This is a genomic window from Enterobacter sp. 940_PEND, from assembly GCF_001059415.1.
Taxonomy (GTDB): Bacteria; Pseudomonadota; Gammaproteobacteria; order Enterobacterales; family Enterobacteriaceae; genus Enterobacter; species Enterobacter cloacae_M.
On record NZ_JUMS01000043.1, the window covers coordinates 113501 to 170503 of the forward strand.

Here is a 57003-nt window from a genome sequence, read left to right on the forward strand (position 1 = left end):
GGCAGTCGGTGATCAGCTGTCTGCTGGCGGGTCTGATGATGTGGATCCCGGGGCTGTTTGGCGTGATGACGGTCTGGACGCTGCTCATCCCGGCAGCGCTGTTCTTCTTCGGCGCGGGGATGCTGTTCCCGCTGGCGACCAGCGGCGCGATGGAGCCGTTCCCGTTCCTCGCAGGCACGGCTGGCGCGCTGGTGGGCGGTTTGCAGAATATCGGCTCCGGCGCGCTGGCCTGGCTCTCGGCGATGATGCCGCAGACCGGGCAGGCTAGTTTGGGCCTGCTGATGACGCTGATGGGGCTGCTGATTTTACTGTGCTGGCTGCCGCTGGCGTCGCGTGTTCCGCATCACGAGCAGCCGGTTTAACCGCATGATGGCCCGGCTTCTCGCCGGGCTTTTCACAGACGGGCGCAATCATCGCCTGCAACAACGGCTCCGGCGCGGGCCGCCAGGCCCCCTCTTCCCCGTCGTAAAACTGGAAATCCGCGTTCAGCGCATACGGGATTTTCGCCTTTTGCAGCTCGCAGGCCATAAAGGTGGAGAACGCCATTTGCGAAGCGGTTGGCGTGAGGTGGTTTGACTCTCCCACGCCCCAGCCCCCGACCCAGCTAACGTGCCCGGTTTTTTGCTGCCAGCGCAGCGCGGTATTGATGCGATTATGGATAGCCGCTTTCTCCGCCGCCGTGCCGGACGTCCACGGGTATTTACCGCTATTTTTCAGCGGCCCCCACGGGAAAATATGCCACTCCGCCAGCAGGTAGTTTTGACTGTGCGCGGGCAGCTTCAGGCTGGATAAATCCTCCGGGGCGGCGCGCAGGCGTGGCGCAACAAAGATCATGCGCTGCGGGTCCATGTCGTGGATCGCTTTAATGGTTTTTTCATACACGCGGTTTAGCGACGCGAGGTTGTGGTTAAGCTTGTCGGCCGGCTCATAGATGAGATCAAAACCCAACAGCGGGTAGCTCTGACCGAAATAGTGCGCCACGGCAATCCACCAGTTGATCGTCTCTTTCTCGTTATCGGCTTTCGGGTCGTTTTTATATTCATCAGCCTGATAAGCGATAATCGGGATCACGCCATACTGCTCGCAGGCTTCTACCAGCTTGCGCAGGTGAATTAGCCGCGCTTCTGTCGGCTCATCGGCGACGCGAATGCGCACGTGGGTAATGCCTTTTGCACGAAAATCGCGTACCACCAGCGGGTCGAATTCGCGTATGCCGCGCTCGGTGCGCGCCCAGTCCACATCCATCCCGACGCCCAGCTGCTGCGCATAACGGGCAGCCGTCAGCGGCGGCTCAGCGGCAATCGCCCAGCCGGAAGAGATCAGTAATGCACAGGCAATAAAAGGCTTTAACACGGTTTACCCTGGATAAATCGAAAGCATTACCTGTATTTAGCACGCTTTTTCACATTTGGTGTAGAGCGAAAGCGTAATAATTCTTCAACCTGCCAGTTCTTTCAGCCAGCCGATAAAGGCGTCTATTTTCGGCCACTGACGACCGGAAAGCGTCGAGACATAGTAGTGCTGATGGCATTTCAGGGTCTTGTCACCAAACGGGGCGATCAGCTCGCCCCGTTCGAGCCTCTTCTGCACCAGCCGCTTTCTGCCCATCGCAACGCCAACGTGGTTGATGGCCGCAATAATCGCTAAATCGGAACGATCGAAACCAATGCCCGACGATGGCGGCATATTCACCGCAAAGTGTTGCGCCCAGCTCAGCCACTCATCCGTCCCGGAATCGTTGCTCCAGGCCTGACGGTCGTGCAGCAGCGTGCAGTGGCTGAGGTTATCGGGGTTTTTCAGCAGTTCATGCTCGCGGGCATACTGCGGTGAGCAGACGGGCAAAATCTCCTCGTCCATCAGGAAGTGATGAGAGAGATGGTTTGGCGGCGTATCGTCGAAATAGAGCGCCAGATCGACGCCCGTTCGCTGCATATTGACGTAATCATTGCCGGTCAGGATGGTGAGTGAAATCGACGGATAGCGGCGGGTAAAGTCCCCCAGCATGGGCACCAGCCAGCACTGGGCGATCGACGGGCGGGAGTAAACCGTCAGCGTGCCGGACAGCGCCTGGTTTTTGATATCCAGGATCTCCTGATTCAGAGTGTCGAGGGATGATTTCAGCGTCCAGTAAACGCGCTTTCCCTCCTGCGTCAGCTCAACTTTACGGTGCGAGCGGACGAACAGCTGAATGCCCAGCTCCTCTTCCAGCAGGTTGATGCGGTGGCTCACCGCGCTGGGGCTGAGCGACAGCTCCTCCGCCGCCAGGGCGAAGGACTCATGCCGGGCGGCCACTTCAAAGGTATACATTTTCGACAGCTGCCAGCCGTTTAACAGGCGGTTTCTGGCTTCATTCGCATCGGTCATCACAATTCTCACGTGGGTTTTCTGCGCTCAGCATACCGCTCAAGGGTGAATTTATGTGAACCTAATACGAATTAAGTGCGCTTTTTAGAGCGCAGTCACTCAGTTGATCCAATCTGGCTCACCTGAACGCCAATTTATATCGTTTGTCAGCCCACGCCGTTTTTTCGTCCAATACCCACAGATGACATAAGGGTGAGGTGAGATATGGGATCTCAGGTCTGGGTTGTGGCAACGCTGCTGGTCAGCATTGTGTTGATTGTTTTAACCATCGTAAAACTGAAGTTTCACCCGTTCCTCGCGCTGCTGCTGGCGAGCTTTTTCGTCGGCGCGATGATGGGGATGAGCCCGCTGGATATGGTGAACGCCATCGAGAGCGGAATTGGCGGTACGCTGGGCTTCCTGGCGGCGGTGATTGGTCTGGGCACCATTCTCGGCAAGATGATGGAAGTCTCCGGCGCGGCAGAGCGCATCGGGATCGCACTGCAGCGCTGCCGCTGGCTGTCGGCGGACGTGATTATGGTGCTGGTAGGCCTTATCTGCGGCATTACGCTGTTTGTGGAAGTGGGCGTGGTACTGCTGATCCCGCTGGCGTTTTCCATCGCCAAAAAGACCAACACGTCGCTGCTCAAGCTGGCCATTCCGCTCTGTACCGCGCTGATGGCGGTGCATTGCGTAGTGCCGCCGCATCCGGCCGCGCTGTTTGTGACCAATAAATTAGGCGCGGACGTCGGAACGGTCATTGTCTACGGTTTGATGGTGGGCCTGATGGCCTCGCTGGTCGGCGGCCCGCTGTTCCTGAAACTGCTCGGCAATCGTCTGCCGTTTAAACCGGTTCCGGCGGAATTTTCAGACCTGAAGGTGCGGGAAGAGCACACCCTGCCGTCGCTGGGCGCCACGCTGTTCACGGTGCTGCTGCCGATTGCCCTGATGCTGGTGAAAACCATCGCCGAGCTGAATATGGCGAAAGAAGGCACGCTGTATACGCTGCTGGAGTTTATCGGCAACCCGATCACCGCGATGTTTATCGCCGTGTTTGTCGCCTACTACCTGCTGGGGATACGCCAGCATATGGGCATGGGCACGATGCTGACGCATACCGAGCACGGCTTCGGCTCTATCGCCAACATTTTGCTGATTATCGGCGCGGGCGGCGCGTTTAACGCCATCCTGAAAACCAGCGGACTGGCGGACTCGCTGGCGCATATTCTCTCGAACCTGCACATGCACCCTATCCTGCTCGCCTGGCTGGTGGCGCTGGTGCTGCATGCCGCCGTCGGCTCCGCGACGGTGGCGATGATGGGTGCCACGGCGATAGTCGCGCCGATGCTGCCGCTCTACCCGAACGTGAGCCCGGAGATCATCACCATTGCCATCGGTTCCGGTGCCATTGGCTGCACGATCGTGACCGATTCTCTCTTCTGGCTGGTGAAGCAATACTGCGGCGCTACCCTGAACGAGACCTTCAAATACTATACGACGGCGACGTTTATCGCCTCGGTGCTTGCACTTGGCGGCACATTCCTGCTTTCCTTCATTATCTGAGCGCGAAGAGACGTATTATGGAAAACGCAACTATCACTACTTTAACCGCACAGTTTCCTCTGGTTGAGGATCTGATTGCTCTGAAAGAAACCACCTGGCTTAACCCGCGCACCACGACGCTTGCAGAAGGGTTGCCGTACGTCGGGCTGACCAAAGCCGACGTGGACGACGCGCACGCGCGCCTCAACCGCTTCGCGCCGTACCTGGCGAAAGCCTTCCCGGAAACGGCGGCAACGGGCGGGATTATCGAATCCGAACTGGTTCCCATCCCGGCGATGCAAAAGCGGCTGGAGAAAGAATTTGCTCAATCTATTCCCGGCACGCTGCTGCTGAAAAAAGACAGCCATCTGCCGATTTCCGGCTCGATTAAAGCGCGCGGCGGCATCTATGAGGTGCTGACCCATGCGGAAAAACTGGCGCTGGAAGCCGGGTTGCTGAGCGTTGAAGACGACTACAGCGTTCTGCTGGAACCGCGCTTTAAGGACTTTTTCAGCCAGTACAGCATTGCGGTAGGCTCAACCGGCAACCTTGGGATGTCCATCGGCATTATGAGCGCCCGCATCGGCTTTAAGGTGACGGTGCATATGTCTGCCGACGCCCGCGAGTGGAAGAAAGCCAAACTGCGCAGCCACGGCGTCATCGTCGTGGAATATGAGCAGGATTACGGCGTGGCGGTGGAGCAGGGACGAAAAGCGGCGGAAAGCGATCCGAACTGTTTCTTCATTGACGATGAAAACTCCCGCACCCTTTTCCTGGGCTACGCCGTTGCAGGCGAGCGGCTGAAGGCGCAGTTTGCCGAACAGGGCCGCGTGGTGGATGCCGATCATCCCCTGTACGTCTACCTGCCGTGCGGCGTCGGCGGCGGCCCCGGCGGCGTGGCGTTTGGCCTGAAGCTGGCCTTTGGCGATAACGTCCACTGCTTCTTCGCGGAGCCAACGCACTCCCCGTGCATGCTGCTCGGCGTCTACACCGGCCTGCACGATGAGATCGCGGTGCAGGATCTGGGCATTGATAACGTGACGGCGGCGGACGGTCTGGCGGTAGGGCGCGCCTCTGGCTTCGTGGGCCGCGCGATGGAGCGCCTGCTCGACGGGTTCTATACGCTCTCCGATCAGAGCATGTACGATATGCTCGGCTGGCTGGCGCAGGAGGAGGGCATTCGCCTGGAGCCATCGGCGCTGGCGGGCATGGCCGGTCCGGTGCGCGTTCATTCGCATACCAACGTTACCCACCTGGTGTGGGCGACCGGCGGCGGAATGGTGCCGGAAGACGAGATGGCGAAGTATCTGGCGAAAGGGAAGTAATTATGCCGGGTGGCGGCTGCGCCTTACCCGGCCTACGGTTCGCGGCAGTTGCAGGCCCGGTAAAGCGTAGCCGCCACCGGGCTTACAGGCTCAAAATTTGCTGAATATGGGTTACCGCAAACAGCAGCGACAGCGAGAGAACAGCGAGCGCGATCAGGAACTTATCCCGCACCGCTTTCGGCTGTACAAAATCGTTCTGCGCCACGTCCATCAGGTTACGGCTGCGGGTATAGCGCCATAAAATGATGGCCACCAGCGCCAGCACAATAATGGAAATCCAGAATGGCACCCCTGTGCGGTGCCAGTTGTGCTTGATCGCCAGGGCAATCAGCGCGCCATACCCCAGCAGCGTGCGCAGCCAGGCGAGCGACGTCCGCTCCGGCTGCAGGCCGGGGTCCGCTTCGCGCCGCGCTTTGCGGCTATCCGCCATAGAACACCAGCACCATCACCACGCCCGCCACCGTCAGCAGAATCGTGCTGATAATCAGCAGCCCGCGCGTATAGGGCAGATCCTGCTTCAGACGCATCGCCTTCTCATTGCGCAGCCAGCGCAGGTAGCCGTAAATCGCCAGCACGCCCGCAAACAGGCACAGCAGTAGCGCCAGCACTTCGCGAATCAGCGGCGTGGCGAAATCGGGCGCGAGCTGATCGAGACCCACCCCTGCGGCAAGAAAGCCCAGCGCGGTGCGGATCCACGCTAAAAAAGTGCGTTCATTAGCCAGAGAGAAGCGGTAGTCCGGCGCTTCGCCGAGGCGGGAAATTTTCATGAGGGTTCCTTGTCGTGCTCCAGGCAGGCTTCAGCATAGCGTAAATCGACAAGGACAAGGAGACCGGCATCGGGCGATGCCGGTCAGGACGATTAGTGCAGCTCTGGCCAGTAGTCCTTATTGGCCGCGATCAGGTCATCCAGAATCGCTTTCGCGACGGACGCGCTCGGCACGGTTTTCGACAGGGTGATCGCCTGCCAGAGTTTCTGGTACGAGCGCTGCTCCCAGGCATCCACCACCAGTTTTTCCACCGCCACCTGCTGGCTCATCAGCCCTTTCTGGAAGTGCGGAATATCGCCCACCGTGAGCGGCTCCGGCCCGTTATGGCCTACCAGGCACGGGATCTCCACCATCGCGTCGGCATCAAAGTTATGGATGGCCCCGTTGTTAGGCACAATCAGCAGCATCCGCTCCTGGGTGTTGAAGGCAATCGCCGTCGCCAGATCGACGATGTACGACGCATGTTCGTCGATTTCCAGCTCACCGGCGGCGGAGTGACCGGCTTCGATAATCGCCCGGCAGGCGCTGAACACGTGCTTCTCACGGTGATCCATCACTTCATTGGCGCGGGTACGTTCCGGGTTTGAGTGCGCGACCACGTAGTCCGGGAACAGGTAATACTTCAGGTAGGTGTTCGGCATGGTATCCGGATCAAGCGCCTGTACGTCTCTGGCTTTGGCAAAAGTATCGTTCCAGCTCGCTTCGGTATGCGCATCTTCCGAAGGCGGCACATAGCCGTTTTTCGCCACGTATTCGCGCAGTTTCGGCATCAGATCGTTGCCGTTAAGATCTTCAATCGACGTCCACCAGCCGAAGTGGTTCAGACCGTAGTAGCGCACGCGCATCTCTTTGCGGTTTTTCAGGCCGACAATCTGCGCCATGCGCCCTTCAATGCCGATCGGCATATCGCAGATGTTGAGGATTTTGGCGTTCGGACGCAGGCGACGCGTGGCTTCCGCGACAATCGCCGCCGGGTTGGAGTAGTTCAGCATCCACGCGTTCGGGGAGTACTGCTGCATATAATCCACCAGCTCCAGCACGCCGCCGATCGAGCGCATGCCGTAGGAGATGCCGCCCGGTCCGCAGGTTTCCTGGCCCAGCACGCCGTGGCGCAGCGGGATTTTTTCATCTTTTTCGCGCATCGGGTATTTGCCCACGCGGATATGCGCCATCACAAAATCCACATCGGTAAACGCCGCTTTAGGGTCGGTGGTGTAGCTGAATTCGATCTCCGGCGCCTGCTCCCTGAGGATGATTTTGCACGCTTCGGCGATGGTTTCCTGACGTGCGCCGTCGTTGTCATAGAACTTCAGCGCGCGCAGCGGGAAACGGTCACGGTTGGCTAACAGCATCAGGACGATACCAGGCGTAAAGGTGCTGCCGCCGCCTGCAATGACAACTGAGAATTTTTTCATGATATAGCCTCTGTCAGGGTGGTTTGTTCATTTGTTAAAGGAGTTTTCATCAACGATTCCAGCTGGTCGCGCACCTGAGGAACGTGCAGGCCGACAATCACCTGAATGCCGTTGCCGCGTCGCACCACGCCGTGGGCGCCGAGGGCTTTGAAGACGTCATCGCTTTGGGTTTTCGCCATATCCACCAGCGCAATGCGCAAGCGGGTGGCGCAGTTGTTGATGCTTTCGATGTTGGCCGCGCCGCCGAGCGCCTGCAGGAATCCGGCGGCCTGCCCTACCTGCTGGCTGGCCGCGGCGGTGGTTTGCCCGCGCGCCGCCTTATAGTCGGCCTTGCTGTAGAGTTTGATTTCGCTCTCTTCCCGGCCCGGCGTTTTCAGGTTCAGACGTTCGATCAGCGTTTTGAAGACCGCGAAGTAGATGCCGGTGAAGCAGACGCCGATGCCGATCTGGGTGAATACCGTCGAGGCGTGGTTATGAAACATTGGGATCCAGTTTTGCGGCAGGAACTGGTCCAGCAGGCCGCCGCCCATGTTCCCGACCACGCCAAAGGCGTACATCACCGTTGCCATAGTCGCCGCCAGCACCGCATGGACGGCAAACAGCAGCGGCGAGATAAACAGGAAGGTGAACTCAAGAGGTTCCGTGATGCCCACCAGCACGGCGGTGAGCGTGGCCGGCACCAGCAGCCCCGCCACCTTGACGCGGTTTTCCGGCGACGCGGTGTACCAGATAGCGAACGCAATCCCGACCGAGCCAAACACTTTAGAGTTGCCGTGCAGCGCGAACCCGCCTTCCGGGAAGAGGGTTTTCAGCGGCAGGGTGCTCTGGCTGAACTCCTGCAGGTGCTGTGCCCAGTAGACCTGAATCCCGCCTTCCACAGCCGCCGGACCGAAGATGAACGGACCGTAGACGAAGTGGTGCAATCCGGTTGGGATCAGAATGCGTTCCAGGAAGGTATACACCCACACGCCCAGCGCACCGGCGGAGCGCAGGAACGCCTGCAGGGACTCAATGCCCATCTGTACTTTTGGCCAGCCCAGCAGCGTCAGCCAGGCGCAGGGGATCATGACGAAGAACGCGAGGATAACGACAAACGAGCTGCCCTGGAAAATCCCCAGAAAGACCGGCAGCGGCTTTTCGAAGTAGCGGTTGTGGATGGCGGTGACGATGCCTGAAATCACAATGGCGCCGATGATGCTGGTATCGAGCGTTTTGATGCCGGCAATCATCGCCAGCCCGCTTCCCGCCGTCGGCTCGGCGGAGAAGTCGACGCCGAAGAAGTGGCCCCAGGTCATCCCCATCGCGTTGATGAAGTAGTTCCAGGTCAGAAAGCTTATCAGCACCGCCAGACAGGCGCGGCCCTGCGCCTGCTTCGCCAGGCCAATCGGTAAGCCAACGGCAAAAATCAGCGGCATATTGCGAAACACCGCCCATCCGCCCTCTTCAATGATGTGAACAATCTGCGCGAAAAGATGATCGGGGGCCGTTAAGGCTTCCCCGACAAACAGCGGGTTGCGAAGCATGATGGCGATTCCCACCACGATCCCGGCGAACGGAAACAGCAACACCGGGGTAAACATGGCACCGCCAAAACGTTGTATTTGACTGAGCATTTTTAAATCCTCATGAAACAACCTGTAGGGGTAGAGGCCTTTATGGTTTTTTGCTGGCCTGAGGTGAGCATAAGAACTTACTGATGCGCGAACATGGCGTGCCGCTGCGATTCGTGATCGCATTCATGGTTTTATTTTGACCAATCAGGTCTACTTTTTGGCGTAAATATGGACATGTCAGGACACAATCCACGACCTGATAAGGGCAGAGAGGTCTACTGGTGATCTACAAATCTATCGCCGACAGATTGCGGCTGCGGCTGAATTCGTCGGACTACAACATCGGCAGCCCGCTGCCCGGCGAAAAGGCGCTGGCGCAGGAGTTCGGCGTGGCGCGAATGACCATCCGCAAGGCGCTCGATCTGCTGGTGAGCTGGGGGCTGGTTGAGCGGCGGCACGGCAGCGGAACCTTTGTCTCGCGCAAAGACGTTCACCACGAAACCACCAACCTGACCGGGCTGGTGGAGGTGCTGCGGCAGCAGGGAAAAGAGGTGCAGAGTAAGGTCTTACAGTTTGAAGTGATGCCCGCCCCGCCCGCTATCGCCAGCCAGCTGCGGATTCAGGTGGATGAGCGGATCTACTTTTCCCGGCGGGTGCGCTACGTGGACGGGAAGCCGCTGATGCTGGAGGACAGCTTTATGCCGGTGAAGCTGTTCCGCAATCTGTCGCTGGCGCATCTTGAGGGGTCAAAGTTTGATTACATCGAGAAGGAGTGCGGGATCACCATCAGCGGCAACTACGAGAGCCTGACGCCGGTGCTGGCAGATAAAACGCTGGCCGGTTATATGAACCTGCCGGAACAGACGCCGCTGCTGCGAATTACTTCTCTCTCCTACAGCGACAGCGGCGAGTTCCTCAATTATTCCGTGATGTTCCGAAATACCAGTGATTACCAGGTGGACTACCATCTGCGGCGCATCCACCCGGACGACCTGCTAGCCCATTCCCCAGAACAGCACCGCCAGTAGCTGCGGGGTGATGATGCGCAGGAACATCACCAGCGGATAGACGGTGGCATAGGAGAGCGCAGCCGCACCGCTGGTGGCGTGCAGGTTGTTGGCAAAAGCCAGCGCGGGTGGATCGGTCATGGAGCCCGCCAGCATCCCGCACAGCGTCAGGTAGTTCATTTTGGCGAACATCCGCGCCAGTATTCCCACCGTCAGCAGCGGGATCGCCGTGATAAAGATGCCGTAGCCAACCCAGCTCATCCCTTCGCCCTTGACCAGGGTATCGACAAAATCCCCGCCGGATTTCAGGCCGACCACCGCCAGGAACAGCACGATACCCAGCTCGCGCAGCGCCAGGTTGGCGCTCGGTGGCATAAACCAGTAAAGCTTCCCGATACAGCCGATACGCCCGAGGATCAGCGCCATAATCAGCGGTCCACCCGCCAGGCCCAGCTTGAGCGCCACCGGGAAGCCCGGCACGTACACAGGAATAGAACCGAGCAGCACGCCGAGCCCGATACCGATAAACACCGGCAGCATCTGCACCTGCTGCAGCTTTTGCTGGGCGTTACCCACCATATCCGCCACGGCGTCGATGGACGACGGGCGCCCGACCAGGTTGAGGATATCCCCGAACTGCAGGCTGGCCTCCGGGCTGGCGACCAGTTCAACACCCGCACGGTTAAGGCGAGAGATCACCACGTCATAGCGCTCTTTTACCTGCAGATCGCGTATTTTCTTGCCAAGAACGTGTTCGTTAGTCACCACAACGCGTTCCACGCGCATATCGGTGCCGCGGGTTGAGAGCGAGGTATCCACTTCCTGGCCAATCACCAGCCGCGCGTTGTTTAAATCTCCGGGCTGGCCGACCAGGTGCAGCAGATCGCCCTGCTGAATGACGGTGCCGGGCGCGGGCACCATCAGCATATCGTCACGCTTGAGGCGGGAGCAGATGATATTGGCGCTGTTGAGGATCGGCACGTCCTGAATCGCCATATTGTTCAGGTTGGGGTTATCGACCCGAATGTTGATGGTTTTGATCGGCATATGGCCGTTGGTGAGCGTGGTTTCGTGGTCCTTCGCCTCTTTGTCGACGTTAATCCGAAACAGGACGCGCACCAGCCACATGGAAAGCAGAATGCCGCAAATCCCAAACGGATAGGCCATGGCGTAGCTCATCCCCATCTGGTCGACAATGCCGGGTTCGATACCCAAATCGCGCAGGATTTGCTGCCCGGCACCGAGCGCAGGCGTGTTGGTAACCGCCCCGGAGAAAATGCCCAGCACCACGGGGAGCGGGATATCGAAGATTTTATGCAGAATTGCGGTGACCAGCCCGCCCATCACCACAATGCCGAGGGCAAACAGGTTGAGCCGTAAACCGGAAACCCGAAGTGAGGCGAAAAAGCCCGGTCCCACCTGAATACCGATGGTATAAACGAAGAGGATCAGGCCGAACTCCTGGGTAAAGTGGAGCATTTCGGCGCTGAGGACCAGCCCGAGCTTGTCGGCGAAGTGCCCGACAAAAATGCCGCCAAACAGTACCCCGCCTATCCCAAACCCGACGCCGCGGATTTTGATATTACCTATCCACAGGCCAACAACAGCGACCAGGGCCAACACGCTGACGGTTAACGCGATATCACTCATGACCCACTCCCTTAGCATAACCTTAGTTATGCTAAGGATTCTCTCAGAGCCGGGGGCGGTTGTATGGGTGATGGCGCACAAAAAAGCCCTGCCGGGGCAGGGCTTTATCTTTTCACCCTCTCCCACTGGGAGAGGGCCAGGGTGAGGGCATCAGCCCGCACAGTGCTAACTGTTCAACGCCGGCCGCTCGCTAATGGCGATACGCTGCGGCGCGATGGCTTCCGGCACGTTGCGGATCAGGTCGATATGCAGCAGACCGTTGGTAAACGTTGCGCCGGACACTTCCATATGGTCTGCCAGGGTAAAGCTCAGGCTAAACGGCTGATTAACCAACCCCTGATGCAGCCATTTGGTCTCGGTCTCTTGTTTTTCCGGCGACCCCTTCACGGTCAGGCGAGTGCCTTCAAGCTGGATGTCCAGATCGTCCTGGCGGAAACCGGCCAGCGCAAGGGTAATGCGATAGTGGTTATCGTCGCTTTTTTCGATGTTGTACGGCGGAAACGTCTGTTGCTCGGTGGTGCTTTGCAGGGCGTTAGCCAGTTTGTCAAAACCAATCCACTGACGCAGCAGGGGGGATAAATCATAGTTACGCATACTAAATCTCCTTCTGAGAAGCGAGTTCGGCACAGTGTAATTTTGTGCGCAGTTGTACCTGCAAATCCTGATGGATTCGCATATGCTCCCGTTACGGCAAGCAAGTTCGGGTGGGCCGCTCACGCGACCCGCGTAATTAGTTAATTTCGATACGGCGCGGTTTTTTCTCTTCCGGAATCACACGTTCCAGTTCGATAAACAGCAGACCGTTAACCAGGTTCGCGCCTTTAACGTGAATGTTCTCGGCTAACTGGAACTTGCGTTCAAAGTTGCGCTCGGCGATGCCCTGATAGAGGTAGGTACGTTCTTTCTGCTCGGCCGTATGGGAACCTTTCACCACCAGCAGGTTGTCCTGCGCGGTGATCTCCAGTTCGTTTTCTGCAAAACCGGCGACGGCAATGGCGATGCGGTAGTGGTTTTCGTCAACCAGCTCAACATTGTATGGAGGGTAGCCGTTGCTCTGGCTTTGGTTATTTTCTAAATGGTTAAACAGGCGGTCAAAACCAATTGCAGAACGGTATAGCGGAGAAAGATCGAAGTTACGCATAAATAAAACTCCTGAAATCAGCGAGAAATTGTAGCCTTCCACCATGGACAGGCCTTTGCGCCCCCGAACACCCATCAGGCGAGTTCGTTATCGGGCCACATTCTTAAAATGGGTCTGCAATCGGGCTTTTCAAGAACGACAGCTGCACTTTTTTTTGCACTTTCCTGCATCTCGCTTAGACTGGGACAACAGCACAAAGGGTTAAATTGCGATGGCTGCCACAGTGCGGGGTCATAGAGCTATCCATTTTGGATAAGGCTCGCTATAACCCTGAGTTGCAGGTCTATGCAGTGCCATTAACGATGACTGAGTGATGATGAAAAATGTTCTGATAAAGCTGACGACGTTCAGCGGGGCAGTTTTACTTTGCGGGTGTTCGAGCGTGATGTCTCACACCGGCGGTAAAGAAGGAACATATCCGGGGACGCGCGCCAGCGCGGCGATGATCTCCGATGACGATACAAACTGGGGCACCAAATCCCTGGTTATCCTGGATATGCCGTTTACGGCCGTGGCGGATACGCTTCTGCTGCCGTGGGATATGTTTCGTAAGGACAACTCCGTACGCTCGCGTGTAGAGAAAAGCGAGCAGGAAAATCTGGCGACAAACGCCGTCATCCCGCCCGCTGAAATGCCTCCACGCTAGTACTGCGCGGTTTCCGTCACCCAAAGCTGACGGAAACCGGCTGTCTCCTCCATCCACGCAATAACGCGCCCGTCCGGGGAAAACACGACCGCATCAGCAGACGGCGGGTTGCCGTGATCGGACGTTAAAAACGTCACCTCTCCGGTCTTTGCGTCGCAGCAGGCGATCCGATTTTCGAGCACAAACCCCAGACGATCGCCGGAAGGATGCCAGTTAAATGCAGACTGAATATCACTCCCGGTACGCGTCAACTGGCGCGGCTCGCCGCCCTCAGGAGAGATCAGCCACAGCTGCACAATGCCGTTATCATCCCGCATCAGAAACGCAATCTGTGTCCCCTGCGGGTTACAGCGAACCCAGTGACGCGGCACGTTCACCAGGCCCGGGTACGCCCTCTGATGCGTAAAGGTCAAACGACGCTGCTTCACACCCGCAGGCGGCGCTGGAAGGGTCTCCGTCGTGCCCTGTAGCGGCGCATCGCCCGCATGCTTCCAGCCCTGCTCGTCTTCCGGCAGATTTACGATAAACAGTTCGGGTACTTTTTCGCCCTGCGAAGAAAGCGTGTCGCCGATAAACGCCAGCCTGTCGTTGCCCACCCAGCCCTCTTCGTAGGCGCGGTTAATCTCGTCGCTGCCCGGCTGCGGGTTGGGCGTCGTGCGGCTGACCAGCACGCTCCAGAATGTACCTGAATATTCGCGCGGATGGTTCCCGCGCGGGTTCACCGGGCCGTAAGGCGCAGCCACGCCGACGTTACGTAAATCAAGTTTAGGATCGCGTTCGTGCAGAACATGGTCGTTATAGGTAAAGCTGACGAGCTGCCCGTTTGGGCTGAAGACATGGACGTGGCTGCCGCCGCGCAGCGCGCCGGCGGTGTAAGGCGCTGTGATATCCATCGCGTCCAGATTGCTCACCTGACCGTTTTGCGCAACCACTCCCTGACGATGATGAAAATCGTAATGCCAGTCCGCATCGGGGTTTTTCGGGCCGTGGATAAAGACATATTTCTCTTCTGCAGGATGAACGGTCACCACGCCGACATGCGCGCCGTCAGTGGCGCGATATACCACCTCTACCTCACCCGTAGCGACATTGACCCGCTCGATGGTTTCACCGGTGAACGACGCACCGGACGGGCGCACGTCGTAGACCAGCCACTGGCTGTCCGGCGTCCAGGTATTGATGTTGGTCAGCTGGTGGTTGCGGGAAGCGAAGGTGATTTGTTTCATGAGGATACCCTGATGCACGGTGAATGCATCAGGGTAAAACATCCGCAGAGATTAGCCTACTCGTTTCACGTCGCCCACCAGCAGGATGTAGGAGAGTGCCCCGATCAGCGCCACGGCAGAAATATAGACCAGCGCCGGGCCGAAGCCGTAGTCCTGCGCCAGGTAGCCGATGACCAGCGGTACGGTGATCCCACCCAGCCCACCGACAAAGTTGAACACGCCGCCGGTCAGGCCAATCAGCCGCATCGGCGCAAGGGACGACACCAGCGACCAGGTGATAGAGGCGAAACCGTTACCGAAGAACGCCACCGCCATCAGGGTCATAATCCACACCGGATCGTTGGTGTAGTTGGCACCCATGATGCAGGTTGAGATCAGCAAGCCGCAGATGATCGGCGTTTTACGCGCCACGCCCAGCGAGTAGCCTTTTTTCACCAGCTTATCGGCCAGCCAGCCGGAGAGCAGCACGCCGAAGAATGCCGCGAGAAACGGCACGGTGGTCATAAAGCCCGCCTTCAGCGCCGCGATCCCCTTCTCCTGGGTCAGGTAGTTCGGGAACCAGGTGAGGAAGAACCACAGCGTGGAGGTCACCGCGAACTGGCCCAGATAAACACCCACCAGCTTACGATGGAAGACCAGCTTCCAGTCCGCTTTGGTCAGCGGCTGGCGCGCCTCTTTTTTCACCGGCGCATCGCCGTCCACCAGGCCACCGCCGTCGCGGATGTAGTCCAGCTCGGCTTTGGTGATGCTTTTGGTCAGACGCGGCGGCTGGTAAACCTTGAACCAGATCAGCGACCAGATAATGCCAATCCCACCCGTGACGATGAATACCCAGTGCCAGCTCAGCAGCTCCTGGATCCAGATCAGCAGCGGCGTCAGGAACGCCAGGCCGACAAACTGCCCGGAGGTGTAAAAGCCAACGGCGGAAGCGCGCTCGTGTTCCGGGAACCAGCTGGTCACCATACGGTTGTTGGTCGGAAACGCGGGCGCTTCGAACACCCCGGTGATGGCGCGCAGGCCAATCAGCGACATCAGCCCGGTCGCGAAGCCCTGGAACAGGGTCGCCACTGACCAGCCGAAAATGGCAATGAAATAGGTCAGACGTGAACCCACGCGGTCAAGGAACCAGCCGCCCGGGATCTGACATAAAGTATACAGCCAGGCAAACGCCGAAAAGACGTAGCCCATTTCCGCTTTGGTGATGCCAAACTCTTCCTGGATATGGGCCGATGCCACGGCAAGGTTGGCGCGGTCGACATAGCAAATGACCACGGTAATAAAGATCATAATCAGCGTCAGGTAGCGGCGACGCCCGGTTTTTGTAGCGGTAACTGGAATATCCATCGCAATCTGTCTCCAGATTTTGGGCATAGCGAAGCCGCTCACCATGCCCTGTAATTTACAGAGGGTGTATTTGGTTTTTTTAATTAAAAACGTAAACAGAATGCGCTAAATAATTCGTGCTGGGGGAAGGCGGCAAGTTTTCGCATCCCCGGGAGCATACAAAAGTATGTGACCGGGGTAAGAAAACGCAGCCAACGCATCACCAGCGCGAAGTATGACGCGCATTTACCATTCGGCTACGCTGCCATCCTCATGACGCCACAGCGGGTTACGCCAGTCTGGCGCATTTTTACTCAGCTCAATGACTTTGGCTTCGTCAATTTCTACGCCAAGGCCCGGCTTCGTTAACGGTTTAAAGAAACCGCCTTCCATGCAGAAGTCTTCTTTATTTTTCACAAAATCGAGCAGTTCCGCGCCCTTGTTATAGTGAATCCCCATGCTCTGTTCCTGGAACACCGCATTCCGGGAGACAAAGTCGACGTGCAAACAGGCAGCCAGCGCGATCGGCCCAAGCGGGCAGTGCGGTGCCAATGCCACATCGTAAGCCTCTGCCATCCCGGCAATTTTGTAGCATTCAGTTATGCCGCCCGCGTGAGAAAGGTCCGGCTGCAGAATGGCAATGCCGCCCGCTTCAAGCACGCGTTTGAACTCGAAGCGCGAGAACATACGTTCGCCCGCCGCGATGGGAATATGGGTCTGTTCAGCCAGTTTCGGGTAGTACTCGGCCTGCTCGGCCAGCACCGGCTCTTCAATAAACAGCGGACGATACGGCTCCAGCTCTTTGATCAGAACTTTGGCCATCGGCGCGCTGACGCGGCCGTGGAAATCCAGGCCAAACTCAATCTCGTTGCCGAAGGCTTCACGGATTTGCGCCACGGTGTTCACCGCCCGGTCTACCGCGCGCGAGTTGTCGATAATGCCCATCTCTTCGCAGCCGTTGAGCTTGAAAGTGTCGAAGCCGATGTTGCGCAGCTGCGTGATGCCATCAATCACTTCCGCAGGACGGTCACCGCCGACCCAGCTGTAGGCTTTGATTTTGTCGCGCACCAGGCCGCCCATCAATTGCCAGACCGGCGCGTTCAGCACTTTGCCTTTGATATCCCACAGCGCCTGGTCGATGCCGGCGATGGCGCTCATCAGGATCGGCCCCCCGCGGTAGAAGCCCGCGCGGTACATCACCTGCCAAAGGTCGTTAATGCGCGCCGGATCCTGACCAATCAGGTATTCACCCAGCTCGTGCACCGCCGCTTCTACGGTACGCGCACGCCCTTCAATCACCGGTTCGCCCCAGCCCACAACCCCTTCATCGGTTTCGATTTTCAGGAACATCCAGCGCGGGGGTAAACGGTACGTGGTGAGTTTGGTTATTTTCATTTCACTGCCTCTCGATACGCTTTCACAAATGCTGTCGCCTGCTGTGCGGTACGTTCAACGGACTGTCCGGCACGATAAAGATCGCTGCCCAGCCCTGCGCCCACACAGCCAGCGCTCATCCACTGGCCCAGGTTTTCTGGCGTTACGCCGCCCACGGCAAAGACCGGCACGCTGGCGGGCAATACCGCTTTCAGCGCTTTGATGTAGTCCGGACCAAAAGCCGATGACGGGAAAATTTTGAGCGACTGTGCGCCTGCTTCGAGAGCAGTAAAGGCCTCCGTGGCGGTGGCGCAGCCCGGGCAGACGGTCATGCCGTGCCCCACCGCGCGGCGGATCACCTCAGGCTGAATGTTGGGCGTGACGATAAGCCTGCAGCCCATTTTCGCCAGCCGATCCACCTGCTCAGGCTGTAACACGGTGCCTGCGCCAATCAGCGCCCTATCGCCGAAGGCCTTCACCACGGCCGGAATGCTTTTTTCCCACTCCGGAGAGTTAAGCGGGATTTCCACCACGTCGAACCCGGCGTCAATAACCGCGCCGACGTGGGCTAACGCCTCATCGGGCGTGATGCCGCGCAAAATCGCGATAAGGGGAAGATCAGTTTGCCACTGCATGAGCGATGCTCCTTATTCCTGCCTGAAATGCCGTGTCGCCGGATATCGTTAAAACATCACGCCCAACGGTGCGAAACGCCTGCTCGTAGCGCGACGTCAGCGATGCGCCTGCGACAATGGTGATGGCCTGCTCGTGCGCGATGAAATCACGCATGCTGGCAACCTCAGCGCCAATCAGCAGGCCGGAAAGAAACTCGCTGACCTGCTCGCGCGGGAGATTTCCCAGCACGTGCGAGGCGCGAACCTCAAAAAGGTGCGGCAAGACATCAGGAGAAGCGATCCCACGTTCAAGCCCGGCAGCAAACGCCTCTGCCGAGGCTTCCTGCTCAGGTAAACCGGCCCCAACCAGCGAATGGTTGAGCAGCAAATGGTGCAGCTCGCCGGTCATCACGGTGCGAAAGTCGTGGATTTGCTCAGCGTCAGCCTGGACCCACTTGCAGTGCGTTCCGGGCATGACGTAGACAGAAGAAGGAGAAAGCGCGCGCGCGCCAAGCAGCTGCGTCTCTTCGCCGCGCATCACGTTGTGGTTGTCGTCGCGAGAAACGCACAAGCCGGGAATAATCCAGATATTGTCGCCAACGGACGTTAACTGCTCGCCAATCGCGGAGAAATGGGCGGGAACCGGCAAATAAGGGGCGATTTTCCACCCTACGTTGCTGCCTACCATACCCGCCATCACTACCGGCGTGGTGCTGTCGCGCCAGCGTTGTGTGACCTCTGCTAACACCGCCTCGGGGGATTTACCGTTCAGGCGCGTCACGCCTGCTTCTGATTGCCTGCTTTCCAGGCACTGCTCGCCCTGATACAGCCAGGCGCGCAGATTGGTCGATCCCCAGTCAATTGCGATGTAGCGAGATGTCATGTGATTTCCTTCAGCCTTCGTGTCGAGCTGGCAATCATGGTAAGTGCCGCCTGCTCTGCCGCATCGCCGTCCTGATGCCTTATCGCATCGAACAGCGCTTTATGTTCCTGGAGCGTTTTCGGCATGTTGGCCTCATCGCCCATCCAGGTACGTTCAAATACTGCTCGCTGTAGCGAGCTGATCGCTACGCTAAGCTGCTGTAATACCGGGTTATGCACCGACTGCAGCACCGCCTCGTGGTAGCGAATATCTGCCTCGTTAAACGCCTCCCGGTTCTGGTTATTGGCGATCATGTCGTTTAAAGCCGACTCGATCTGGGCCAAATCGCCGGAAGTTGCGCGTTCCGCCGCCCAGCGGGCGATGGCCGGTTCAACCAGGTTTCGGACTTCGCTCATCGCGCCGATAAGCCGCGGGTCGTAGTCATTTTCCAGCACCCACTGCAGCACGTCGGTATCGAGGTAGTTCCACTGGTTACGCGGAGCAACAAACGCGCCGCGATAGCGCTTCATTTCAATCAGCCGCTTCGCCATCAGCGAGCGGAATACTTCCCGGATGATGTTGCGCGAGGTTTCAAACTCCTCACACAGTTCGGCCTCTGCCGGCAGCGGCGAACCGGGAACGTATTTGCCACCCACAATCTGGGTGCCCAGCGTGATGACGATGCGATCGGTTTTATTGAGTGTCATGGAGAGTCCTTGTGCTCTGTATGTCCATCACTACTTTACCGCGACCGCTGAATTTCACCTCACTTTTGCAGTACAAATGTGAGGGAGTTCGTCTTTGCCATGGCTGTAATGTAGTACAATCATTTAATGTTGTACTACAATCAAGATCACAAAAAGAACAATTCAATAAATTCAGCGCAAAAAAAAGCCCCGGTTGATAACCGAGGCTGATGATTAAAAATAAGCGTTACTGCAGCACAAACTTCTCGATCGCGTAAGCAACGCCGTCTTCCAGGTTGGATTTTGTCACGAAGTTGGCCACTTCTTTCACGGATGGAATGGCGTTATCCATCGCCACGCCCATACCGGCGAATTCGATCATCGCGATGTCATTTTCCTGGTCGCCCAGCGCCATGATCTCTTCCTGTTTAATACCCAGCGCATCGGCCAGTGATTTGACACCGGTGCCTTTATTGACGCGTTTATCGAGGATTTCGAGGAAGTACGGCGCACTTTTCAGCACGGTGTACTTCTCTTTTACCTCCGCCGGAATGCGCGCAATCGCTTTATCCAGGATCTCTGGCTCGTCGATCATCATTACTTTCAGGAACTGCGTCGCCGGGTCCATTTTCTCCGCTTCACAGAACACCAGCGGAATGGTCGCAACGTAGGATTCATGTACCGTGTAGTAGCTGATATCGCGGTTGGCGGTATAGAGCGTATTGCGATCGAGCGCGTGGAAGTGGGAACCCACTTCACGGGACAGTTTTTCCAGGAACAGATAGTCATCGTAGCTCAGCGCGGTTTGCGCAACCGTACTGCCGTCAGCGGCTTTCTGCACCAGCGCGCCGTTATAGGTGATGCAGTAGTCGCCCGGCTGATTCATGTGCAGCTCTTTCAGATAGCTGTGTACGCCCGCATACGGACGCCCCGTGGTCAGGACCACATTCACGCCCTTTGCGCGCGCCGCGGCGATCGCGTTTTTAACGGCTGGAGAGATAGTGTGATCTGGCAGCAGCAGCGTGCCGTCCATATCGATTGCGATGAGTTTGATAGCCATGAGTTCCCCGGAATAAATGAGTGCTGCCTCATGCTAACGCGATTAAGCACACAAAAATAGAGCTATATTGCGCAACAGGAATGCCCCTTTTACGCTGATTCCGGGGAACGAAGGCTTACTCGCGGGTGAGAACTATTTTACCGAACGCTCCGCGATCGAGGTGCTCAAACGCCTGTTCAAGCTCGTTAAAACGGTAGCGATGCTCTATCACCGGCTTCAGCCCCGTGACGTCAACTGCGCGGACAAAATCTTCCAGCGCCCGGCGGTGCCCCACGCCAATCCCCTGAATGACGGGTGATTTCAGCAGCAGTTCGCCAGCAGAGAGCGTAATCTCCGTCCCGGCCAGCACGCCAATGACGGAGATACGTCCGTGAACGGCAACGGCGCGCAGGGAATGCTTCAGGTTCTCTCCGCCTACGGTTTCAATAATGTGGTCGATGCCGCGATCCTGCGTGAGCGCCAGCGTATTTTCCGCCCAGTCGCCTTTCAGACGGTTGATGCCCTGGCTGGCTCCCAGCTTTTTGGCCAGCGCCAGTTTTTCATCACTCCCCGAGGTGACAAAAACCTCCGCCCCGTGCGCTTTTGCGATTTGCAGGGCGAATATCGCCACGCCGCCCGTGCCCTGCACCAGCACCGATTGACCGGCGCGCAGCTGGCCACGTTCCACCAGCGCAAACCAGGCGGTAAGCCCTGCGCAGGGTAAGGTGCTGGCCTCGGCGTCATCCAGAGTCTCCGGGGAGGCCACCAGCGCGCCTTCATTCACAATCACATACTCGGACAGCATGCCCTGAAAGTATCCGCCGGACGTTTTATAGGGCAGATTGCGCGCGTCCGCCTGCGGCTTACCGTCGATCCACTCCGGGAAGAAGGTTGAGATGACGCGCGCGCCGGGATGGAAGCGCGTAACGCCTTCACCAATGCTGTCCACCACGCCCGCCATGTCAGATGCCGGGGTAAACGGGAAGGAAAGCGGAATCGGCATTGTGCCTTCAACAACCATTTTATCGCGATAGTTAAGCGCAACGGCATTCACCCGCACGCGCACTTCACCCGGGCCCGGCTGTGGGACGGGCGCCTGAGTCAGCTTGAGGTTCTCGCGCCCGAGGGCATCCATGGACCAGCGTTGCATTGTCTCTGTCATTTAATTTCTCCTGCCATCAGATGAGCTTTAGTCCTGACAGTCTACCGTTGACTAAAGGTCGCCAGTGGCGATAAGTTTTCTCTTTATTGACGCCAGAACAGATACAATCTATGACCGATACGCTGAAGGATATTCCTGTTTTTGTGGCCGCCGTTGAGGCGGGAAGTTTTGCGCAGGCTGCCCTTCGTCTGCATTTGTCACGCTCGGCGGTCGGAAAAAGCATCGCTCGCCTTGAACAACGGCTGGGGGTACGTCTTTTTCAGCGCACCACCCGCAGCCAGAGTCTGACCGATAACGGCGCCCTTTTTTATGAACGCTGCCTGCGCGCGCTGGAGGAGATTCGGAGTGCGGAATCGCTGCTTGAGACGGGGAAACAGCAGGTCAGCGGTCGCCTGCGCATTTCCATGCCGGTGCTGTTTGGCCGCCAGTGTGTCGCCCCGCTGCTGATAGCGCTGGCTCAGGAACACCCCGGGCTTGAGCTGGAAATGTCATTCAGCGACCGCGTGGTGGATCTGGTCGAGGAAGGGTTTGATATGGCGGTGCGTAACGGCACGCTTCACGACAGCAGCGTGCTGGTCGCCAGAAAGCTGGGAGAACACCGCATGGTGCTGTGCGCCGCGCCGGAGTATCTGCTGAAGAAAGGCCAGCCACAAAGCGTTAATGATTTATCCCAGCATACGGCCATTAACTATTTGAGCGCAGGCAGAGTGTTGTCCTGGCAGCTGATGGATAACGAAGGAACGTCGCACACCTTTACGCCCCGATCGTCGCTCAATATGGATGATTTGCAGGCGATCTGCGACGCTGCGCTGGCCGGACACGGCATTGCATGGCTGCCCTGCTGGATGGTCGTCAAAGATATTCACCAGGGTAAACTCGTCCCGCTCTTAAAGCAGGCACCGGATGTGCATTTCAACGTTCATGCCGTGTGGCAGCAGACGCCGCATCTGCCGCTGAGGGTAAGAATAGCGATAGATACGCTGGCGAACCGTTTACCGTCCGTGATGTCGCTGGATATGCCTGCGCCCACAAAAAAGCCGCGCTAAAAGCGCGGCCAGTTATGGTGCGGTATAACGACGATTAAATATCGATATTTGCCGCTTTCAGGGCGTTCTCTTCGATGAAGGCACGACGTGGTTCAACCGCATCGCCCATCAGGGTCGTGAACAGCTGGTCCGCAGCAATCGCGTCTTTAACGGTGACGCGCAACATGCGGCGGCTTTCCGGATCCATGGTAGTTTCCCACAGCTGCTCCGGGTTCATTTCACCCAGACCTTTGTAGCGCTGGATCGCAAGACCACGACGAGACTCTTTCACCAGCCAGTCCAGCGCCTGCTCGAAGCTGGCTACCGGCTGACGACGTTCGCCACGTTCGATGAACGCATCGTCTTCGATCAGGCCACGCAGCGTCTCGCCAAGCGTGCAGATGCGGCGGTATTCCGGACCGGTCACAAACTCGTGTTCCAGCGGATAGTCGGTGTCAACGCCGTGGGTACGCACGCGAATAATAGGCTCGAACTGCTTATCGGCGTTCTGCTGGATATCGCATTTCCACATGCTGCCGTGCTGCTCTTTCTCGTTGAGATCGGTCACCAGGGCGTTCACCCAGCGGGTTACGGTCTGCTCGTCGCTCAGATCGGCTTCGGTCAGGGTTGGCTGATAAACCAGCTCCTTCAGCAGCGTTTTCGGATAGCGGCGTTCCATACGCGTGATCATTTTCTGCGTCGCGTTGAACTCGGACACCAGACGCTCCAGCGGCTCGCCGGCCAGTGCAGGGGCGTGCGAGTTCGCATGCAGGGTTGCGCCATCAAGGGCGATTGCGATTTGGTACTGATCCATCGCTTCGTCGTCTTTAATGTACTGTTCCTGCTTGCCTTTCTTCACCTTGTACAGCGGCGGCTGTGCAATGTAGACGTGGCCACGCTCAACGATTTCAGGCATCTGACGATAGAAGAAGGTCAACAGCAGCGTACGAATGTGCGAGCCGTCGACGTCCGCATCGGTCATGATGATGATGCTGTGGTAGCGCAGTTTATCCGGGTTGTACTCATCACGGCCGATGCCGCAGCCCAGCGCGGTAATGAGCGTCGCCACTTCCTGAGAAGAGAGCATCTTGTCGAAGCGCGCCTTCTCAACGTTAAGGATTTTACCCTTCAGCGGCAGGATAGCCTGGTTCTTACGGTTACGGCCCTGCTTCGCAGAACCGCCCGCGGAGTCCCCTTCCACGAGGTACAGTTCGGACAGCGCCGGGTCGCGTTCCTGGCAGTCAGCCAGTTTGCCCGGCAGGCCTGCTAAGTCCAGCGCGCCTTTACGACGGGTCATTTCACGGGCTTTACGCGCCGCTTCACGGGCACGCGCCGCATCAATAATTTTACCCACCACGATTTTCGCGTCGGACGGGTTTTCCAGCAGGTATTCGCTCAGCAGTTCGTTCATCTGCTGTTCAACCGCCGATTTCACCTCGGAAGAGACCAGCTTGTCTTTGGTCTGTGAGGAGAACTTCGGATCCGGCACCTTCACGGAGACAACGGCAATCAGGCCTTCACGGGCGTCATCACCGGTGGCACTGACTTTTGCTTTTTTGCTGTAGCCTTCTTTGTCCATGTAGGCGTTCAGGGTACGGGTCATCGCCGCACGGAAGCCTGCAAGGTGCGTACCGCCGTCACGCTGTGGAATGTTGTTGGTGAAGCAGTAAATGTTTTCCTGGAAACCGTCGTTCCACTGCAGCGCCACTTCCACGCCGATACCGTCTTTTTCGGTGGAGAAATAGAAGATATTCGGGTGAATAGGCGTTTTGTTCTTGTTCAGATACTCAACGAACGCCTTGATACCGCCTTCGTAGTGGAAGTGGTCTTCTTTGCCGTCACGCTTGTCGCGCAGGCGAATAGAGACGCCGGAGTTCAGGAACGACAGTTCACGCAGGCGTTTCGCCAGGATGTCATACTCGAATTCGGTGACGTTGGTGAAGGTTTCGAGGCTCGGCCAGAAACGCACCATGGTACCGGTTTTGTCGGTATCGCCAGTAACGGCCAGCGGTGCCTGCGGCACGCCGTGCGTATAGAGCTGACGGTGGATCTTGCCTTCGCGCTGGATAACCAGCTCCAGCTTCTGCGACAGGGCGTTAACCACGGAGACGCCTACGCCGTGCAGGCCGCCGGAAACTTTATAGGAGTTATCGTCGAACTTACCGCCTGCGTGCAGCACGGTCATGATCACTTCCGCGGCAGAGACGCCCTCTTCCGGGTGAATACCGGTTGGGATGCCACGACCATCATCGGTGACGGAGACGGAGTTATCCGCATGGATGGTGACCACGATGTCTTTACAGTGACCCGCGAGCGCTTCGTCGATAGCGTTATCTACCACCTCGAATACCATGTGGTGCAGACCGGTGCCGTCATCCGTGTCGCCGATATACATACCCGGGCGCTTACGCACCGCATCCAGCCCTTTCAGGACTTTGATACTGGAGGAGTCATAAGAATTCGACATCAACGTTTCTCGCTCATTTCAACTTGGGTTAATCCGTTATTTTACCCTTTTCCACGGTAAACATCTTCGAATTTTCGTCCGACATGTCTATAACGTGTTCAGCGCTAATAGCGCTGACGAAAACCTGCGACTGCGTGGCTTTTAAGCGGCTGGCAAGCAGCCCGCGCCGCGCGTCGTCAAGTTCCGAGGCAAAATCATCTATCAGGTACAGGCAGCGTCTTCCGCTCTCGCGGGTGAGAAACTCGCCCTGTGCCAGGCGCAGCGCACACATCAGGAGCTTGAGCTGCCCGCGCGACAGCGTGTCTTCCACCGGTGCACCGTCGGCACGAATGCGGAAATCCGCCTTGTGAGGGCCGTGTGCGGTGTAGGTCAACATGCGATCGCGCTCGAAGCTTCTCTCTAACACCTCGGCATAATCCGTCTCTTTCTCCCAGCCGCGCTGGAAGGAGAAGGTGAGAGAGAATTCAGGTAAAAACTGTTTGCAGGTGTCGGCCATGTCTTCGGCGATACCTGCGCTGTATTCGGCACGCCAGTTGCTGATTTGTTCCGCGAGAGGGATTAACTCCATGTCCCACGGACGCAGCTGGGCGTAACGGGTAACCTGGCGCAGTGCAGCGTTACGCTGCTTGAGCAGACGCTTCAGGTTGCTCCAGGCGTTAAAGAAACCGGCTTCGTTGTGAAAGCATCCCCAGTCGAGGAATGCTCTTCTGTATTTGGGGCCGCCGTTGAGTAAAGTAAACCCCTCCGGCGTAATCAGCTGCATTGGCATCAGCAGCGCCAGCTCCGCCACTTTATGGCCGTCGGTGCCGTCGATGCGCACCTTACTGTCGCCCTGCTTGTCTTTGGTCAGGCCGATGGCAGTTTCCCGCTCCGCCCCCTGCAAACGCCCGTGCAGGACAAAGGATTCCTGCTCGTGGCGAATGACGCGACCAATCTGCAAACTGCGAAACGCCCGACCGTGGCCGAGCGTATAGATGGCCTCAAGCACGCTGGTTTTGCCGCTGCCGTTTGCGCCAACCAGGAAGTTAAAGCCAGGGGATAAAGCGAGATCCGCGCTTTCGATATTGCGAAAGTCGCGGATCAACAGACGGGTGAGCGACATTACAGTCTCATTGGCATGACAACATAAGCAGCCGACTGTGATGCGGCATCTTCAATCTGTACGCTTGAAACGGAGTCGGTCAGCAGAATGCGCACGTTCTCGCACTTCAGCGCATTCAGCACATCCAGCACGTAGCTGACGTTAAAGCCGATTTCCATCTCGGTTCCGGCGTAGGTGACGTCCAGAATTTCTTCTGCCTCTTCCTGCTCCGGGTTGTTAGCGGTGATTTTGATCTGGTTTTCACTCACGTACAGGCGCACGCCGCGGAATTTCTCGTTTGAGAGAATGGCCGCACGGGCAAAGGCCTGCTTGAGGCTGTCGCAGCCTGCTTCCAGCGTTTTGTCCGGATTCTTCGGCAATACGCGGCGATAATCAGGGAAACGACCGTCAACCAGCTTCGAAGTGAAGACAAAATCGCCCACGTGTGCGCGGATATTGTTGCTGCCGATCTGCACGCGCAGCGGCGTGTCGCCGCCGTCGAGCATACGCATCAGCTCAATCACCCCTTTACGCGGCACGATCACCGAATGGTTTGGCAGCGCGTCGCCAATCGGCATAGAACAGACCGCCAGACGGTGGCCGTCGGTGGCTACGGTACGCAGCTCTTCACCTTCGGTTTCGAACAGCATGCCGTTTAAGTAGTAACGGACGTCCTGATGTGCCATGGAGAACTGCGTGGCTTCAATCAGACGCTTCATCGTCGCCTGCGGCAGGGTGAATTCAACTTCGCTCTGCCAGTCGTCCAGGTTCGGGAAGTCCGCAGCAGGCAGCGTGGAGAGCGAGAAACGGCTGCGGCCAGAGCGCACCAGCATACGGTCGCCTTCCAGCTGCACGGCGATTTCAGCGCCTTCCGGCAGCCCGCGGCAGATATCAAAGAATTTACGTGCCGGAACCGTGGTCGCGCCCGCGTCGTGCGGCTGCGTCAGCGTAACGCGCGCGATCATTTCCATTTCCAGATCTGTACCGGTCAGCGACAGCGTACCGTCCGCGACCTGAAGCAGCAGGTTTCCGAGAATAGGCAGCGTTGGGCGGCCACCTAATGGGCCACTCACCTGTTGCAGCGGTTTTAATAAATGTTCACGTTCAACGGTAAATTTCATAGCGTCACGATGATAATGTTCTGATTAGATTGGAAAAATCTTCTTTTATGTCGTGGCTTTCTTCGCGTAACTGCTCAATCTTGCGACAAGCGTGCAGCACGGTCGTATGGTCACGGCCACCAAACGCATCCCCGATTTCCGGCAGACTGTGGTTGGTTAACTCCTTAGCCAGCGCCATCGCCATCTGACGCGGACGCGCCACCGAGCGGGAACGACGTTTAGACAGTAAATCTGCCACTTTGATCTTGTAGTACTCAGCCACCGTCTTTTGAATATTGTCGATAGTGACCAGTTTTTCCTGCAATGCCAGCAAATCTCGCAGCGCTTCACGCACAAAATCGATGGTGATCGCACGACCAGTGAAGTTGGCATTGGCGATAACGCGGTTCAGCGCCCCTTCCAGCTCACGCACGTTGGAGCGCAGACGCTTGGCAATGAAGAACGCCACTTCGCCCGGCAGGCGAATGTCGTTTTCATCGGCTTTCTTCATCAGGATCGCGACGCGGGTTTCCAGCTCCGGTGGCTCGATCGCCACCGTCAGGCCCCAGCCGAAGCGGGATTTCAGACGATCTTCAACGCCGTTGATCTCTTTTGGGTAACGATCCGAGGTCAAAATGATCTGCTGATTGCCTTCCAGCAGGGCATTAAAGGTGTGGAAAAACTCTTCCTGCGATCGTTCTTTATTGGCAAAGAACTGGATGTCATCGATGAGCAGAGCGTCAACAGAACGATAGTAGCGTTTAAACTCTTCGATCGCATTGTTTTGCAGGGCTTTTACCATGTCCTGAACGAAGCGTTCGGAGTGCATATACACCACTTTGGCATTGGGCTTGCGCGCCATAATGCCGTTACCCACCGCATGCAGCAGGTGCGTTTTACCCAGACCCGTACCGCCATAAAGGAACAGCGGGTTGTAGGCCCCACCAGGGTTATCAGCAACCTGACGAGCCGCCGCGCGCGCCAGCTGGTTCGACTTACCTTCAACGAAGTTATCGAACGTGTGTTTCACGTTAACGTTAGAGCGGTAGGTTGGCTCAGCCGGTGCGGGGACATTATCCCAGCCCTGACGAGCGGGTGCGACGCGAGGGGCCGGAGCAGGCGCGGCCTGAGCAGGTGCTGCTACGTTCACGGTTTCACGAACGGTTTGGGTGACCGGCTTTGTGCCCACTTCAAAGCGCAGCTGCGGGGCATCAGACCCGCAGAAATCGTTCAGCAGTCCATTGATGTTATTAAGGTACTTGTCCCTTACCCAATCGAGCACAAAACGGTTTGGCGCATACAAAGCCAGCGTGTTATCGCTCAGTTCCGCCTGCAACGGGCGGATCCACATACTGAATTCTGTGGCTGGTAACTCATCCTGCAATCGGGCAAGACACTGCTGCCAAAGCGAAAGTGACACGGCGGACTCCACTCGAACAATAAAAGAAAACTATTGAATATTCATGATTGTTGGCGCACATCGACATGACCCTGTGTAAAGGGGGACGTGCGAATTGCTATCTGCAATTTATCCTGACCAGGATCCTGGGATCCCGATCGGGACCGCGGATCATAGCCTAAACTGAGCCAGAGATCTTCTGTTTCTCACAGATTCTTCCCGATTTATCCACAGGAAGATCCGGAACCGGATAAGTGTAAACGATCCTGGCGCCAGTGCCCCACGATTTAGTCCGCATATTGGAAAAATTAATGAGCACAGACAATTTATTGCTTAAATGATCTAACGAAGATCCGGGACGATCCTTGCGCTTTGTTGGCGAGGCCGTATAATCCTCGACCCGGCGCGTGATGCTCATCTTCCTGCGTCGTCCGTTGCTCATTTTCCACGCGAAAACGTGCGGAAATACGCGGGAAATAAGGAAAGAGAATTGACTCCGGAGTGTACAATTATTACAATCCGGCCTCTTTAATCACCCACGCTGAGGCGTTAGTCGTTCGAAACTCGTTCGGGTATACGCAAAAGTCAGTGAATTTATTCAAGTTTAGGTAGAAATCGCCATGAAACGCACTTTTCAACCGTCTGTACTGAAGCGCAACCGTTCTCACGGCTTCCGTGCTCGTATGGCTACTAAAAATGGTCGTCAGGTTCTGGCACGTCGTCGTGCTAAAGGCCGCGCTCGTCTGACCGTTTCCAAGTAATAAAGCTAACCCCTGAGTGGTTAAGCTAGCATTTCCCAGGGAGTTACGTTTGTTAACTCCCGCTCATTTCACTTTCGTCTTCCAGCAGCCACTACGGGCTGGCACGCCGCAAATCACCATCCTCGGCCGCCAAAATTCGCTGGGGCATCCCCGCATCGGTCTCACAGTCGCCAAGAAAAATGTTAAGCGTGCGCATGAACGCAATCGGATTAAACGTCTGACGCGTGAAAGCTTCCGTTTACGTCAGCACGAACTGCCTTCAATGGATTTCGTGGTGGTGGCGAAGAAAGGGGTTGCCGACCTCGATAACCGTGCTCTCTCGGAAGCGTTGGAAAAATTATGGCGCCGCCACTGTCGCCTGGCTCACGGGTCCTGATAGCCCTCATTCGGGTCTATCAACGCCTGATTAGTCCGCTACTCGGGCCGCACTGCCGTTTCACACCAACATGCTCAAGCTACGGAATTGAGGCATTGCGCAGGTTTGGAGTGATAAAAGGCAGTTGGTTGACGGTGAAACGCGTATTAAAATGCCACCCTTTACACCCCGGTGGAGACGACCCCGTCCCTCCAGGACCCTTTGATACCAGAGAACACTAACGATGGATTCGCAACGCAATCTTCTTATCATCGCTTTGTTGTTCGTGTCTTTCATGATCTGGCAGGCATGGGAGCAGGATAAAAATCCTCAACCCCAGCAGCAGACCACGCAGACTACGACCACCGCAGCGGGTAGCGCCGCCGACCAGGGCGTACCGGCCAGTGGCCAGGGGAAACAGATTACGGTTAAGACCGATGTGCTTGAGCTGACAATCAACACCCGTGGTGGTGATATTGAGCAGGCGCTGCTGTTGACCTACCCGAAAGAGCTGAAGTCTAACGAACCGTTCCAGTTACTGGAAACCACGCCTGAGTTTATCTACCAGGCGCAGAGCGGCCTGACAGGTCGTGATGGCCCGGATAACCCGGCTAACGGTGCGCGTCCACTGTATACCGTCGAGAGCGACACCTTTGTGCTGGCTGATGGCCAGAACGAACTCGCGATCCCGATGACGTATACCGACGCCGCAGGCAACACCTTCACTAAAACCTTCACCCTGAAGCGCGGTGAGTATGCGGTGAACGTGGGCTACAGCGTACAGAACGCCAGTGCGAAACCGCTGGAGCTGTCGACCTTTGGCCAGCTGAAGCAGTCCATCAATCTGCCGTCTCACCGTGACACCGGAAGCAGCAACTTTGCGCTGCATACCTTCCGTGGCGCGGCGTACTCCACGCCAGACGCAAAGTATGAGAAATACAAATTCGACACCATTGCCGATAACGAAAACCTGAACGTTAGTTCCAAAGGCGGTTGGGTTGCGATGCTGCAGCAGTATTTCGCTACGGCCTGGATCCCAAACAACGACGGTACGAATAACTTCTATACCGCGAACCTGGGCAACGGTCTTGCAGCCATCGGCTACAAATCTCAGCCGGTTCTGGTTCAGCCGGGTCAAACCGGTAAGATGGCAAGCACCCTGTGGGTCGGCCCGGAAATTCAGGACAAAATGGCCGCTGTTGCGCCGCACCTGGATCTGACCGTTGATTACGGTTGGTTGTGGTTCATCTCTCAGCCGCTGTTTAAGCTGCTGAAGTTCATCCACAGCTTCCTGGGTAACTGGGGCTTCTCCATCATCGTTATTACCTTCATCGTTCGTGGCATCATGTACCCGCTGACTAAAGCGCAGTACACCTCCATGGCGAAGATGCGTATGCTGCAGCCGAAGATTCAGGCTATGCGTGAGCGTCTGGGGGATGACAAACAGCGTCAGAGCCAGGAAATGATGGCCCTGTACAAAGCAGAGAAAGTAAACCCACTGGGTGGTTGCTTCCCGCTGCTGATTCAGATGCCAATCTTCCTTGCGCTGTACTACATGCTGATGGGTTCCGTTGAGCTGCGCCACGCGCCGTTCGCACTGTGGATCCATGACCTGTCCGCACAGGACCCGTACTACATCCTGCCGATCCTGATGGGCGTGACGATGTTCTTCATCCAGAAGATGTCGCCGACCACCGTGACCGACCCGATGCAGCAGAAGATCATGACCTTTATGCCGGTCATCTTCACCGTGTTCTTCCTGTGGTTCCCGTCAGGTCTGGTGCTGTACTATATCGTCAGCAACCTGGTGACCATCATCCAGCAGCAGCTGATTTACCGTGGTCTGGAAAAACGTGGCCTGCATAGCCGCGAAAAGAAAAAGTCCTGATTCGGTAAGTTAACGCTAAAATAAGGGCGGTCGATTGACCGCCTTTTTTATTTGTATTGAACGAGACCAACCATGAGCCATAACGACACTATCGTCGCCCAGGCAACCCCACCGGGACGCGGTGGTGTAGGCATTCTGCGTATCTCCGGCCTGAAGGCGCGCGAGGTGGCCGAAGCGGTGCTGGGTAAACTGCCAAAGCCGCGCTACGCTGATTACCTGCCGTTTAAAGATACCGACGGCACGCCGCTGGACCAGGGCATTGCGCTGTGGTTCCCCGGCCCGAACTCTTTCACCGGCGAAGACGTGCTGGAGCTGCAGGGCCACGGCGGCCCGGTTATCCTCGACCTGCTGTTAAAACGTATCCTGACCCTGCCGGGCCTGCGCATTGCGAAGCCGGGCGAGTTCTCCGAGCGTGCCTTCCTCAACGACAAGCTCGACCTGGCGCAGGCAGAAGCGATTGCAGACCTGATCGACGCCAGTTCTGAACAGGCGGCCCGCTCCGCCCTGAACTCGCTGCAGGGGGCATTCTCCGCCCGCGTAAATCACCTTGTGGAAGCACTTACTCACCTCAGGATCTACGTGGAAGCGGCTATCGACTTCCCGGATGAGGAGATCGACTTCCTCTCTGACGGTAAAATCGAAGCGCAGCTCAACCAGGTGATGGCCGATCTCGACGCCGTTCGCGCCGAAGCGCGCCAGGGCAGCCTGCTGCGCGAAGGGATGAAGGTGGTGATTGCCGGACGCCCTAACGCCGGGAAATCAAGCCTGCTGAACGCCCTGGCGGGCCGTGAAGCGGCAATCGTAACCGACATTGCCGGCACCACTCGCGACGTGCTGCGCGAGCACATCCACATCGACGGCATGCCGCTGCACATCATCGACACCGCCGGCCTGCGCGATGCCAGCGACGAGGTTGAGCGCATCGGTATCGAACGTGCCTGGCAGGAGATCGAGCAGGCCGACCGCGTGCTGTTTATGGTGGACGGCACCACGACCGACGCCGTTGACCCGGCTGAGATCTGGCCAGACTTTATCGCCCGTCTGCCGGCTAAACTGCCCATCACCGTGGTGCGTAACAAAGCGGACGTCACCGGCGAAACGCTGGGCATCAGCGATGTGAATGGTCACTCACTGATTCGCCTGTCGGCGCGTACCGGTGAAGGCGTTGACGACCTGCGTAACCATCTCAAGCAGAGCATGGGCTTTGATACCAGCATGGAAGGCGGCTTCCTGGCGCGTCGTCGTCACCTGCAGGCGCTGGAAGAGGCGGCAAACCACCTTGTTCAGGGTAAAGCGCAGCTGATCGGCGCGTGGGCGGGTGAACTGCTGGCGGAAGAGCTGCGTCTGGCGCAGCAGAATCTGAGCGAGATCACCGGGGAGTTTACGTCGGACGATCTGCTGGGACGGATTTTCTCGAGCTTCTGTATCGGTAAGTAAGGCCCGATCGCTGATGGTGATTTCCTCCAGGGAAATCACCATTGTCCAAATGGCAACTCGCCTAATCCCTTTTCACCCCCTATCCTGCATGCCTGCATCTATGGGGGGTTTATGGCGCGTTTTCTGTTTTGTAGCTTCGCTTTAGTTCTGCTTTATCCGTCCGGCATTGATATGTATCTGGTGGGATTGCCGCACATCGCCCGCGATCTGGGCGCCAGCGAAGCGCAGCTGCACATCGCGTTTTCGGCCTACCTCGCGGGGATGGCGTCGTCTATGGTCTTTGCCGGGAAGATCGCGGATAAGGCAGGCCGTCAACCCGTCGCGATAAGCGGCGCCATCATTTTTGCCCTGGCCTCTCTTCTCTGCTCACAGGCCCAAAGCAGCACCTTGTTCCTGGCCGGACGGTTTATCCAGGGCATTGGCGCCGGTGGCTGCTACGTCGTCGCGTTTGCCATTTTGCGCGACACCTTAAGCGCCCAGCGTCGCGCTAAGGTGCTTTCGATGCTGAACGGTATTACCTGCATTATCCCGGTGCTGGCCCCGGTCGTGGGATATCTGATCATGCTGAAATTCCCGTGGCAGAGCCTGTTCTGGACCATGGCGGCGATGGGCGCGCTGGTGTTTATCCTGTCTATCGCCGTGCTGAAAGAGACCCACCCGGGCTCGCAGAATACCGGTCATACCGCAACCATTCACCCAGCCGAGAAGCTGCTTAACCGCTTTTTCCTCAGTCGTCTGGCCGTGACCACGTTAAGCGTGGCGGTGATCCTGACCTATGTAAACGTTTCCCCGGTTTTACTGATGGAGACCATGGGCTTCGATCGGGGTGAGTATTCAACGGTGATGGCATTAACCGCCATGGTCAGTATGGCAGTCTCGTTCTCCACCCCGTTTGCGCTAAATGTTTTCAGCCAGCGCACGCTGATGCTGACCTCACAGGTTTTATTCCTCACGGCTGGCGCGATCCTGGCAACCACCAGCTCGCATGCGGTGATGCTGGCGGGTATTACCCTTATTTGTGCCGGGTTCTCGGTTGGCTTTGGCGTGGCGATGAGCCAGGCGCTTGGCCCCTTCTCGCTGCGGGCAGGCGTGGCAAGCTCGGTGCTGGGAATTGCGCAGGTCTGCGGCTCGTCGCTGTGGATTTGGCTGGCGGCGGTCATCGGGCTTAACGCGCTGAATATGCTGATCGGGGTTCTGATTGGCTGTAGCATACTGTGCATCACCTTACTTATGGTCATCCAGCCCGCGGCGCATTATGAAGAAGCCCATCAGCAGTCTCGATCTTAACCTGTTGCTGTGCCTGCAGCTTTTGCTGCAGGAGCGCAGCGTCACCAAAGCGGCGAAGCGGATGAACGTGACGCCGTCTGCGGTGAGTAAATCGCTGGCCAAGCTGCGTGACTGGTTTGACGACCCGCTGTTTGTCAAAACGCCGTTGGGGCTGCTGCCGACCCCGCTGACGGTAAGCCTCGAGCAGGATTTGGCTGACTGGATGCAAATCGGCAACCAGATCCTCGATAAATTTCACCATGATTCCCCGGGCGGGCTAACGTTCGTGCTGGCCGCCGAAACGCCGTTGATGCTGATCCGCTTTAACGCCCTGCTGGAGCAGGTGAACCAGCGCTATCCGCAGGCTACTGTGAAGATGCGTCACTGGGATTATGACTCGCTGGACGCCATTACGCGTGGAGAGGTGGATCTGGGATTCACCGGACGCGAAACGCACCCGCGATCGCGTGAATTGCTGAAGCTAATGCCGTGGTTCATCGACTATGAGATCCTGTTCAGCGACCGTCCGTGCGTGTATCTGCGTGAGGATCACCCCGCGCTACAGGACGAATGGAATCTTGAGACCTTCCTGCGCTACCCGCACATTAGCATCTTCTGGGAACGCAGCGACACCTGGGCACTGGACGAAGTGCTAAAGGAGATGGGGCGAGAGAGAAATATTGCCATGTGCGTGCCGGGCTTTGAGCAGTCGATGTTTATGGCGGCGCAGCCCGGCCATAACTATATCGCCACCGCTCCGCACTACTGTCATCACTACAATCAACTCCACCAGCGGAAGCTGATCGCGCTGCCCATTCCCATTGACGAAGAGCAGGCTGAAAAGCTTACCGTTCCCTTCACGCTGATCTGGCATAAACGGAACAGCCATAATCCGAAAATCCTCTGGCTGCGGGAAACCATCAAGGCGCTGTACGGTGCCAGCGATCCAATTTTTGCCTAAGAAAATGTAAAGTTCGGTCCTGAGGCTTCTCTTACTCCCATTTACTGATTAAAACAGGAGTCAAGTTAAGCGATAATCATGTAACCGTTTAACCGATTACGACCATTATCAAGGAGCGAAAAATGGCTACGCACTTTGCAAGAGGGATACTTACGGAAGGACGTCTCGTATCGGCAAGAATTTCTTCAGCCTGTCACAGTGAAGCACTCACTCTTCCGGAACACCGCAGAACGCGGTTTTTAGCGTCCAGAGCGCTTCTCGCAGAACTGCTGTTTATGCTGTACGGCACCAGCGAGCTGCCGGACATCATTACCCAACCCGAAGGCCGCCCGGTCTTTGCCGACCCGGATCTCCCTCGTTTTTCGATTGCCTACGCGGGCAATATCATTGGCGTCGCGCTGACCACCGAAGGGGATTGTGGGCTGGATATGGAACTTCAGCGCGCGACGCGCAGCTTCCATGGCGGTAATGCGCATGAAGACTATCCGCTCTCCAGCAATGAGAAGCTGTGGGTACGCAACCAGAACGATCCTGTCGAAGCCCGAGCCCAGCTCATTACCCTGCGCCAGAGCATTCGCAAGCTCTGTGGATGCGCCTCAGACGACGCCAGCATGCTGCAACTGCTTCCAGGCTCCGGACGTCTGCGCGCCACTCAGGCCACGCTGGTAGAGGCGCTCAGCGACGCAGAGGATGTGCTCATTTGGTCCATTGCGGTTACCCCCGCCATCGAACGCATGAAAATCTGGGAATTTGACAGCCAACAGGGATGGCGTAGCCTTCCTGATGTGCCCGAGCGCGCCAACGAGCCCGCCGCACGCCTGATGCGTTTAACCAGTTTACCGGCAGAAAAAGCATTCACCCTTAGCTGATCCGATCAGGGTCATCATGATGAAACAGGAGTAATCATGTCTGATACGTTGAAAGTAGTTACGTTACTGGGAAGCCTGCGCAAAGGTTCATTTAACGGGATGGTTGCCCGCACGCTGCCGCAGCTGGCACCGGCAGGAATGGAAATTAGCGCCCTGCCGTCTATTGGCGATATTCCGCTGTATGACGCTGACGTACAGCAGGAAGAGGGTTTTCCGCAGAGCGTTGAGGCGCTGGCGGAGCAGATCCGCCAGGCTGACGGCGTGGTCATCGTCACGCCGGAGTATAACTATTCGGTTCCGGGTGGCCTGAAGAATGCCATCGACTGGCTGTCCCGTTTACCTGAGCAGCCGCTGGCAGGTAAGCCGGTGCTGATCCAGACCAGCTCAATGGGCGCGATTGGCGGCGCGCGCTGCCAGTATCATCTACGCCAGATCCTGGTATTCCTGGATGCGATGGTCATGAACAAGCCGGAATTTATGGGTGGTGTGATTCAGAACAAGGTCGACCCGCAAACGGGTGAAGTGGTGGATCAGAGCACGCGCGATCATCTGTCTGGCCAGCTGACGGCGTTTGGGGATTATATTAAGCGGGTGAAGGCGTAAGCTTATTGCGGCCTGATGCCCTCACCCCAGCCCTCTCCCACGGGAGAGGGTGCAAACACTAAAGCCCTTTTCTTCGAAAAGGGCTTGCTGTTTATTTGGCATCAATAAACACAATCTTCAGCACAAACAGCAGCGCCACAACAATCACGCATGGGCTGAGGTCGCGGAAGCGGCCGGTACCGATCTTCATTACGCAGTAAGAGATAAAGCCCAGCGCGATACCTTCGGTAATCGAGAAGCTGAACGGCATCATCACGGCGGTAATAAACGCCGGCACCGCTTCGGTTAAATCATCCCACTTCACGCGAGACAGGCTGGAGGTCATCAGCACCCCCACATAGATCAGCGCGCCGGCTGCCGCATACGGTGGAACCATACCCGCCAGCGGAGAGAGGAAGATCACCAGCAGGAACAGAATACCCACGACCACCGCCGTCAGGCCGGTACGGCCTCCCACGGACACGCCGGAAGACGATTCAATGTACGCGGTAACGGACGAGGTTCCGATAAAAGCACCGGTCACAGAGGAGACGCTGTCCACAAACAGCGCCTGCTTCATGCGCGGGAATTTGCCTTTTTCATCCGCCAGGCCCGCTTTGTCGGTCACGCCAATCAGCGTGCCGGAGGAGTCAAACAGGTTGACCAGCATGAAGGAGAAAATCACGCCCGCCAGGCCCAGGTTCAGGGAACCCGCCAGATCGACGTGACCAATCACGGTAGAGACGCTCGGTGGCGCGGAGACAATACCGTTATAGTGAACGTCGCCCAGCATCCAGCCCAGCAGGGTGGTGACCACGATGGAGACCAGCACCGCCGCGTGAATATTACGGGAAGCCAGGATCGCGATGATAAAGAAGCCCAGCACGCCCAGCAGCACGTTATGAGAGGTCAGGTGACCGATGCTCACCAGCGTATCCGGGTTAGCCACGATAACGCCGGCGTTTTTCAGCCCCATCATACCGATGAACAGACCGATACCGCTGGTGATGCCCACGCGCAGACTCACGGGAATGTTTGCAATCATCCAGTAACGCACGCGGAAAATGGTCAGCAGCAGCAGGCCAACCGCGCCCCAGAAGATGGCGCCCATGCCAACCTGCCACGGGAGACCCATCGCCTGAACCACCACGAATGCGAAGAACGCATTCAGGCCCATCGCCGGTGCCAGCGCAACCGGCAGGTTAGCGAACACACCCATGAGAATGCTGCCAAGGGCCGCAATCAGGCAGGTGGTTACAAAGACGGCGCTGGTATCCATGCCAGCAACGCCCAGAATTTGAGGGTTCACAAAAACGATATAGACCATCGTCAGGAAGGTGGTGAAACCAGCGATCACTTCGGTGCGTGCCGTTGTGCCGTGCTCGCGCAGTTTAAAAACGCGCTCAAGCAGACCCTGACCAGACGTCTGGGTAGTGTGTTGTTGACTCATCATCAATTCCGAACAAGGAGGGAAAATTCGTCGCTATCCTATACCAAAATGCGACAATAGTGGCGGTTACGTGATACTTTTTTCATTGATTTTGCTTATACGGCAACGATTGCGTCCCGGCGAACTGCCGTACGTAAACGTTAAACTTGTTAAAAGGGAAAGGCATGTCCGGAATTGAAGCGGTATTTTTCGACTGCGACGGTACGCTGGTCGACAGTGAGGTCATTTGTTCCCGCGCGTATGTCACTATGTTCAAGGAATTTGGCATTACGCTGGAGCTCGAAGAGGTGTTTAAACGCTTTAAGGGCGTGAAGCTCTACGAGATCATCGACATCATTAACCGGGAACACGGTGTGGATCTGGCGAAAGCCGATCTGGAACCGGTGTACCGCGCCGAGGTCGCACGCCTGTTTGATTCGGAGCTGGAGGTCATTCCGGGCGCAAACGCGCTGCTGGATGCGATGACGGTGCCTGTCTGCGTCGTCTCTAACGGCCCGGTCAGCAAAATGCAGCATTCGCTGGGCAAGCTTGAGATGTTGCACCATTTCCCGGAAAAACTGTTCAGCGGCTACGATATCCAGCGCTGGAAGCCAGACCCGGCGCTGATGTTTCATGCGGCAAAAGCAATGAACGTCAACGTAGAGAACTGCATTCTGGTGGATGACTCGTCTGCGGGCGCGCAGTCAGGGATTGATGCGGGGATGGAGGTGTTTTACTTCTGCGCCGACCCGCACAACAAGCCGATCGATCATCCGAACGTGACGACCTTTACCGATCTGGCGCAGTTGCCAGCGCTGTGGAAGGCACGCGGGTGGAATATTACTCGCTGAGTTTTCCGCTCACCCCGACCCTCTCCCAAGGGGAGAGGGAGAAAACCGAATTGTCCTCTCTCCCTGTGGGAGAGGGTTAGGGTGAGGGTAAAATCACTCTTTCGGATCTTTACCCGCCAGCAGTTTGTCCAGCTCGTCGCCGCCCACGTGACGGAAGTCCTGACCTTTCACGAAGTAGAAGATGTATTCGCAAATGTTCTGGCAGCGGTCGCCGATACGCTCAATAGAGCGCGCGCAGAACAGGGCAGTCAGTACGCTTGGGATCGTACGTGAATCTTCCATCATGTAGGTCATCAGCTGACGCACGATGCCTTCATACTCCTGGTCGACCTTCTTGTCTTCACGGTAGATACGCACCGCTTCGTCCAGATCCATACGCGCAAAGGCATCCAGCACGTCGTGCAGCATCTGCACGGTGTGGCGGCCCAGCGACTCCAGGCTCACCAGCAGGGGCTGGTGCTGCTGAGAGAATTTCTCCAGCGCGGTGCGGCAGATTTTATCCGCAACGTCACCAATTCGCTCCAGCTCGGCGATGGTCTTGATGATTGCCATCACCAGACGCAGATCGCTCGCCGTCGGCTGGCGTTTCGCGATAATGCGCACGCAGGCCTCGTCGATAGCGACTTCCATCATGTTGACGTTTTTGTCGCCGTCAATGACGCGCTTCGCCAGCTCGCTGTCCTGGTTGTGCATTGCCGTAATCGCATCAGAAAGCTGCTGCTCGACCATGCCGCCCATGGTCATTACCTGGGTGCGAATGCTTTCCAGCTCTGCGTTGAACTGGCCGGAAATGTGTTTATTAAGATTGAGGTTGTCCATGGTTTCTCCACATGCACTAAGGCAAATCAACCGTAGCGGCCAGTAATATAATCTTCGGTTTGTTTCTTCGCGGGCCTGGTGAACAGCGCGTCCGTATCGCTGAACTCGATCAACTCGCCCAGGTACATAAACGCCGTGTGATCGGAACAACGTGCAGCCTGCTGCATGTTATGGGTCACGATAACCACGGTGTAATCCTGCTTCAGCTCGGTGATCAGCTCTTCAATACGGCCGGTTGAGATCGGGTCCAGCGCTGAACACGGCTCATCCAGCAGCAACACTTCCGGGCGAATAGCAATACCGCGCGCAATGCACAAACGCTGCTGCTGACCGCCGGAGAGAGAGTAACCGCTCTGGTGCAACTTATCTTTGGTTTCGTTCCATAATGCGGCCTTGGTCAAAGCCCACTGCACGCGCTCGTCCATATCGGCACGGGAGAGCTTTTCAAACAGGCGAACGCCAAACGCGATGTTGTCGTAAATTGACATAGGGAAAGGCGTTGGTTTCTGGAACACCATCCCCACTTTGGCGCGCAGCAGGGCGATATCCTGAGCCTGGGTCAGAATGTTTTCGCCGTCCAGGATAATTTCACCTTCAGCGCGCTGCTCCGGATAGAGCGAATACATTTTGTTAAAGGTACGCAGCAGCGTGGACTTCCCACAACCTGACGGACCGATAAATGCCGTGACCTGGTTCTTCGCGATATCCAGGTTGATGTTCTTCAGGGCATGGAATTTGCCGTAGTAGAAGTTCAAATCACGAACCTGAATCTTACCCGGGGCAGTATCAACCATACTCATTGACTCATTTCCTCATTCGGCGCCGCGAGCTGCAGCGCCGTAAAAAATTAACCGTGTTTCTTCTTCGCGAAAATGACGCGCGCCAGAATGTTCAGCAACAGCACGCAAAGGGTAATGATCAGCACCCCGGCCCAGGCCAGCTGCTGCCATTCCGCGAATGGGCTCATCGCAAATTTAAAGATCGTCACCGGCAGGTTGGCGATCGGCTGCATCATGTCCGTGCTCCAGAACTGGTTGGAGAGGGACGTAAACAGCAGCGGCGCCGTTTCACCCGCGATACGCGCTACCGCCAGCAGGATACCGGTCATGATCCCGGAGACCGACGCCTTCAGCGTAATCGCAGAAATCATCTTCCATTTCGGCGTACCCAGCGCATAAGCCGCTTCACGCAGGCTGTCCGGCACCAGTTTCAGCATGTTCTCGGTGGTACGAATAACAATCGGCACCTGCAGCAGCGCCAGTGCAATCACACCCGCCCAGCCGGAGAAGTGTTCCATCTGTGCCACCACCACGGTGTAAACAAACAGACCCACGACGATAGAAGGTGCAGACAGCAGAATGTCGTTGATGAAGCGAATGACTTCGGCCAGCCAGGATTTACGACCGTATTCTGCCAGGTAGATGCCCGCCATAATGCCCAGCGGCGTGCCGAAGACCGTCGCCCAGAGGATCAGCAGGCCGCTGCCCGCCAGGGCATTCGCCAGGCCACCACCCGCCGTGTTCGGCGGCGGCGTCATTTCGGTGAACAACGACAGTGACATCCCGTCAATCCCGCGAACGACCGTCGAGAAGAGGATCCAGACCAGCCAGAACAGGCCGAATGCCATCGTCGCCATAGAGAGCGACAGGGCAATACGGTTTTTCATGCGGCGTCTGGCCTGCATTTTGCGGCGGGATTCCGCCAGTTCAGCGGTTGCTTGCATTTCGAGAGTTGCCATTAGCGTGCTCCCTCATTTTTAGCGAGGCGCATAATCATCAACTTGGAAATCGCCAGAACAATGAAGGTGATAACGAACAGAATCAGACCCAGCTCCATCAGCGCCGCCACGTGCAGCCCAGATTCCGCTTCCGCAAATTCATTCGCCAGCGCCGAGGTAATACTGTTACCCGGCATGTAGAGCGACGCGCTGTCGAGCTGGTAGGTGTTACCGATGATAAAGGTGACCGCCATGGTTTCACCCAGCGCACGACCTAAACCCAGCATCACGCCCCCGATCACCCCATTTTTGGTGAACGGAAGGACAATGCGCCAGATAACTTCCCAGGTGGTGCAGCCGATGCCGTAGGCCGACTCTTTCATCATCACCGGCGTTTGTTCGAAGACATCGCGCATCACCGCCGCAATGTACGGAATAATCATGATGGCGAGGATCACGCCAGCCGCCAGAATGCCGATACCGAAAGCCGGGCCAGAGAACAGGGCACCCACAAACGGAATGGCGGAAAGCACGTTACCGACCGGTTCCTGGAAGTACGTGGCGAACAGCGGAGCAAAGATGAACAGACCCCACATGCCGTAAACGATACTTGGAATAGCCGCCAGCAGTTCGATGGCAATACCCAGCGGGCGTCGCAGCCAGCCCGGCGCCAGCTCCGTCAGGAACAGGGCAATACCAAAGCTCACCGGAACCGCAATCAGCAGGGCGATGAACGAGGTCACCAGCGTGCCGTAAATCGGCACCAGGGCACCGTAGATATCGTTCGGCGCGTCCCACTCTTTAGTCCACAGGAAGGAAAAACCGAATTTCTGGATGCTCGGCCATGAGGAGAAAATCAGAGACACGATAATGCCGCCCAGCAGCAATAGCACAATCAGCGCAGCCAGTTTCACCAGCGCGCTGAAAATCATGTCACCTTTTTTACCCGGAGGGTTAAATGCAGGCTTGGTTGCAGCCATAAATTACTCTTCTGTTTGAGACGTTTTTACGAATATGCCCGGTGGCGCTGACGCTTACCGGGCCTACAGCTTAAACCGTAGGGCGGGTAAGCGCAGCGCCACCCGCCATCTTCGTTAAATATATCCTGTTAGTACAGCGCTTTACCGCTGCTGTCTTTCACGTTGGTTTTCCATGCAGCGCGAATCTGCTCAACCACGTTGTCCGGCAGGGTGGCGTAATCCAGAGCGTTAGCCTGTTTGCCGCCGTTTTTGTACGCCCAGTCGAAGAACTTCAGCACTTCGGCGCCCTGCTCAGGTTTCTTCTGCTCTTTGTGAACCAGGATGAAGGTGGTAGAGGTGATTGGCCACGCACCTTCGCCTTTCTGGTTAGTCAGATCCTGCGCGAAGGATTTGCTCCAGTCAGCGCCTTTCGCGGCGTTAGCAAAGTTCTCTTCGGTCGGGCTAACCGGTTTGCCGTCGGCTGAAACCAGTTTGGTGTAGGACAGGTTGTTCTGCTTGGCGTACGCATACTCTACGTAGCCGATGGAGCCAGGCAGACGCTGTACGAACGCGGCGATACCGTCGTTACCTTTACCGCCCAGACCGGTTGGCCAGTTAACGGTAGAGCCGGAGCCGACTTTAGATTTCCACTCTTCGTTCACTTTTGCCAGGTAGCTGGTGAACACGAAAGAGGTACCGGAACCATCCGCGCGGCGAACCACGGCGATGTTCTGAGAAGGCAGCTTCAGGCCTGGGTTGAGTTTAGCGATCGCTTCGTCATCCCATTTTTTGATTTTGCCCAGGTAGATGTCACCCAGCGTTTTGCCGTCCAGCACCAGCTCACCCGACTTCACGCCCGGCAGGTTGATGGCCAGGACCACGCCACCGATCACGGTAGGGAACTGGAACAGGCCTTCCTGAGCCAGTTTGTCATCAGACAGCGGAGCGTCTGATGCGCCGAAATCAACAGTGTTCGCGGTAATTTGTTTAACGCCACCGGAGGAGCCGATACCCTGATAGTTAACCTTGTTACCGGTTTCTTTCTGGTAGGTATCCGCCCATTTGGCATACACCGGCGCAGGGAAGGTTGCACCAGCGCCAGTCAGGCTTGCTTCTGCAAATACAGAGAACGCGCTCAGAGATAAGGTCGCGGCGACAACAGTTGCGACAGTGGTACGCATAACTTTCATAATGTCTCCTGCAAGATTTTCGTAAATCGTTGTTTAGTGGCTACGATGAGCAAAATAGGACAAACAGGTGACAGATAAATGTACGAATTATGACAGTTTTATGACAACGTAAATTTCACTTAAAAATCAGCAAAAGAAAGCTTATTTTTCATCGCGTTAGCCGCTTTTATGACAAGGCGTTTTCAGAAATATTTTCTTTATGTGACACTGAAAAAAGTAGCTGAAGATGACAAATTGTCATTATTAAAAACGAGAAAGGATTGATGAAAAACAAGCCGGGCAGGATAAAAAAGCTCCACCCGAAGGTGGAGCCTGAAGGGATTATTCTACGGTAACCGATTTCGCCAGGTTACGCGGCTGGTCAACGTCGGTACCTTTGATCAGCGCAACGTGATAGGCCAACAGCTGCAGCGGAACGGTGTAGAAGATTGGTGCAATCACCTCTTCCACATGCGGCATCTCGATGATATGCATGTTGTCGTTGCTGACAAAACCGGCATCTTTGTCGGCGAAGACGTACAGAACACCGCCGCGGGCGCGCACTTCTTCGATGTTAGACTTCAGTTTTTCCAGCAGTTCGTTGTTTGGTGCCACAACGATGACCGGCATATCCGCGTCAATCAGCGCCAGCGGGCCGTGCTTCAGCTCGCCAGCCGCATAGGCTTCAGCGTGAATGTAGGAGATCTCTTTCAGCTTCAGCGCTCCTTCCAGCGCAATCGGATACTGATCGCCACGACCCAGGAACAGGGCGTGATGTTTGTCGGAGAAATCTTCCGCCAGCGCTTCAATGCGTTTGTCCTGAGACAGCATCTGTTCAATACGGCTCGGCAGCGCCTGCAGGCCGTGAACGATGTCGTGCTCAACGGACGCATCTTCACCTTTCAGACGCGCCAGCTTCGCCACCAGCATCAGCAGAACGGTCAGCTGAGTGGTAAACGCTTTGGTAGAGGCCACACCGATTTCGGTGCCCGCTTTGGTCATCAGCGCCAGATCGGACTCACGCACCAGCGATGAGCCAGGAACGTTACAGATAGCCAGAGAGCCCAGGTAACCCAGCTCTTTAGACAGACGCAGCGCTGCCAGCGTATCCGCCGTTTCACCAGACTGGGAAAGGGTGATCATCAGGCTGTTACGACGCACCGCGGATTTGCGATAGCGGAATTCAGACGCGATTTCCACATCGCACGGCACGCCAGCCAGGGATTCAAACCAGTAGCGAGAGACCATACCGGAGTTGTATGAGGTGCCGCAGGCCACGATCTGAATATGCTCGACCTTGCCGAGCAGTTCGTTCGCGTTTGCGCCCAGCTCGCTCAGATCCACTTCACCGTGGCTGATGCGCCCGGTCAGCGTGTTTTTGATGGCGTTTGGCTGCTCGTAAATCTCTTTCTGCATGTAGTGACGGTAAGCGCCTTTGTCGCCCGCGTCGTACTGCAGATTCGATTCAATCTCCTGACGTTTCACCTGCTCGCCTTTGGTATCAAAGACGGTCACGCTGCGACGGGTCACTTCCGCGATATCACCCTCTTCGAGGAAGATAAAGCGACGGGTAACCGGCAGGAGCGCCAGCTGGTCAGAAGCGATGAAGTTTTCGCCCATGCCCAGACCGATAACCATCGGGCTACCGGAACGCGCGGCCAGCAATGTGGACGGATCGCGGGAATCCATGATCACCGTACCGTACGCACCGCGCAGCTGAGGGATAGCACGCAGCACCGCATCACGCAGCGTGCCGCCCTGCTCCAGCTCCCAGTGCACCAGGTGAGCAATCACTTCGGTGTCAGTTTCAGAGACGAAGGTGTAGCCGCGCGCTTTCAGTTCTTCGCGCAGCGGTTCGTGGTTTTCGATAATGCCGTTGTGCACGACCACGATGTGTTCAGACACATGCGGGTGCGCGTTACCTTCAGACGGTTCGCCGTGCGTCGCCCAGCGGGTGTGCGCAATACCGGTACCACCGTGCAGCGGATGTTCTTCCGCGGCCTGGGCCAGCATCTGCACTTTACCGAGACGACGCAGACGGGTCATATGACCTTCTGCATCGACGACAGCCAGACCGGCTGAGTCGTAACCACGGTATTCCAGACGACGTAAACCTTCGAGAAGGATTTCAGCAATATCACGCTGCGCAACTGCGCCAACAATTCCACACATAATTTTAGATTCCGAATTTAGGCATTATGCCTGCGTTGTCGCTGACCTGTATTTTCCCTTTCCGGGCGCCCCGAGCCTTGTAGAGAGTGGGGTTATTTTTATGGGTACTGCTTATGGGGGGAAATATATATTTATCTCCTCTCCCGGGTTTGCCTGATGACGGCTACGCCTATCAGGCCTACTCAATCGTAGGGCGGGTAAGCGTAGCGCCACCCGCCTTGTTGTTACTTTTTCTTCTCCGGGCGTTTCCAGCCCTGCTTGCTGACCTGCGGAACGCGGCTTAACACCAGCTCGTTCTCGGCAACATCGCGCGTAACGGTTGTTCCCGCGGCAATGGTCACCCCGTTACCCACGGTAACAGGCGCCACCAGCTGCGTATCGGAGCCAACAAACACGTCGTCACCGATGATGGTTTTAAACTTATTCGCGCCGTCATAGTTACAGGTAATAGTCCCTGCACCAATATTCACGTTATTGCCAATTTCCGCGTCGCCCAGATAGGTCAGATGACCGGCTTTCGAGCCTTTACCCAGACGCGCTTTTTTCATCTCCACGAAGTTACCCACGTGAGCGCCTTCCAGCAGCTCAGCGCCCGGGCGCAGACGCGCAAACGGGCCGATGGTGCATGCCGTATCCAGACGGGCATCTTCCACCACGCTGTACGGGCTAATTTCGCAGTCGTCACCGATGACGCTGTTTTTAATCACGCAGCCGGCGCCAATTTTGACGCGATTGCCCAGCGTGACGTGACCTTCGAGGATAACGTTCGTATCAATTTCAACGTCACGACCGTGAGATAACGAACCACGCAGATCGAAACGCGCCGGATCGCGCAGCATCACGCCCGCCAGCAGCAGTTTTTCGGCCTGCTCGGACTGATAAATACGCTCAAGACGGGAGAGCTGCAGGCGGTTGTTCACGCCGTCCGTTTCGCTGATGCGCGCCGGATGAACGGCGGCAATTTCACGCCCTTCCTGGTACGCCATCGCAATGATGTCGGTGATGTAGTATTCACCCTGCGCGTTGTTGTTGTCGAGTCTGGACAGCCAGCGCTTCATATCCGCGCCGTTGGCAATCAGGATACCGGTGTTGATCTCCTGAATCTGGCGCTGTTCGTCGCTGGCATCTTTGTGCTCAACAATACCCGTGACGTTGCCGTTTTCACGGGTGATGCGGCCATAACCGCTTGGATCGTCCAGCACGACGGTCAACAAACCGATGCCGCCCTGCGGTTTGGCTTCACGCAGGCGAGTCAGAGTTTCAACGGAGATCAGCGGGACATCGCCGTAGAGCATCAAAATGTCTTCGTCATCTGCAAAGAAAGGCGCAGCCTGCTGCATCGCATGGCCTGTGCCCAGCTGTTCGGCCTGAAGCACCCAGTTGAGCTTGTCATCGCTCAGCGTCTTTTTAAGCAGATCGCCGCCGTGGCCGTAGACCAGGTGGACCTGACTGGCACCCAGCTCGTTCGCTGCATCAATGACATGCTGCACCATTGGCTTTCCTGCAAGCGTGTGGAGCACCTTAGGCAGATCGGAATACATGCGGGTCCCTTTGCCAGCGGCAAGGATCACCACGCTCATCGCACTGTTTGACATACGCATCCTGACGGTAGTTTGAGTGTGAAGTAAAAACGTTTGATGCTTAAAATTCTACATCTTTTTCATCATGAATTAAGGCCGAAAAAAAAAGCCAGCCTGGTATCCAGACTGGCTTTTGTGCTTTTCAAGCCGGTGTTACATCGCTTTTTTGGTCAACTCGATAACGCGCAGTTTCGCGATCGCTTTGGCCAGCTCCGCAGACGCCTGAGCGTAATCCACGTCACCATGAGAGCTGCTAATGTGCTCTTCAGCCTTACGCTTCGATTCCAGGGCTCGCGCTTCGTCGAGATCCTGTCCACGGATAGCGGTATCGGCCAGAACGGTCACACTGCCAGGCTGCACTTCAAGAATGCCGCCGGACAGATAGATAAACTCTTCGTGACCGAACTGTTTAACGATGCGGATCATACCAGGCTTAATGGCGGTGAGCAGCGGTGCGTGACCCGGGAAAATACCCAGTTCACCTTCACTACCCGTTACCTGGATTTTCTCGACCAGACCAGAGAACATTTGTTGCTCTGCGCTGACGACGTCCAGGTGGTAAGTCATTGCCATATCACCCTCCGATTAAGGCGTTAAAGTTTTTTGGCTTTTTCCACGGCTTCTTCGATGGAACCAACCATGTAGAACGCCTGCTCTGGCAGGTGGTCGTATTCGCCTTCCATAATGCCTTTAAAGCCACGGATGGTGTCTTTCAGGGAAACGTATTTACCCGGAGAACCGGTGAATACTTCCGCAACGAAGAACGGCTGGGACAGGAAGCGCTGGATCTTACGCGCACGTGCTACCACCAGTTTGTCTTCTTCAGACAGTTCATCCATACCCAGGATGGCGATGATGTCTTTCAGTTCCTGGTAACGCTGCAGCAGGGACTGTACGCCACGCGCGGTGTCGTAGTGTTCCTGACCCACAACCAGTGGATCCAGCTGACGGCTGGTGGAGTCCAGCGGGTCAACGGCCGGGTAGATACCCAAAGACGCGATCTGACGGCTCAGTACCACGGTTGCATCTAAGTGAGCAAAGGTGGTTGCTGGAGATGGGTCAGTCAAGTCATCCGCAGGTACGTATACCGCCTGAACGGAGGTGATAGAACCGGTTTTGGTAGAGGTGATACGTTCCTGAAGAACACCCATCTCTTCCGCCAGCGTAGGCTGATAACCTACCGCTGAAGGCATACGACCCAGCAGTGCAGATACTTCCGTACCGGCCAGGGTGTAACGATAGATGTTATCAACGAACAGCAGAACGTCACGGCCTTCGTCACGGAACTTCTCAGCCATCGTCAGACCGGTCAGCGCAACGCGCAGACGGTTTCCTGGTGGCTCGTTCATCTGGCCGTAAACCAGGGATACTTTGTCCAGAACGTTGGAGTCGGTCATTTCGTGGTAGAAGTCGTTACCCTCACGAGTACGTTCACCTACGCCCGCAAACACGGAGTAACCGGAGTGCTCGATCGCGATGTTACGGATCAGCTCCATCATGTTTACGGTTTTACCAACACCTGCACCACCGAACAGACCGACTTTACCGCCCTTCGCGAACGGACACATCAGGTCGATAACTTTGATACCGGTTTCCAGCAGTTCCTGAGAGCTGGACAGCTCTTCGTAGGAAGGTGCTGCGCGGTGGATAGCCCAACGCTCTTCTTCACCGATGTCGCCTTTCATGTCGATTGGCTGACCCAATACGTTCATGATACGACCCAGTGTTGCTTTACCTACCGGGACTTCAATCGGGTGCTCAAGGTCTTTGACTTCCAGACCACGACGCAGACCGTCGGAAGAACCCATCGCGATGGTACGCACGATACCGCCGCCGAGCTGCTGCTGAACTTCCAGCACCAGGCTCTCGTTACCATTCTGTACCTCAAGCGCGTCGTACACGCGTGGTACGGCGTCCTGAGGGAACTCGACGTCCACCACGGCGCCGATTACCTGGACAATCTTTCCAGTAGCCATCTTGAATCCTCTACGTAATTCGTAAACCTGGTTAAACCGCGGCGGCCCCCGAGACGATCTCGGTGAGTTCCTGAGTAATGCTGGCCTGACGAGCTTTGTTGTAAACCAACTGCAGCTCTTTAATCAGGCTGCCGCCATTATCGGTCGCGGCTTTCATCGCCACCATTCGTGCGGCCTGCTCGCTGGCCAGGTTTTCTACAACGCCCTGATAAACCTGAGATTCAACGTAACGACGCAGCAGGGTATCCAGCAGCGGTTTCGGATCGGGTTCATACAGGTAATCCCAGGCTTTTTGCTTCAGCTCGTCATCTTCTGATGCCGGTAACGGCAGCATCTGAGTGAGCGTTGGAACCTGAGACATGGTGTTAATGAATTTGTTGCTGACAACGTACAGTCTGTCCAGACGGCCTTCATCATAGGCCTGCAACATCACTTTAACCGGGCCGATCAGTTCGGACAGGGACGGGTTATCACCCATACCAGTCACCTGAGCGACAATGTTGCCACCAACGGAGTTAAAGAAAGAGACGCCTTTAGAGCCGATCATTGCGATATCGCACTGAACGCCTTTTTCAGACCATGCTTTCATATCCGCCAGCAGTTTTTTGAACAGGTTAATGTTCAAGCCGCCACACAGACCACGGTCGGTCGACACCACCAGGTAGCCCACGCGCTTAACGTCGCGTTCTTCCAGGTAAGGGTGCTTATATTCCAGATTACCGTTTGCAAGGTGACCAATCACTTTGCGCATGGTTTCTGCATAAGGACGGCTGGCCGCCATGCGATCCTGCGATTTACGCATTTTGGAAGCGGCGACCATCTCCATCGCTTTAGTGATCTTTTGCGTGTTCTGGACGCTTGCGATCTTACTACGTATCTCTTTTGCGCCGGCCATGAGCTTCTCCTCAATGCCAGGCGGCTTGTCCTGAGACAAGCCGCCGGACGATTACCAGGATTGGGTTGCTTTGAAGGAATCGAGGATAGCTTTCAGCTTGCCTTCGATTTCGTCGTTATAGCCACCGGTCTGGTTGATCTCTTGCATCAGCGGAGCGTGATCACGGTCGACGTAAGCCAGCAGAGCGGCTTCGAAGCTACCGATTTTCGCCAGTTCCACATCTTCGAGGTAACCGCGTTCAGCCGCGAACAGTACCAGGCCCTGCTGAGCAACAGACATTGGTGCGTACTGTTTCTGCTTCAGCAGCTCGGTCACTTTCTGACCGTGGCTCAGCTGTTTACGGGTTGCTTCGTCCAGATCGGATGCGAACTGAGAGAACGCAGCCAGTTCACGATACTGTGCCAGCGCGGTACGGATACCACCGGACAGTTTCTTGATGATCTTGGTCTGAGCAGCACCACCAACACGGGATACGGAGATACCCGGGTTAACCGCCGGACGAATACCGGAGTTAAACAGGTTGGTTTCCAGGAAGATCTGACCATCGGTAATGGAGATTACGTTGGTCGGAACGAACGCAGAAACGTCACCCGCCTGGGTTTCAATGATCGGCAGAGCGGTCAGAGAGCCCGTTTTACCCTTCACTTCACCTTTGGTGAAGTTCTCGACGTATTCCGCGTTAACGCGGGAAGCACGCTCCAGCAGACGAGAGTGGAGGTAGAATACGTCGCCAGGGAACGCTTCACGTCCAGGTGGACGACGGAGCAGCAGGGAAACCTGACGATAAGCAACAGCCTGTTTAGACAGGTCATCGTATACGATCAGCGCATCTTCACCGCGGTCACGGAAGTATTCGCCCATTGCGCAACCGGCGTATGGTGCCAGGTATTGCAGTGCAGCAGATTCAGACGCGGTTGCTACCACAACGATGGTGTTAGACAGTGCGCCGTGCTCTTCCAGTTTACGAACCACGTTAGAAATGGTGGACGCTTTCTGGCCGATAGCCACGTACACACATTTGATGCCGGAGTCACGCTGGTTGATGATGGCGTCGATAGCCATCGCGGTTTTACCGGTCTGACGGTCACCGATGATCAGTTCACGCTGACCACGACCGATTGGGATCATAGCATCAACGGACTTATAACCTGTCTGAACAGGCTGATCTACGGACTGACGGTCGATAACGCCTGGTGCGATAACTTCGATTGGGGAGAAGCCATCGTGCTCAACCGGACCTTTACCGTCGATTGGCGCACCCAGGGTGTTAACAACGCGACCCAGCAGGCCACGGCCAACCGGCACTTCCAGAATACGGCCAGTACACTTAACCTTCATGCCTTCGGCGAGGTCAGCGTATGGACCCATCACAACTGCACCTACGGAGTCGCGCTCCAGGTTCAGTGCGATAGCGTAACGGTTACCCGGCAGGGAAATCATCTCACCCTGCATACAATCGGCCAGGCCGTGGATGCGGATAACACCGTCACTTACAGAAACAATAGTACCTTCGTTGTGAGCTTCACTCACAACACTGAACTGAGCAATGCGCTGCTTGATCAGTTCGCTGATTTCGGTGGAATTCAGTTGCATGCTCCAGTCCCCTTAAGACTGCAAGACGTCTGCAAGGCGTTCAAGACGGCCGCGTACGCTGCCATCAATGACCATATCACCCGAACGGATGATTACGCCTGCCATTACAGACTTATCGATTTTGCAATTCAGCTTAACTTTGCGTGACAGACGTTTTTCCATCGCGGCGGTGATTTTCGCAAGCTGTTCATTACTCAGTTCAGTCGCAGAAGTCACTTCGACTTCAGCGGTTGCTTCACTAAGGGCACGTAAGTGCTCAAACTGCTCGAGAACATCCGGGAGCACACGGAGACGACCATTTTCTGCCATCACCTTAATCAGGTTCTGGCCGTTGGCATCCAGTTGCTCTCCGCACACGGCGATAAACGACGCGGCGAGAGTTTCAGGTGCTAACGCACCGGAAAGCAACTCAGCCATTTGTTCGTTTTTCGTCACCTCAGCGGCAAACGCCAGCATATCCTGCCAGCGATCGACATTTTGGTGTTCGACAGCAAAGTCAAAAGCTGCTTTGGCGTAGGGGCGAGCTACCGTAACAAATTCAGACATCAGCCCCTCCCTCCTTACAGTTCAGCGACAAGTTTGTCCACGATGTCGCTGTTAGCAGCTTCATCCACGGAACGTTCGATGATCTTCTCGGCGCCAGCAACAGCCAGAATCGCAACCTGCTTACGCAGTTCTTCACGAGCACGTTTACGCTCAGCATCAATTTCTGCCTGAGCTTGTGTCACGATCTTAGTACGTTCCTGTTCTGCTTCAGCTTTGGCTTCGTCCAGGATCTGAGAACGGCGTTTGTTAGCCTGTTCAATGATTACCTGAGCTTCAGCTTTCGCTTTTTTCAGCTGGTCTGTCGCGTTGGCCTGTGCAAGGTCCAAATCTTTCTTAGCGCGTTCTGCAGAAGCCAGACCGTCAGCAATTTCTTTCTGACGTTTTTCGATGGCAGCCATTAAAGGCGGCCATACATACTTCATGCAGAACCAGACAAAGAGAATAAACGCGATGGCCTGGCCGAGGATTGTTGCGTTCATGTTCACAGCACAATACCTCTTTAATTTCTGTGGCTTAGGGTTTTAAAACTACTACTACGCGACAGCAAACATCACGTACAGACCCAGACCTACAGCGATCATTGGGATAGCATCCACCAGACCCATAACGATAAAGAACTGAGTACGCAGCAGAGGAATCAGATCAGGTTGACGCGCTGCGCCTTCCAGGAATTTGCCCCCGAGGATGCCGATACCGATCGCAGCACCGATAGCCGCCAGACCCATCATCACAGCGGCAGCCATGTACAGCAGATCCATATTCAGGTTTTCCATGACAGTCTCCAGTTTGTTTCAATTAAAACGTAGTAGTGTTGGTAAAAAATCAGTGCTCTTCAGACGCCATCGACAGATAGACGATCGTCAGAACCATGAAGATAAAGGCTTGCAGCGTAATGATCAGGATGTGGAAAATGGCCCATGGCACATTCAGAATCCACTGTGACCACCACGGCAGAAGACCCGCGATCAGAATGAAAATCAGCTCACCCGCATACATGTTGCCGAACAGTCGCAGACCCAGTGAAACAGGTTTGGACAGCAGGCTAACGCCTTCCAGGATCAGGTTGACCGGAATAAACGCCCAGTGGTTGAACGGCTGCAAGGTAAGCTCTTTCACAAAGCCGCTTACGCCTTTCATTTTGATGCTGTAGAAAAGAATCAGGATAAACACGCCCAGCGCCATCGACAGGGTGATGTTCACGTCCGCAGACGGTACAACACGCAGCGCAGGCAGGCCGAAGATATGCTCGCCGATAAACGGCAGCAGATCGATTGGCAGCAGGTCCATCAGGTTCATCAGGAAGACCCAAACGAACACGGTCAGGGCCAGCGGAGCAATCAGCTTGCTCTTACCATGGTACATGTCTTTGACGCTGCCATGGACGAAGCCGATGATCATTTCGATGAAGGTCTGGAATTTCCCTGGTACACCGCTGGTCGCTCGTTTAGCAACACCGCGGAACATGGCCAGGAACAGAAGACCCAAAACCACCGAGAAGAACATGGAGTCGATGTTGATCGTCCAGAAGGTGGCCGGGGGGTTATGTGGATCCACCAGCGAGAATGTACGCAGGTCCAGCTGAAGGTTATTCAGATGGTGACCTATGTAATCCTGCGGCGTCATATTTTCTGAAGCCATGATGCCTTTTACCCTTTGTTATTGATTACAGCTGGAGCCAGAACTTGTACCACCAGCACCAAAACCCACGTTACTATCAGCGGCATGAAGACCACTTTCAAAACCGCCAGCGCCATCACCAGTAGAGCAAAGGTCAGCAACACCTTACACACTTCGCCGAGGGCGAAGGACCAGGCCACGCGGCCTTTGGCGGGTGTATGCGCCTGATGACGCCAGGCAAAAATCATAAACAACACGTTTGGCAGCACAACCGCCAAACCCCCGCACACGGCGGAGATGCCCCAGAAGGGGTCTTTGAGGCTAAACAGCAGTCCACTTGCTATCACAGCCAGAAACTGAATGAACAGAAGCTTACGAGCAACGTTTCTACTCAAGAGCGACACAGACATCACGTTTTTACTCCTGCTCCCTTCGAGGTATGCCGCGTGTCGTATAAAACGTCCTTTAAGGCTCAGAGTCAAGCATCAAAAAGCGGTCAAATTATACGGTGCGCACCCGTGATTTCAAACATTAAGTAGCGAAAAGGTGAATAAATGTTTAAATATTTTTCCCCACCGCTATTTTTTAACTTTCGCTGAAAGCGTCAACCTTCGACCAAAACTGCAAACAGCGCGAAAACGTTGGCGATAAAGCGTGCACGAGATCACAAAACACACATTTGCGATAAGGTTGTATTTATCAAAGGCGCAAATCGCATAAATTTATCTTTATGAAATTAAAAGCAAAACGTCGTAACTATTTTCAAAACAGCCCAGTACACAATAAAAACGTTTTATTGACATTCTTAATAAACAATTAACATTGCGTTCTGGTTACTACCTCCCACTTTTAGCAGACTTATATTTTCACAGATGACTATCTTCTCGGTGAATAAAAGTGGCCAGGTTAACCAGAAGAAAAACCTTAGTGAAAAAGAGGTTAAAAGCTCACCGGTAAATCCCCGGTAGTTGTGCTGTTTTTTAACATGCGAAGAACAGCACAAATTCCACATTTTTTATTAATTTTTTAAAAATTGTTTGGCTTAATTATCACCAGATGACGCTCCCCATCGAGCTGAGGAATGTGTAATTTCTCGATGGATTCAACAGCAAAACCGTCCGGGAGCTGTTCAATCTCATCGCCTGGCAACTGCCCTTTCAGCGCATAAAAGCGGCCATTCTCTGCCGGCAAGTGCTTACACCAGCTCACCATATCATTGAGCGAAGCAAACGCGCGGCTGATAACACCGTCAAACGGCGGCTCTGCCGGGAACTCCTCTACCCTGCTCTGCACGGGCGTGATGTTTTCAAGCTTCAGCTCATGCTGTACCTGACGTAAAAAGCGCACGCGCTTGCCAAGGCTGTCCAGCAGCGTGAAGTGGCTCTCAGGGCGAACAATCGACAGCGGAACGCCCGGTAAACCAGGTCCCGTACCCACGTCGATAAAACGCTCACCTTTCAGCCACGGGGCAACCACGATGCTATCGAGAATATGGCGTACCAGCATCTCGTTGGGGTCACGTACTGAAGTCAGGTTGTACGCTTTGTTCCATTTGTTCAGCATATCGACATAGGCCACCAGCTGATTTTTCTGGTGATCGGTGAGCGAAATACCTGCCTGATCCAGCAGACGAGAGAGTTTGTTGAGCACGGTGAATACCTGTTGGAAAACTTAGGTGGCGGGTGGCGCTTCGCTTACCCGCCCTACGGGTTCATCAGGCCCGGTAAGCGCAGCGCCACCGGGCAATGTTCTGGGCATTACGCGCTGCGGCGCAGCATGCCCTGCTTTTTCAGCCAGACCAGCAGGATCGAAATCGCTGCAGGCGTGACGCCGGAGATACGGGATGCCTGGCCGATCGATACCGGTTTGTGATCGTTCAGCTTGGCGATCACTTCGTTGGAAAGGCCCGTCACCTGGCGGTAGTCCAGCATTTCCGGCAGCAGCGTGTTTTCGTTACGCTGCTGTTTTTCGATCTCATCCTGCTGACGCGCGATGTAACCTTCGTACTTCACCTGGATCTCAACCTGCTCTGCCGCTTCAGCGTCTTCCAGCCCCGGCGCGAAGGCGGTCAGTTTGACCAGGTTCTCGTAGGTGACTTCAGGACGGCGCAGCAGATCTTCCCCGCTGGCTTCACGCGACAGCGGCGCGGTTAAGTGAGCGTTTACTTCGGCAGCGGTTTCCGCCTGCGGATTCACCCAGGTGGTTTTCAGGCGCTGACGTTCCTGTTCAATGCGCTCCAGCTTTTCGTTGAAGCGCGCCCAGCGTTCGTCATCGACCAGACCCAGCTCGCGGCCCATTTCGGTCAGACGCAGGTCGGCGTTATCTTCACGAAGCATCAGGCGATATTCAGCGCGAGAGGTAAACATACGATACGGCTCTTTGGTACCCAGCGTGCAGAGATCGTCAACCAACACGCCCAGATACGCCTGAGAACGGCCTGGTGCCCAGCCCTCTTTCTCAGCGGAGAAGCGCGCGGCGTTCAAACCGGCAAGCAGGCCCTGCGCAGCCGCTTCTTCGTAGCCGGTAGTGCCGTTAATCTGCCCCGCGAAGAACAGACCGTGGATGAATTTGCTTTCCAGGGTTGGCTTCAGGTCGCGCGGATCGAAGAAATCGTACTCAATAGCGTAGCCGGGACGAACGATTTTCGCATTCTCCATCCCCTGCATTGAGCGAACAATTTGCATCTGTACATCGAACGGCAGACTGGTGGAGATGCCGTTCGGATAAATTTCATTTGAGGTCAGCCCTTCCGGCTCCAGGAAGATCTGGTGCTGGTTACGATCGGCGAAGCGCATCACTTTGTCTTCGATCGAC

Annotated in this window: 56 protein-coding genes and 1 other annotated feature (2 of these 57 only partly in view); of the genes, 16 read left to right on the plus strand and 40 right to left on the minus strand. The window is 56.1% G+C overall.

Annotated elements, in window-relative coordinates; all coding sequences use genetic code 11:
- On the plus strand, positions 1 to 362 hold the end of the coding sequence (gene emrD, locus ADJ24_RS06690; RefSeq protein ID WP_032668284.1) for a multidrug efflux MFS transporter EmrD. The gene continues 823 nt to the left of window position 1, outside the view; 362 of the gene's 1185 nt are visible here — the last part of the coding sequence; its start codon lies beyond the left edge, outside the window; its stop codon occupies positions 360 to 362.
- Here the strand turns inward: emrD and ADJ24_RS06695 are convergent.
- Both ADJ24_RS06695 and dsdC read right to left on the minus strand, forming a co-directional pair.
- Positions 265 to 1353, minus strand: a complete 1089-nt coding sequence (locus ADJ24_RS06695; RefSeq protein ID WP_023309826.1) for a cellulase family glycosylhydrolase — start codon at positions 1351 to 1353, stop codon at positions 265 to 267. The genes emrD and ADJ24_RS06695 overlap by 98 nt on opposite strands.
- Positions 1354 to 1437: 84 nt before the next feature.
- Positions 1438 to 2364 carry a DNA-binding transcriptional regulator DsdC gene (dsdC, locus tag ADJ24_RS06700; RefSeq protein ID WP_023309825.1) on the minus strand — a complete coding sequence of 309 codons (927 nt, stop codon included), beginning with the start codon at positions 2362 to 2364 and terminating at the stop codon, positions 1438 to 1440.
- A 204-nt stretch (positions 2365 to 2568) separates the two neighbouring features.
- On the opposite strand from dsdC, the gene dsdX reads away from it, so the two are divergent.
- On the plus strand, positions 2569 to 3906 hold the full coding sequence (dsdX, locus tag ADJ24_RS06705; protein ID WP_023309824.1) for a D-serine transporter DsdX: 1338 nt from the start codon (positions 2569 to 2571) through the stop codon (positions 3904 to 3906).
- A 17-nt stretch (positions 3907 to 3923) separates the two neighbouring features.
- Entirely contained in the window at positions 3924 to 5210 is a 1287-nt protein-coding gene (gene dsdA, locus ADJ24_RS06710; RefSeq protein ID WP_023309823.1) for a D-serine ammonia-lyase, read from the plus strand.
- Positions 5211 to 5292: 82 nt separating this feature from the next.
- Here the strand turns inward: dsdA and ADJ24_RS06715 are convergent, their stop codons facing one another.
- The 4 genes from ADJ24_RS06715 to ADJ24_RS06730 all read right to left on the minus strand — a co-directional run bounded on the left by ADJ24_RS06715 (position 5293) and on the right by ADJ24_RS06730 (position 9005).
- On the minus strand, positions 5293 to 5640 hold the full coding sequence (locus tag ADJ24_RS06715) for a DUF202 domain-containing protein (RefSeq protein WP_023309822.1): 348 nt from the start codon (positions 5638 to 5640) through the stop codon (positions 5293 to 5295).
- The gene (locus ADJ24_RS06720) at positions 5630 to 5977 is read right to left on the minus strand and encodes a YidH family protein (RefSeq protein WP_023309821.1); all 348 of its coding nucleotides are present in this window, start codon (positions 5975 to 5977) and stop codon (positions 5630 to 5632) included. Before ADJ24_RS06720 ends, ADJ24_RS06715 begins: the two co-directional genes overlap by 11 nt.
- A gap of 92 nt (positions 5978 to 6069) precedes the next feature.
- Positions 6070 to 7392 carry a 6-phospho-alpha-glucosidase gene (locus ADJ24_RS06725; RefSeq protein ID WP_023309820.1) on the minus strand — a complete coding sequence of 441 codons (1323 nt, stop codon included), beginning with the start codon at positions 7390 to 7392 and terminating at the stop codon, positions 6070 to 6072.
- The gene (locus tag ADJ24_RS06730) at positions 7389 to 9005 is read right to left on the minus strand and encodes an alpha-glucoside-specific PTS transporter subunit IIBC (protein WP_023309819.1); all 1617 of its coding nucleotides are present in this window, start codon (positions 9003 to 9005) and stop codon (positions 7389 to 7391) included. Before ADJ24_RS06730 ends, ADJ24_RS06725 begins: the two co-directional genes overlap by 4 nt.
- Before the next feature lie 221 nt (positions 9006 to 9226).
- Between ADJ24_RS06730 and ADJ24_RS06735 the strand changes: the two genes are divergently transcribed.
- Entirely contained in the window at positions 9227 to 9973 is a 747-nt protein-coding gene (locus ADJ24_RS06735; protein WP_023309818.1) for a GntR family transcriptional regulator, read from the plus strand.
- Here the strand turns inward: ADJ24_RS06735 and ADJ24_RS06740 are convergent.
- The 3 genes from ADJ24_RS06740 to ibpA form a co-directional block, all read right to left on the minus strand.
- Entirely contained in the window at positions 9941 to 11602 is a 1662-nt protein-coding gene (locus ADJ24_RS06740) for a putative transporter (RefSeq protein WP_023309817.1), read from the minus strand. The two genes, ADJ24_RS06735 and ADJ24_RS06740, sit on opposite strands and share 33 nt — an antisense overlap.
- 165 nt (positions 11603 to 11767) lie before the next feature.
- A complete protein-coding gene (gene ibpB, locus ADJ24_RS06745; protein ID WP_023309816.1) occupies positions 11768 to 12196 on the minus strand; it encodes a small heat shock chaperone IbpB in 429 nt (142 codons plus the stop codon).
- 136 nt (positions 12197 to 12332) lie between these two features.
- Entirely contained in the window at positions 12333 to 12743 is a 411-nt protein-coding gene (gene ibpA, locus ADJ24_RS06750) for a small heat shock chaperone IbpA (RefSeq protein WP_008500162.1), read from the minus strand.
- Positions 12737 to 12808, minus strand: a sequence feature (ROSE (Repression Of Heat Shock gene Expression) occurs in the 5'-region of heat shock genes and acts as an RNA thermometer to modulate expression.). (Overlaps the previous gene by 7 nt.)
- Positions 12809 to 13056: 248 nt before the next feature.
- Between ibpA and ADJ24_RS06755 the strand changes: the two genes are divergently transcribed.
- Complete coding sequence (locus tag ADJ24_RS06755) at positions 13057 to 13389, plus strand: YceK/YidQ family lipoprotein (RefSeq protein WP_032667988.1); 333 nt, start codon at positions 13057 to 13059, stop codon at positions 13387 to 13389.
- Here the strand turns inward: ADJ24_RS06755 and ADJ24_RS06760 are convergent.
- From ADJ24_RS06760 to ADJ24_RS06795, 8 genes are all read right to left on the minus strand, one after another.
- Entirely contained in the window at positions 13386 to 14615 is a 1230-nt protein-coding gene (locus tag ADJ24_RS06760; protein ID WP_023309814.1) for a DUF3748 domain-containing protein, read from the minus strand. The two genes, ADJ24_RS06755 and ADJ24_RS06760, sit on opposite strands and share 4 nt — an antisense overlap.
- Positions 14616 to 14666: 51 nt before the next feature.
- Positions 14667 to 16004, minus strand: a complete 1338-nt coding sequence (locus tag ADJ24_RS06765; RefSeq protein ID WP_048702291.1) for an MFS transporter — start codon at positions 16002 to 16004, stop codon at positions 14667 to 14669.
- 180 nt (positions 16005 to 16184) lie between these two features.
- Positions 16185 to 17333 carry a galactonate dehydratase gene (dgoD, locus tag ADJ24_RS06770; protein WP_023309812.1) on the minus strand — a complete coding sequence of 383 codons (1149 nt, stop codon included), beginning with the start codon at positions 17331 to 17333 and terminating at the stop codon, positions 16185 to 16187.
- Positions 17330 to 17947 (minus strand): 2-dehydro-3-deoxy-6-phosphogalactonate aldolase, encoded by a 618-nt coding sequence (locus ADJ24_RS06775; RefSeq protein WP_023309811.1) that lies wholly within the window; start codon positions 17945 to 17947, stop codon positions 17330 to 17332. The genes dgoD and ADJ24_RS06775 overlap by 4 nt, the downstream gene beginning before the upstream one ends.
- Positions 17931 to 18809 carry a 2-dehydro-3-deoxygalactonokinase gene (locus ADJ24_RS06780; protein WP_023309810.1) on the minus strand — a complete coding sequence of 293 codons (879 nt, stop codon included), beginning with the start codon at positions 18807 to 18809 and terminating at the stop codon, positions 17931 to 17933. The genes ADJ24_RS06775 and ADJ24_RS06780 overlap by 17 nt, the downstream gene beginning before the upstream one ends.
- A complete protein-coding gene (gene dgoR, locus ADJ24_RS06785) occupies positions 18806 to 19495 on the minus strand; it encodes a D-galactonate utilization transcriptional regulator DgoR (protein WP_003861109.1) in 690 nt (229 codons plus the stop codon). Before dgoR ends, ADJ24_RS06780 begins: the two co-directional genes overlap by 4 nt.
- A gap of 226 nt (positions 19496 to 19721) precedes the next feature.
- Positions 19722 to 20534: a sugar-phosphatase gene (yidA, locus tag ADJ24_RS06790; RefSeq protein WP_023309809.1), complete on the minus strand. Its 813-nt coding sequence runs from the start codon at positions 20532 to 20534 to the stop codon at positions 19722 to 19724.
- Between the two features lie 115 nt (positions 20535 to 20649).
- Entirely contained in the window at positions 20650 to 21675 is a 1026-nt protein-coding gene (locus tag ADJ24_RS06795; RefSeq protein WP_023309808.1) for a zinc-dependent alcohol dehydrogenase family protein, read from the minus strand.
- A 110-nt stretch (positions 21676 to 21785) separates the two neighbouring features.
- Between ADJ24_RS06795 and ADJ24_RS06800 the strand changes: the two genes are divergently transcribed.
- Positions 21786 to 22721, plus strand: a complete 936-nt coding sequence (locus ADJ24_RS06800) for a LysR family transcriptional regulator (protein ID WP_023309807.1) — start codon at positions 21786 to 21788, stop codon at positions 22719 to 22721.
- 34 nt (positions 22722 to 22755) lie between these two features.
- On the opposite strand, the gene gyrB is transcribed toward ADJ24_RS06800, so the two are convergent.
- From gyrB to dnaA, 4 genes are read right to left on the minus strand one after another with little or no spacing between them, the layout of a single operon-like run.
- A complete protein-coding gene (gene gyrB / locus ADJ24_RS06805) occupies positions 22756 to 25167 on the minus strand; it encodes a DNA topoisomerase (ATP-hydrolyzing) subunit B (protein ID WP_023309806.1) in 2412 nt (803 codons plus the stop codon).
- A gap of 28 nt (positions 25168 to 25195) precedes the next feature.
- Entirely contained in the window at positions 25196 to 26269 is a 1074-nt protein-coding gene (gene recF, locus ADJ24_RS06810; RefSeq protein WP_023309805.1) for a DNA replication/repair protein RecF, read from the minus strand.
- A complete protein-coding gene (gene dnaN / locus ADJ24_RS06815) occupies positions 26269 to 27369 on the minus strand; it encodes a DNA polymerase III subunit beta (protein ID WP_023309804.1) in 1101 nt (366 codons plus the stop codon). Before dnaN ends, recF begins: the two co-directional genes overlap by 1 nt.
- 4 nt (positions 27370 to 27373) lie before the next feature.
- Positions 27374 to 28768 carry a chromosomal replication initiator protein DnaA gene (dnaA, locus tag ADJ24_RS06820; RefSeq protein ID WP_010426558.1) on the minus strand — a complete coding sequence of 465 codons (1395 nt, stop codon included), beginning with the start codon at positions 28766 to 28768 and terminating at the stop codon, positions 27374 to 27376.
- 599 nt (positions 28769 to 29367) lie between these two features.
- Here dnaA and rpmH point away from each other — a divergent pair.
- The 9 genes from rpmH to ADJ24_RS06855 all read left to right on the plus strand — a co-directional run bounded on the left by rpmH (position 29368) and on the right by ADJ24_RS06855 (position 36887).
- On the plus strand, positions 29368 to 29508 hold the full coding sequence (gene rpmH, locus ADJ24_RS23445; RefSeq protein ID WP_000831330.1) for a 50S ribosomal protein L34: 141 nt from the start codon (positions 29368 to 29370) through the stop codon (positions 29506 to 29508).
- Between the two features lie 16 nt (positions 29509 to 29524).
- The gene (gene rnpA / locus ADJ24_RS06825; RefSeq protein ID WP_032640303.1) at positions 29525 to 29884 is read left to right on the plus strand and encodes a ribonuclease P protein component; all 360 of its coding nucleotides are present in this window, start codon (positions 29525 to 29527) and stop codon (positions 29882 to 29884) included.
- Positions 29848 to 30105 (plus strand): membrane protein insertion efficiency factor YidD, encoded by a 258-nt coding sequence (gene yidD / locus ADJ24_RS23990; protein ID WP_001307474.1) that lies wholly within the window; start codon positions 29848 to 29850, stop codon positions 30103 to 30105. Before rnpA ends, yidD begins: the two co-directional genes overlap by 37 nt.
- 2 nt (positions 30106 to 30107) lie before the next feature.
- Positions 30108 to 31751, plus strand: coding sequence for a membrane protein insertase YidC (gene yidC, locus ADJ24_RS06830; protein WP_023309802.1), 1644 nt, complete (start codon positions 30108 to 30110; stop codon positions 31749 to 31751).
- 72 nt (positions 31752 to 31823) lie between these two features.
- The gene (gene mnmE, locus ADJ24_RS06835) at positions 31824 to 33188 is read left to right on the plus strand and encodes a tRNA uridine-5-carboxymethylaminomethyl(34) synthesis GTPase MnmE (RefSeq protein WP_021242672.1); all 1365 of its coding nucleotides are present in this window, start codon (positions 31824 to 31826) and stop codon (positions 33186 to 33188) included.
- Between the two features lie 111 nt (positions 33189 to 33299).
- Entirely contained in the window at positions 33300 to 34475 is a 1176-nt protein-coding gene (locus ADJ24_RS06840) for an MFS transporter (protein ID WP_023309801.1), read from the plus strand.
- Positions 34444 to 35415 (plus strand): HTH-type transcriptional regulator YidZ, encoded by a 972-nt coding sequence (yidZ, locus tag ADJ24_RS06845; RefSeq protein WP_023309800.1) that lies wholly within the window; start codon positions 34444 to 34446, stop codon positions 35413 to 35415. Before ADJ24_RS06840 ends, yidZ begins: the two co-directional genes overlap by 32 nt.
- Positions 35416 to 35537: 122 nt before the next feature.
- Positions 35538 to 36284 carry a 4'-phosphopantetheinyl transferase family protein gene (locus ADJ24_RS06850; RefSeq protein WP_023309799.1) on the plus strand — a complete coding sequence of 249 codons (747 nt, stop codon included), beginning with the start codon at positions 35538 to 35540 and terminating at the stop codon, positions 36282 to 36284.
- A 36-nt stretch (positions 36285 to 36320) separates the two neighbouring features.
- Positions 36321 to 36887 (plus strand): NADPH-dependent FMN reductase, encoded by a 567-nt coding sequence (locus tag ADJ24_RS06855; RefSeq protein WP_023309798.1) that lies wholly within the window; start codon positions 36321 to 36323, stop codon positions 36885 to 36887.
- 91 nt (positions 36888 to 36978) lie between these two features.
- Here the strand turns inward: ADJ24_RS06855 and adeP are convergent, their stop codons facing one another.
- Entirely contained in the window at positions 36979 to 38316 is a 1338-nt protein-coding gene (gene adeP, locus ADJ24_RS06860; RefSeq protein WP_023309797.1) for an adenine permease AdeP, read from the minus strand.
- A gap of 164 nt (positions 38317 to 38480) precedes the next feature.
- Between adeP and yieH the strand changes: the two genes are divergently transcribed.
- Positions 38481 to 39146 (plus strand): 6-phosphogluconate phosphatase, encoded by a 666-nt coding sequence (yieH, locus tag ADJ24_RS06865; RefSeq protein ID WP_023309796.1) that lies wholly within the window; start codon positions 38481 to 38483, stop codon positions 39144 to 39146.
- Between the two features lie 93 nt (positions 39147 to 39239).
- Here yieH and phoU read toward each other — a convergent pair whose 3' ends face one another.
- The 18 genes from phoU to mnmG all read right to left on the minus strand — a co-directional run.
- Positions 39240 to 39965 carry a phosphate signaling complex protein PhoU gene (gene phoU, locus ADJ24_RS06870; protein ID WP_023309795.1) on the minus strand — a complete coding sequence of 242 codons (726 nt, stop codon included), beginning with the start codon at positions 39963 to 39965 and terminating at the stop codon, positions 39240 to 39242.
- 26 nt (positions 39966 to 39991) lie between these two features.
- Positions 39992 to 40765: a phosphate ABC transporter ATP-binding protein PstB gene (gene pstB / locus ADJ24_RS06875; protein ID WP_010426574.1), complete on the minus strand. Its 774-nt coding sequence runs from the start codon at positions 40763 to 40765 to the stop codon at positions 39992 to 39994.
- A 47-nt stretch (positions 40766 to 40812) separates the two neighbouring features.
- Entirely contained in the window at positions 40813 to 41703 is an 891-nt protein-coding gene (gene pstA / locus ADJ24_RS06880) for a phosphate ABC transporter permease PstA (RefSeq protein WP_023309794.1), read from the minus strand.
- Positions 41703 to 42662 (minus strand): phosphate ABC transporter permease PstC, encoded by a 960-nt coding sequence (gene pstC / locus ADJ24_RS06885; RefSeq protein ID WP_023309793.1) that lies wholly within the window; start codon positions 42660 to 42662, stop codon positions 41703 to 41705. Before pstC ends, pstA begins: the two co-directional genes overlap by 1 nt.
- Positions 42663 to 42790: 128 nt before the next feature.
- The gene (gene pstS, locus ADJ24_RS06890; protein WP_008500186.1) at positions 42791 to 43831 is read right to left on the minus strand and encodes a phosphate ABC transporter substrate-binding protein PstS; all 1041 of its coding nucleotides are present in this window, start codon (positions 43829 to 43831) and stop codon (positions 42791 to 42793) included.
- A gap of 321 nt (positions 43832 to 44152) precedes the next feature.
- Positions 44153 to 45982: a glutamine--fructose-6-phosphate transaminase (isomerizing) gene (glmS, locus tag ADJ24_RS06895; RefSeq protein WP_023309792.1), complete on the minus strand. Its 1830-nt coding sequence runs from the start codon at positions 45980 to 45982 to the stop codon at positions 44153 to 44155.
- A gap of 224 nt (positions 45983 to 46206) precedes the next feature.
- Positions 46207 to 47577 carry a bifunctional UDP-N-acetylglucosamine diphosphorylase/glucosamine-1-phosphate N-acetyltransferase GlmU gene (gene glmU, locus ADJ24_RS06900; protein WP_023309791.1) on the minus strand — a complete coding sequence of 457 codons (1371 nt, stop codon included), beginning with the start codon at positions 47575 to 47577 and terminating at the stop codon, positions 46207 to 46209.
- Positions 47578 to 47715: 138 nt separating this feature from the next.
- On the minus strand, positions 47716 to 48135 hold the full coding sequence (locus ADJ24_RS06905) for a F0F1 ATP synthase subunit epsilon (protein ID WP_006177560.1): 420 nt from the start codon (positions 48133 to 48135) through the stop codon (positions 47716 to 47718).
- 20 nt (positions 48136 to 48155) lie between these two features.
- On the minus strand, positions 48156 to 49538 hold the full coding sequence (gene atpD, locus ADJ24_RS06910) for a F0F1 ATP synthase subunit beta (RefSeq protein ID WP_003862362.1): 1383 nt from the start codon (positions 49536 to 49538) through the stop codon (positions 48156 to 48158).
- A gap of 31 nt (positions 49539 to 49569) precedes the next feature.
- Positions 49570 to 50433: a F0F1 ATP synthase subunit gamma gene (gene atpG / locus ADJ24_RS06915; RefSeq protein ID WP_008500191.1), complete on the minus strand. Its 864-nt coding sequence runs from the start codon at positions 50431 to 50433 to the stop codon at positions 49570 to 49572.
- Between the two features lie 51 nt (positions 50434 to 50484).
- A complete protein-coding gene (gene atpA, locus ADJ24_RS06920; protein WP_006808751.1) occupies positions 50485 to 52026 on the minus strand; it encodes a F0F1 ATP synthase subunit alpha in 1542 nt (513 codons plus the stop codon).
- A 12-nt stretch (positions 52027 to 52038) separates the two neighbouring features.
- Positions 52039 to 52572 (minus strand): F0F1 ATP synthase subunit delta, encoded by a 534-nt coding sequence (atpH, locus tag ADJ24_RS06925; protein WP_023309790.1) that lies wholly within the window; start codon positions 52570 to 52572, stop codon positions 52039 to 52041.
- Positions 52573 to 52586: 14 nt separating this feature from the next.
- The gene (gene atpF, locus ADJ24_RS06930; RefSeq protein WP_014072436.1) at positions 52587 to 53057 is read right to left on the minus strand and encodes a F0F1 ATP synthase subunit B; all 471 of its coding nucleotides are present in this window, start codon (positions 53055 to 53057) and stop codon (positions 52587 to 52589) included.
- A gap of 48 nt (positions 53058 to 53105) precedes the next feature.
- A complete protein-coding gene (gene atpE / locus ADJ24_RS06935; RefSeq protein WP_000429386.1) occupies positions 53106 to 53345 on the minus strand; it encodes a F0F1 ATP synthase subunit C in 240 nt (79 codons plus the stop codon).
- 49 nt (positions 53346 to 53394) lie between these two features.
- Complete coding sequence (gene atpB / locus ADJ24_RS06940) at positions 53395 to 54210, minus strand: F0F1 ATP synthase subunit A (RefSeq protein ID WP_023309789.1); 816 nt, start codon at positions 54208 to 54210, stop codon at positions 53395 to 53397.
- Between the two features lie 8 nt (positions 54211 to 54218).
- Entirely contained in the window at positions 54219 to 54599 is a 381-nt protein-coding gene (atpI, locus tag ADJ24_RS06945; protein ID WP_023309788.1) for a F0F1 ATP synthase subunit I, read from the minus strand.
- Between the two features lie 616 nt (positions 54600 to 55215).
- Complete coding sequence (gene rsmG / locus ADJ24_RS06950) at positions 55216 to 55839, minus strand: 16S rRNA (guanine(527)-N(7))-methyltransferase RsmG (protein WP_023309787.1); 624 nt, start codon at positions 55837 to 55839, stop codon at positions 55216 to 55218.
- Between the two features lie 107 nt (positions 55840 to 55946).
- A protein-coding gene (mnmG, locus tag ADJ24_RS06955) for a tRNA uridine-5-carboxymethylaminomethyl(34) synthesis enzyme MnmG (RefSeq protein ID WP_014072433.1) crosses the window boundary here: on the minus strand, positions 55947 to 57003 show its 3' portion. It continues 833 nt past the right edge of the window; the window shows 1057 of its 1890 coding nt (coding positions 834-1890); the start codon falls outside the window, past its right edge; it ends in the stop codon at positions 55947 to 55949.

Excerpts from the sequence above, each read along its gene's own strand:
- dsdC (WP_023309825.1), bottom strand. The coding sequence starts at position 2,364 with ATGACCGATGCGAATGAAGCCAGAAACCGCCTGTTAAACGGCTGGCAG.
- dsdX (WP_023309824.1), top strand. The coding sequence starts at position 2,569 with ATGGGATCTCAGGTCTGGGTTGTGGCAACGCTGCTGGTCAGCATTGTG.
- dsdA (WP_023309823.1), top strand. The coding sequence starts at position 3,924 with ATGGAAAACGCAACTATCACTACTTTAACCGCACAGTTTCCTCTGGTT.
- ADJ24_RS06715 (WP_023309822.1), bottom strand. The coding sequence starts at position 5,640 with ATGGCGGATAGCCGCAAAGCGCGGCGCGAAGCGGACCCCGGCCTGCAG.
- ADJ24_RS06720 (WP_023309821.1), bottom strand. The coding sequence starts at position 5,977 with ATGAAAATTTCCCGCCTCGGCGAAGCGCCGGACTACCGCTTCTCTCTG.
- ADJ24_RS06725 (WP_023309820.1), bottom strand. The coding sequence starts at position 7,392 with ATGAAAAAATTCTCAGTTGTCATTGCAGGCGGCGGCAGCACCTTTACG.
- ADJ24_RS06730 (WP_023309819.1), bottom strand. The coding sequence starts at position 9,005 with ATGCTCAGTCAAATACAACGTTTTGGCGGTGCCATGTTTACCCCGGTG.
- ADJ24_RS06740 (WP_023309817.1), bottom strand. The coding sequence starts at position 11,602 with ATGAGTGATATCGCGTTAACCGTCAGCGTGTTGGCCCTGGTCGCTGTT.
- ibpB (WP_023309816.1), bottom strand. The coding sequence starts at position 12,196 with ATGCGTAACTATGATTTATCCCCCCTGCTGCGTCAGTGGATTGGTTTT.
- ibpA (WP_008500162.1), bottom strand. The coding sequence starts at position 12,743 with ATGCGTAACTTCGATCTTTCTCCGCTATACCGTTCTGCAATTGGTTTT.
- ADJ24_RS06755 (WP_032667988.1), top strand. The coding sequence starts at position 13,057 with ATGATGAAAAATGTTCTGATAAAGCTGACGACGTTCAGCGGGGCAGTT.
- ADJ24_RS06760 (WP_023309814.1), bottom strand. The coding sequence starts at position 14,615 with ATGAAACAAATCACCTTCGCTTCCCGCAACCACCAGCTGACCAACATC.
- ADJ24_RS06765 (WP_048702291.1), bottom strand. The coding sequence starts at position 16,004 with ATGGTGAGCGGCTTCGCTATGCCCAAAATCTGGAGACAGATTGCGATG.
- dgoD (WP_023309812.1), bottom strand. The coding sequence starts at position 17,333 with ATGAAAATAACCAAACTCACCACGTACCGTTTACCCCCGCGCTGGATG.
- ADJ24_RS06775 (WP_023309811.1), bottom strand. The coding sequence starts at position 17,947 with ATGCAGTGGCAAACTGATCTTCCCCTTATCGCGATTTTGCGCGGCATC.
- ADJ24_RS06780 (WP_023309810.1), bottom strand. The coding sequence starts at position 18,809 with ATGACATCTCGCTACATCGCAATTGACTGGGGATCGACCAATCTGCGC.
- dgoR (WP_003861109.1), bottom strand. The coding sequence starts at position 19,495 with ATGACACTCAATAAAACCGATCGCATCGTCATCACGCTGGGCACCCAG.
- yidA (WP_023309809.1), bottom strand. The coding sequence starts at position 20,534 with ATGGCTATCAAACTCATCGCAATCGATATGGACGGCACGCTGCTGCTG.
- ADJ24_RS06795 (WP_023309808.1), bottom strand. The coding sequence starts at position 21,675 with ATGACAGAGACAATGCAACGCTGGTCCATGGATGCCCTCGGGCGCGAG.
- ADJ24_RS06800 (WP_023309807.1), top strand. The coding sequence starts at position 21,786 with ATGACCGATACGCTGAAGGATATTCCTGTTTTTGTGGCCGCCGTTGAG.
- gyrB (WP_023309806.1), bottom strand. The coding sequence starts at position 25,167 with ATGTCGAATTCTTATGACTCCTCCAGTATCAAAGTCCTGAAAGGGCTG.
- recF (WP_023309805.1), bottom strand. The coding sequence starts at position 26,269 with ATGTCGCTCACCCGTCTGTTGATCCGCGACTTTCGCAATATCGAAAGC.
- dnaN (WP_023309804.1), bottom strand. The coding sequence starts at position 27,369 with ATGAAATTTACCGTTGAACGTGAACATTTATTAAAACCGCTGCAACAG.
- rpmH (WP_000831330.1), top strand. The coding sequence starts at position 29,368 with ATGAAACGCACTTTTCAACCGTCTGTACTGAAGCGCAACCGTTCTCAC.
- yidD (WP_001307474.1), top strand. The coding sequence starts at position 29,848 with ATGGCGCCGCCACTGTCGCCTGGCTCACGGGTCCTGATAGCCCTCATT.
- yidC (WP_023309802.1), top strand. The coding sequence starts at position 30,108 with ATGGATTCGCAACGCAATCTTCTTATCATCGCTTTGTTGTTCGTGTCT.
- mnmE (WP_021242672.1), top strand. The coding sequence starts at position 31,824 with ATGAGCCATAACGACACTATCGTCGCCCAGGCAACCCCACCGGGACGC.
- ADJ24_RS06840 (WP_023309801.1), top strand. The coding sequence starts at position 33,300 with ATGGCGCGTTTTCTGTTTTGTAGCTTCGCTTTAGTTCTGCTTTATCCG.
- yidZ (WP_023309800.1), top strand. The coding sequence starts at position 34,444 with ATGAAGAAGCCCATCAGCAGTCTCGATCTTAACCTGTTGCTGTGCCTG.
- ADJ24_RS06850 (WP_023309799.1), top strand. The coding sequence starts at position 35,538 with ATGGCTACGCACTTTGCAAGAGGGATACTTACGGAAGGACGTCTCGTA.
- ADJ24_RS06855 (WP_023309798.1), top strand. The coding sequence starts at position 36,321 with ATGTCTGATACGTTGAAAGTAGTTACGTTACTGGGAAGCCTGCGCAAA.
- adeP (WP_023309797.1), bottom strand. The coding sequence starts at position 38,316 with ATGAGTCAACAACACACTACCCAGACGTCTGGTCAGGGTCTGCTTGAG.
- yieH (WP_023309796.1), top strand. The coding sequence starts at position 38,481 with ATGTCCGGAATTGAAGCGGTATTTTTCGACTGCGACGGTACGCTGGTC.
- phoU (WP_023309795.1), bottom strand. The coding sequence starts at position 39,965 with ATGGACAACCTCAATCTTAATAAACACATTTCCGGCCAGTTCAACGCA.
- pstB (WP_010426574.1), bottom strand. The coding sequence starts at position 40,765 with ATGAGTATGGTTGATACTGCCCCGGGTAAGATTCAGGTTCGTGATTTG.
- pstA (WP_023309794.1), bottom strand. The coding sequence starts at position 41,703 with ATGGCAACTCTCGAAATGCAAGCAACCGCTGAACTGGCGGAATCCCGC.
- pstC (WP_023309793.1), bottom strand. The coding sequence starts at position 42,662 with ATGGCTGCAACCAAGCCTGCATTTAACCCTCCGGGTAAAAAAGGTGAC.
- pstS (WP_008500186.1), bottom strand. The coding sequence starts at position 43,831 with ATGAAAGTTATGCGTACCACTGTCGCAACTGTTGTCGCCGCGACCTTA.
- glmS (WP_023309792.1), bottom strand. The coding sequence starts at position 45,982 with ATGTGTGGAATTGTTGGCGCAGTTGCGCAGCGTGATATTGCTGAAATC.
- glmU (WP_023309791.1), bottom strand. The coding sequence starts at position 47,577 with ATGTCAAACAGTGCGATGAGCGTGGTGATCCTTGCCGCTGGCAAAGGG.
- ADJ24_RS06905 (WP_006177560.1), bottom strand. The coding sequence starts at position 48,135 with ATGGCAATGACTTACCACCTGGACGTCGTCAGCGCAGAGCAACAAATG.
- atpD (WP_003862362.1), bottom strand. The coding sequence starts at position 49,538 with ATGGCTACTGGAAAGATTGTCCAGGTAATCGGCGCCGTGGTGGACGTC.
- atpG (WP_008500191.1), bottom strand. The coding sequence starts at position 50,433 with ATGGCCGGCGCAAAAGAGATACGTAGTAAGATCGCAAGCGTCCAGAAC.
- atpA (WP_006808751.1), bottom strand. The coding sequence starts at position 52,026 with ATGCAACTGAATTCCACCGAAATCAGCGAACTGATCAAGCAGCGCATT.
- atpH (WP_023309790.1), bottom strand. The coding sequence starts at position 52,572 with ATGTCTGAATTTGTTACGGTAGCTCGCCCCTACGCCAAAGCAGCTTTT.
- atpE (WP_000429386.1), bottom strand. The coding sequence starts at position 53,345 with ATGGAAAACCTGAATATGGATCTGCTGTACATGGCTGCCGCTGTGATG.
- atpB (WP_023309789.1), bottom strand. The coding sequence starts at position 54,210 with ATGGCTTCAGAAAATATGACGCCGCAGGATTACATAGGTCACCATCTG.
- atpI (WP_023309788.1), bottom strand. The coding sequence starts at position 54,599 with ATGTCTGTGTCGCTCTTGAGTAGAAACGTTGCTCGTAAGCTTCTGTTC.